Here is a 57,671-nt window from a genome sequence, read left to right as displayed (position 1 = left end):
ACCCTCACCCAGCAGTACGTGAAACAGGTGCAGATCGAGACGGCCCTTGCCCGCGGCGACAAGGAGGCGGCCGCGGCCGCGCAGGCCGTCAGCATCGAACGCAAGATCCGGGAGATGCGCTACGCCATGGCGGTCGAGGAGCGCCTCAGCAAGAACGAGATCCTGGAACGCTACCTGAACATCGCCTACTACGGCGACGGTGCCTACGGGGTCGAGGCGGCCGCCCACCACTACTGGAACACCACCGCCAAGGACCTGACCCTCGCCCAGTCCGCGATGCTCGCCGGCATCGTCCAGAACCCCGTCGCCTTCAACCCCGTCCAGAACCCCGAGAAGGCCATCGAGCGCCGCAACCAGGTGCTGAAACGGATGGCCTCCGACGAGGTGCGCGCCATCACACAGGAGGAGGCGGACGCCGCCATGCAGGAGGGTTTCGACACCTCCAACCTGCAGACCACCCCGAACGGCTGCACCGCATCCCAGTTCCAGATCCTCTGCGAGTACGTGAGGCGCGTCCTGATCTCCGACCAGATGCCATCGCTGGGATCCACCCCGGAGGAGAGGAACGACCGGCTCAACCGCGGCGGCCTGACCATCAAGACCCTCATCGACCCGAAGGCCCAGCAGGCCGCCGAGGAGGCCGTCGCCAGCACGGTCGGCGCCACCGACCCGGTCTGGGGGGGATCGGTGCTGATCCAGCCCGGCACCGGCCTGATCACCGCCATGGCCCAGAGCCGCACGAAACTGGGCGACGGCGAGGGCCAGACCTGGCTGAACAGCAATGCCCCCGACGCCTTTGGCGGCGTCGGAGGTTTCCAGGCAGGCTCGACGTTCAAGCCCTTCGTGATCGCCACCGCCCTGGAACAGGGCGTCCCGACCAGCACCTCCTTCGAGTCCAAGTCGAATATTCAGTTCCACGGGATGAAGTTCAAGAACTGCGAGGGACCGTTCACGTACACGGGATACTACGACCCGAAGAACTACGACGGTGACCACGGCAACATCAACATGCTGGAGGCCACCCAGAAGTCCGTGAACACCTATTTCGTCCAGCTGGAGGCCAAGGTCGGCATCTGCGCCTCCATCGACACGGCGCAGAAGCTCGGCGTGAAACTCGCCAACGGCACCGACATGCGCAGCATGGCGGATTACCCGTCGTGGGTGCTCGGTGTCGCGGAGGTGACTCCCCTGTCGATGGCGGAGGCCTACGCCACGTTCGCGGCCCGGGGCGTGCACTGCAACCCGATCATCCTGCAGAGCGTGCAGACCAAGGACGGCACCGAGGTCGAGATCCCGTCGGCCGACTGCAAGCAGGTGATCAGCCCGGAGGTGGCCGACGGCGTCAACAGCGTGCTGTCGACGGTCATGAACCCCCCGGGCACGGGCACCCCGGCGCGCATGCCGGACGGCAGACCCCAGGCGGGCAAGACCGGAACCACCAACGAGGCCCAGAGCGTGTGGTTCGCCGGCTACACCCCCGACATGGCGGGCGTGGCCTACATCGCGGCAGACGTCACCAGCTCTCGTTTCAAGGGCAAGGACGTGAAATCGATCGACAGGATGCGAATGTCGACGGGGAAGATCCTGGAGGGTTCGGGCGGCCGAGATGCAGGCGGAATCTGGAAGTCCGCGATGTCCGCGGCCCTCAAGGACGTCCCCGCGAGCAACTTCCAGGAACCGGACAGGCGGATTCTGGAGGGCGAGAAGGTCCCGGTGCCGAACGTCACGGGCATGACCGAGGAGCAGGCACGGCAGGCACTCGAGGCCGAGGGCTTCAGCGTCGGCAGGCTGGAACAGTTCAGCCCCCAGCCGGCCGGGACCTACCTGGGCAAGGTGGCCCCCAACAGCAGGGCGGCGAAGTATTCCACGATCCAGATGGTCTACTCCAAGGGACCCATGCCGACGAACAACCCGACGGTCGCTCCCGGGCAGGCACAGCCCAGCGCTCCCGCCACCCCGGAGGGTGAACGGTGATCAAGGCCTTCACGGTGGCGAAGGGGCTCGCCGCGGCGGCGGCGGGCTGCTTCGCCTGGGGGATGGTGGAGGCCACCCGGTTCCGGGTGCGGCACGTGACGGTTCCGGTGCTGCCCGCGGGTGGGTCCGAGCTGCGGATACTGCATGTCAGCGACATCCACCTGCTGCCGGGACAGCAGCTGAAACTGAACTTCCTGCGGTCGTTGGCGGACCTGGAACCCGACCTGGTGATCAACACGGGCGACAACATCGCCAGCGACGCCGCGACGCGGCCGTTGGTGTCGGCGCTGGGTCGGTTGCAGGAGGTGCCGGGGGGGTTCGTCTTCGGCTCCAACGACTACCACAAACCGGAGTTCAAGAGCCCGCTGCGCTACATCACCCGGGGGCGTTCCGAGGTTTCGGAGGCGCCGGAGCGGCTGGCCACCGACCAGCTGCGGGCGGTCCTGACCCGCAGCGGGGCCTGGCATGACCTGAACGACCGCCGCGCCGTCGTCGAGGCGGGTGGGTACCGCATCGAGCTGCGGGGCACCGACGACGCCCACCACGACCTGGACCACTATCCTGCCGTCGTCGGCCCTCCCAGTGAGGGTGTGGATCTCAGCCTGGGTGTCACACACGCCCCGTACCGCCGCATCCTGGACGCCATGACCGCCGACGGGGTGGAGCTGATCCTCGCGGGCCACACCCACGGCGGTCAGGTGTGCGTTCCCGGCCACGGGGCGTTGATCACCAACTGTGACCTCCCGACGGACCGCGCCAAGGGCCTGTCGGAGCACCGGGTCGAGGGGCATCACGCCTGGTTGCACGTCTCCGCCGGTGTCGGTACCTCCCCGTTCGCCCCGTACCGTTTCGCCTGCCCTCCGGAGGTCACGATCCTGACCCTGGTGGCGCGCTGACCAAAACCACCCGCCCCGGGCCACGACGCATTACCCGAAGCCGGTTGAGCCGGGCCGCGACGAAGGAGCAGCCCGAGTCGAAACCACCCCGCACCCGAAAAGCAGACACGACCCGCGGGGCTCGGCTCATCCGTAGATGAACGATCCCTGGGGTGTGAAGAAGGTCGAGAGGATCAGGTCGGAACCGCCGACGATCTCGGCGACGGTGTGGTTGGGCAACCGCCAAGCGACGGTGGGATCCTCGCAGGGATCGGTGTAGAACGGCCTTCCCCACGCCTGCGTCCCGGTGGTCTCGTAGGAGAGGAACAGCTCGTTCAACCTCGCGGCTCCTTCCGCGGATTCGCCCTCGGGATCAGCCAGGGGGAAGGACATGTTGTGAATTCCCCCCGATCTGCCCCCAAACAGCACCATCCGCCTCGATCCGTTCGAGAAGTCCACGACGAACTCCCAAGGTCTGTCGGTGGGCGACCATCCGAAATCGACGGCTGACGTGTGGAAGGCGTCGAGGGTCAACGGCCAGGGCAGCTTCGCGAGCTGATCGGCCCATGTGACGAAGTCTTCGGCACTCAGCGGATTCACGACCCCTCCTCGGATCAAACGGCAATCGCACTGCCCCCCACCGTCAGCCTATCCTGAACCCCCGGTCTCCTACCCTTGAATCATGAGCGGTCACGTAGGTCTCCTGGATCAGGATCTACTCGTCCTGCAGCAGATCCGTAGCGGCTTCTCCGCCGAATTCGACATCCTCGATGACCGGGAACGGGTCGTCGGCACGGTGGGTGGCACGGAGGGCGGTGCCCGCCGGTTCTTCCTGGGGCCTCGCGAGTTCGACGTGCTGGATGCCGACGGCAGGCGGTTGGCGCACGTCAGTGACGTTCGTGACTTCTGGCGGGACACCTACGAGATCGTGCGGGGTGACGGTTCCATGCTGGCCACCGTCACCAGGAAGATGGGATTCTTCTCCCGCAGGTTCTCCATCGCGCTCAGCACCGGGGAGGAGTTCATGGTGGAGGGGGATTTCCTCAGCCGCGAGTTCGATGTGGTCGACGCGAACGGCGGCGGGGTCGTCGCGCAGGCCAGCCGGGAGCGGGCGGGCTTCGCCAAGGCGCTGTTCGGCCACGACCGGTACGCCCTGTACTACCCGGCCGGCACATCCCCGGACCGGCGGCTGGCAATTCTCGGCGGCATGATCGCCCTGGACCTGATGCGCGCCAAGGACTCCGATTCCGCGACCAACAACAACACGTGAACGCCTCTTCCCGAAGCTGGTTGAGCCGGGCCGCGACGAAGGAGCAGCCCGAGTCGAAACCACCCCGCACCCGACCACAAGTCCCCGGACACCCGCACGAGGTTTCGACACGCCCCACTCGCTGACGCTCGCAGGCCGGCTCAACCACCATCGACACGACCCATTCGCAGAGCGAGCAGGACGACTCACCCAACTGCCCTCTCCCGATCTCGTCGTTTCCCAATTGACGACGTCGATTGAGCTTTATTGACCGATACGCGACATACTGGGTTCGTGAGTGCTCCCCCCGACACCTGCCCCTGCGACACCGGTCGCCCCTACAAGACCTGCTGCGGCCCCCTCCACGACGGCAGTCGACCCGCGGCCACCGCAGTCGCCCTCACGCGATCGCGATACAGCGCCTACGCACTGGGACTCACGGACTACCTGCTGGAAACCTGGCACCCCAACACCCGCCCCGAATCAATCGACCCCGAACCCGAACTCCGCTGGACCGGCCTGACCATCGAACACAGCGGAGCGGGCAAGGCCTGGGACGAGGAGGGAATGGTCGCATTCTCCGCCACCTGGGAGGAAGGCGACCAGACCGGCACCATGCGGGAGGTCAGCTCCTTCCTCCAGGTGGACGGCCACTGGTTCTACGTCAACGGCATCCCCCACACCGCAGGCCACCACACCCCCGAGGCACACGAGAGGGCGTGAACCTTCCGGCCGGCCCCACCGGGTCCCGCACGAGGCAGGTGCTGCTCGTCTCGGTGGCGCAGGCGCTCAACGCGTTCGGCAGCGGCATCGCCCCCATCGCGGTGGCCTTCGCGCTGCTGGGTGACCGCGACGGGGTGGCGAAGTTCTCGGCCGTTCTGGCGGTGGGTGCGCTGGCCCCGGTGGTGATGACCCTCGCGGGGGGTGTCCTGGCGGACCGGGGACGCAGCCCGATCCGCACCACCCAGGTGCTGCGGTGCCTGGCGGGTGTGGTGCAGGTCCTGCTCTGGGTGGGCCTGCTGCACGCCAGGTCGAGCATCGTCGTGATCGGCGGTTTGTTGTTCCTGGGGGAGGCGTTGTCCTCCCTGACCCTTCCGTCGTCGCGGCGGATGATCGCCGAGGTCGTCGAGGGCGGGGAGTTGACCAAGGGCGTCGCGACTCAGGCGACGCTGGTCAATCTGGCGCGGATCGCCTCGCCGGCCGTCGCCGGTGTCCTGATCAGCGTGGTCTCCGCCGAGGTGGCCGTCCTGGTCGACGCGGCGACCTTCCTGCTCTCCGCGGCGCTCCTGCAGGCGGTCGGGAAGGGGGCCGGTCCTACCGGCGGTGGTGGGGGCGAACCGGATGCCGGGGTTTCCGCCGGGGGGTTTCGTGCGCTTCTGCGAGGCTCGCCGTGGCTGATGGCCTGCGCCGTCTGTGGTTTCCTCGCGGCTGGCGCGTGGCTCTCCGGTTATCAGCTGCTCGGGCCCGTGCTGGCCGCCCGCGGCTACGGCGGCGCCGCCGGCTGGGCGATGTTCTCCACCGCCCATGTCGCAGGCCTGCTGGTGGGTGGTGTCGCGACCCGCTGGGTTCCCGATTCGAGGCCGCTGCTGGTCTCCTCCGTCTGTTCCGCGGCGGCCGCCGTCGCTTTTCTCCCGCCGGGTCTCGGCCTGCCCGGTGCGGTGGTGGTCGCCGGGTTCTTCCTGGCGGCCATCGCGTTGGGGATGGCGATGAACCTCTGGTTCGTCGGGTGCGTGAAGGTGCTGCCGAAGCGCTTCCTGGGCCGCGCCATGGCGGTTTCCAGTTCGAGCGAGCTGGCGGGAGGGTTCGTCCTCATCTGGGCCTGCGGGCTGCTTCTTCCGCACGTCTCCCCCGCTCTGCTGGCCCTCGCGTGCGCCGGGGTGCTGCTGCTGTCGGGGATCGCGCAGCTGTGGGCGCTGTTGGTCTGGCCACCCACCCCGACGACCCCACGAGCCAACAACTGACCCCGCCCGCCCGTCGTTATGTCATTTGGAAAGATTTTGTACCGTACACGCCACAAAATCTTTCACGATCTCGACAGAACCTTTCCAAATGACATAACGACGTCGAGGGCCGCGTGGTCGGGACGAGGCGGCTACCAAGACTCGACACGGATCTCCCGGGCCCAGGATGCGACGGCCGGCACCGGGTGGGAGCGGGCGGTTCGCAGCCGGGCGCGCCAGGTGTCGTCCCAGCCCGTCTGGTCGCCCGCGTGTTCCAGCATCGCCAGGGCGATCGCTCCGGTGACCGCGTCGCCGTGGGCCAGCAGGTCGTCGGTGACGGCGGTGAAATCGACGTGCAGTCGCGCCTCGCGCAGCTCTTCGAGTGTCTCCTCGGTGAGTTCGAGGAGTTCGCGGGCCCGCATCGGATCGGCGACGACCTCGGCGAGATCGTTCAGATCGGTCAGCGGGTCGTCCCAGTCGATGGCCGCAAGCAGCACCTGCCAGCGTTGCCGGGCCGTGTGCGGGAACTCCGCCAGGGCCGCGGCCAATTCCTTCAGCCGGTCGCGCTGCTCCATTCGTGCCCGGGGGTTCTCCGGCAGAAGCGCGACGATCACGTCCTCCAGCAGGCGTTGGTTGGGCAGCTCCTCCGTGGAGTCGACCGGTTCATCGGCCGCTGCCGCCGCGATCCCGGCCACCACCACCAGCAGCATGCCCCACCGCAACCCGGATCCCGCACTCCCCAATGCCCACACCGCCGCCTGCCGGACGGGAAGTTCCTTCGAGGAGAGCAGTTCGAGGATTCGCCCGGCCACCTTCGGGGTCCAGAAACTCCACCTGGGCAGGGCCCTGACCAGTGCCGGTTCCGGTGACGCCTTCGCGAGGATCTCCCCGAATCGTGCCCGGTGCCTGACCGACATCCGTGCCGGGGTGATGCCGGCCAGCACGAGAGCGGCCTCGCGGCCACCGGCGGCCGCATCGGACAGCGCCTCCCACGCCCATTCGTCGTCGAGAAGGTCGATCAGGCCCGTGGTCGCCGCGAACCGGACGTCACGATGAACGGTGACGTCCATGGCCAGGTCCACCAGCATCTCGGCGGCCTCGGGGCGATGCAGGCGCGCCACCTGCCGCACGGCCTGCGTGCGGACGCTCACCTTCCGCCACTGGTCGGTGGCGACGACCATCAGGGCCTCGGTGGTCGCAGCGGGCGACAGTTCGTCGACGACACGGGTCGCGGCGCGCATCGCGGCCGGGGCGAGATCGGTGTCCAGGACCGTCAGGAAGTCCGTCAGCGACCACTCCACCGCGGGAGAGCGGAACGCCGCGGTCAGCTGCGCCTCCCGGATCCCGATTTCCGGGCTGTCCGGTTCGAGGGCCTCGGGGGTGATCCAGGGAAGCCGTCCCAGCACCTTCACGGCGGCCAGCCGCTGCCACCGGTCCTGGGTGGTGTCGTCGACGAAACGTGCCAGGGCCTGCGCGTAGGAGCGGCTCTGCTCGGGCAGCCAGCCGTCGAAGGGCCCGGGTGCGATCCCGACGTAGGGGGTTTCGTCGTGCAGCCGCCCGGATATCGGGATCTTCCGGTACAGGATCCCGGCCAGGTCGGGGCGGTGACGGCAGATGTGTTCCTGGACGTGTTCGAGGGTCGCGAACGAGGGGTCGAGCTTCAACAGCCCCGCGAGCCGTTCGCTGCGGGTCCGCGGGGCCGCCAACCAGGTCAGGATCGCGCGGTCGATGGTGCGAGGATCGTGGGATCTGATGGCCCGACGCATGATTCCGGTGATCTCCGGCAGGTCCTGGCGTTCGCGACCGAGGATCACGGCCAGGCAGTTCGCCTGATCGTACTCGCCGCGGTCGGCCTCGGTTCTGAGGGTCTGGGCGAACCCTCGCGCCAGGGTTTTCGCGGCAACGACCGGGATGGGCAGGATCGGGTTTGCAGCCAGCACCCGGCCGGTGGCCGCGAGCGCGAGGCCGGAGCAGGACTGGGGAAGCCGGGTCAGCAGCTCCACCTGCTCCTGCACCGGCGCTCCCAGCTGGGCGCGGTGGATCAGCAACCGCCAGAGCGCGCCCTGCAGGTTCGCGAAGGTCTCGGACGAGGTGTCGCGGGCGCCGACCAGGGCGTCCGTCAGCTTTTCCAGGCGTTCGGTGGGGATCAGATCCAGGAGTTGCCCGCTGGCGACCGCCAGGGCGGCCGTTGCCGCGTGCCGCACCGGGTCCTGTTCGGTGGCCAGGATCTCGATGCGCGCGAAGGCCACCACGACCGCCCGCGGATCGCGACTGCGCAGCGCGGACGCGAGGATCGCGTGCCAGGCCGCGCCGCGTTCCTCGGCGTCGCTGGAGTTCAGGCAGGGTTCGGCGACGGCGAGGGCCTGTTCGGGGGCGAGATGGGCGGCCAACCGCAGCTGCCCCTCCCGTCCCTGGTTGACGGGCAACCCCGCCATCCGGGCCGCCTCCGTCTCCCGCAGTTCCCGGGGCAGGACGTCGAGCATCTCCTCGCTCCAGTCCCGGTCGCGCAGCTCGACTCCCTCGTGGGCGTCGGCGAAGGCCCGGGCCCGTTCGCCGGGCGGCAGGCCCCGGAGGAGATCGACGACCTGTCGTTCGTCTCCGCACGCGGCACGCAGGACACGGGTTCGCTGTTCGCGGGTCAGCTCCCGGAAATGCCGGCGGATGCATCCGCCGAGTCCGTGCCCACCCGAGAAGTGGCTGGTGGGGGTGACGGCCAGGAGCTGGGACATCTCGTCGGGGGCTGCGGCCAGCAGTGATCCCGCGACGTCGCGGAACACCGGCGGAAGCCCCCGCGATGCCTCCGCCGCGGCCACCAGGAGCGCGAGTTCCCGCGGTCTGGCTCGGGCCAGGTGACGAGCGGCGGGCGCGATCCACCGCCAGATGGTGGCGCGACGATCGGCGGGGGCACCGTCGAGGCGCCTACGTGCCTCGGTGAGCACCACGTCGGGATGCCGATGGGCCAGGGCGGCCAGGTTCGGTACCAGGTCGCCCAGCTCGGGGAGGTGATCCGTGATGGTCCCGGGATCGCAGGCGATCAGCATCCCGGCGCGTTCCCGGTCGGGTAGGGGCGCCTTCAGCAGTGCCGAGGCCAGCTCGCGATGGCCCTCGTCGATGATCCGCCGGCGAAGACGTCGTCGCTCCGCGACCGGCCGGGTCGCGTAGTCGGTGGCGAAGGCCGTCGGGTCCGTTGTCCTGAGGGGAAGCAGAGCCGCGGCCCGGAGTCGAACGCGCCGCGAGGGATGTTTCGCGAGCTCCTTCAACCGGGATCTGTCGTCCAGCGCCCGGGCGGCCTCCACGGCCAGCAGGGCGTGATAGCTGGATTTCCCCGCCAACGCGTTGAGCAGCACGGGCAGTCGCGGGTCGTCGGCGTGCGCACGAACCAGCTCCACCACGTGATGCACCCGGCTGGAGTGCGACGTGACGGGCAGGCTGCGGTTCAGGGCCGGCAACGATGGCAAGGGCACTCATCGAGGCTATCGGATGATCATCCGCCCCGGGGGCTCGGGCCCGAATCCACAGGAGGGATACCCGCGCGAAATACACGGTTGCGCAACACTCAACGCCGCGTCGAGACCGAGAAGACGCATTCGTCACGTCGAGTTGTTGCGCAACCGCTGTTTCACCGCCGCCGGGGATCAGGTCAGAACGCCGCTGCCGCTGATGTGGCTCTGCAGTGCCCGGATGGTCGGAGAAGGACCGTCCAGGATCCCGTCCTGCGTCTGCCCGAACTTGGCCTGGAGCGCCCGGATGGTGACCGGGCCGATCAGGCCGTCCTGGGCGACACCCACGTACCATTGCAGGGACCTGATCACCTGTGCACCCTGCGCGGCATCGTCGGGAACCCACTCCCAACCGCCGGCCAGGCCGGGATTCGGCCCGGCCCAGGAAGCGGGCTGGCTGTCCACCCTGCCGGTGGGAGGGACACCGAGGAAGTCCTGCAGGGCCTTGGTCGTGGAGGTGCCCCACCAGCCGTCGGCGACGATGGTACGGGCGTTCGCGGCGGGAGCCCCGAGCAGGTTCACCACCCCGAGCACGCCCATGGCGGGCACACCCAACGCAGCGGTGGTCAGTAGGTGTCGGCGGGAGATTCCGGGTTGTTTCATGATCATTCCTTTTCGCCCGGCTTTCGGTCTGGGTTTGGAAAGCGCAGGCCCGGGGCGGAGATCGAGGCGGCCAGACCGGCCATCCTCCCCCATACCTGCGCAGGCCGCTTCATCCGAGGTACTTGTTGATCTCGTTCTGGAGCGCAGCGATGGTCGGGGAGGGACCGTCCAGGACCCCATCCGCGGGCAAGCCGTAGTGGTTCTGCAGGGCGCTGATGGTGTAGGGCCCGATCATGCCGTCGTCATAGTCATTGCCGTTGGTGATCCCCATACCCAGCCACCATTGCATCATGCGGATGATGGGTGACCCACCGTTGTACTCTGCCTCGTCATCGGGGACCCAGTCCCACCCGGATCCCAGACCGGGGTTCGCCGCCGCTTGGGAGACCGGCTGGTAGACGATGTGGGTGTTGGGTTTGAGGGAGCTGAGCGGGAACACGACGTAGCGGAGAAACTTCCAGAGCCCGCTCGTCGTTGCCTCCCCCCACCAGCCGTCAACGGTCACCGTCTGCGCCTTCGCGGCGGGTGCTCCGAGCAGGTTCACCGCTCCGAGTACACCCATGGCGGGCACACCCACCGCGGCGGTGGTCAAGAGACGCCGACGTGACATACCAGCTCGTTCAATGGTCATTTCGATTCTTCTTCTCACAGTTTTCGGGCGCGCTCCACCGCCAACGATCGATGCGGTTCTCGATTCCGAGTGGAGCAGGCGCCATCGGAAACACCCGGGGTTCACGGGTGTCGGCGACCGATGCGGGTTCCTCGTCCACGTCGAGGGGCACCGGAGCGCATTTCTGGTGGTTACGGATACAAATAGCCGGTTTCGGTTCTCCCGGACGTCAGGTCGTCGGGGAGATGTCGGACGATTCGGTCAGTCGCGACCCGGCAAGTCGGGTTCGCTCCTGCAACTTTCCATGAATCAACGATAAGCGACGAGGGGGTCACCTTCAACCATCTGCACCGGTTCTTCTCGGCTTCTCGCGCTTCCGAGATCCGCGTCACGGGAGTGAAAAAAATTTCACATCAACCACGATTCCCGAGGACGGGACACCGACTAGCGCGGACGGCTCTTCGCGGTGTGGTGGGCCTTCGCGGCGATCTCATCGACGGGCAGCGACGCCAGGTCCGCCGGCATGCCTCGGCGTTCGAGGGCCCTGGTGATGAGGAAGTCCGCGACCTGCGGGTTGGCGGGCAGGATCGGGCCGTGCAGGTAGGTGCCGATCACGTTGCGGTACCGCAGCCCCTCCCGCTGGTCCTCGCCGTTGTTGCCGGCGCCCCGCAGCACCCTGCCGAGGGGCTCGTGGCCGTCGTCGACGTAGGTGCGGCCGGAGTGGTTCTCGTATCCGACGACCTCCCCGAACTCCGGGGATTCCAGGGTGACGTTGCCGATCAGCCGGTCGGTGCCGGCGCGGGTGTCGAGCGGCAGGATGCCCGCGCCCGTGATGGTCTTTCCCTCGCCGGTGACGAAGGTGCGGCCCAGCAGCTGGTACATGCCGCAGATCAGCAGCATCGGCGCGCCGTCCTCGACGAGGCGGGCAAGTTCGTCGGTGTGGTGTTGGAGGTCCTCTTGGATCTTGTCCTGCCCGGCGTCCTGGCCGCCGCCGCCGAGGAAGATGTCCCCGGAGCCGAGGTCGGTGTCATCGCCTGGGTTGTGATCGACGATCTCGGCGTCGATTCCGCGCCATTCGAGGCGTTTCTGGAGCACGCGCGCGTTGCCCCAGTCGCCGTAGAGGTTCATGTCGCGCGGGTAGAGCTGGACGATGCGGATCATGCCACCGCCTCCTGATCCTGGCCGAGGGCCAGCCCGGACATCAGTTTTCGAAGCGCCGTCATGGCGGTGTAGGTGGTGTAGATGCGTTTCGGTTTGCCCGGGTTGAGGGCGGCGAAACGGTCGAGGGCGTGTTGCAGGTCGGCCTCGATCTCCCCGACGGGAACGTCGTCGTAGGCCAGGCGCAGCGCCATCCCGTCGGCGCGGGTTCCGGTGACCAGGGCCACGGAGTCGAGGGGGGTGAAGTCGACGTCCCACAGCCAGCTGATGTCGCGGCCGTCGGCGTAGTTGTCGTTGATGGCGATCATGTTGTCCGCCCTGCCGTCGGCGAAGGACAGCAGCGACAGCCGGAAGCCGCTGGGGTTCTTCACCAGCACCAGTTCCATCGGGACGCCCTTGTAGGTGATGGTCTCGCCGCGGCCGAACGCGGGTCGCACGTTGCCGAGGGCCTCGAGGAGTTTCTCCGTGGGCACCGTATCGCCGACGATCCGCCGCACCAGGGTCAGGGCGGCGGCGGCGTTGATGAGGTTGTAGACGCCGTTCAGGCCCATCTCGACGACGTGGTCGGCGCCGTCGATCTCGTAGGTTGCGCGCCGCCCGTCGATAGCCTTGAGCAGCACGTCGGCGTGGGCCTCGTGGTTGGCGTGGGCCTGGCCGCCCTTGAGGGTGTCGTCGGTGGGCATCAGCGCCAGCAGCTCGTCGGTGGTGCCGAAGTAGACGGCCTCGGCCCTGGTGCGTTCCCGGATGCGGTAGACGCGCGGGTCGTCGCGGTTGAGGATCACCGCCTCGGTGGCGGCCTCGGCATTCTTGGCGAGCATCTCGGCGGCGGTGTCGATCTCGCCGAACCGGTCGAGCTGGTCGCGCATCACGTTCAGGAACAGGCTCATGCGTGGTTTGACCTGGCGGACGAAGTGCACGGCCCAGGCCTCGTCGAGCTCCAGGACGGCGATGTCGGCGTCGAGCCTGCCGCGCCAGTTGACCAGCGGCAGCAGCTCGGAGATGACGCCGCGGGAGAAGTTCGATCCGGTGCGGTTGGTGAACACCTTGTACCCGACGGCCTGCAGCAGTTCGGTGACCACCTTCGTGGTGGTGGTCTTGCCGTTGGTGCCCGAGACGAGCACGACGCCACCGGGGAGGGGTTCCAGGGTGCGCCTGAGGTATCCGCGGTCCATCCTCTCGACCACCAGTCCGGGCAGCGCGGAGCCGCTGCCCCGGAGCCGTGCCACCTGTTTGACGAGCTTCCCGATCATGGTGCTGATGGTGTGACGAGGCATGAGGGGAATCCTAGCCAAAGGACAAAGCCGGTTGAGCCGGGCCGCGAGGAACGAGCAGCCCGGGTCGAAACCACCCCGCAGCCGACAGACAGACCCGACCACAAGACCCCGGACACCCTCACCATGGTTTCGACACGGCCCGCTCGCTGACGCTCGCAGGCCGGCTCAACCGGCTTCGGGGAGTGGCTACTTGTTCTCGGGTTGCGTGTACTCCTCGCCGTATTCCTCACCGTTGGGTTCTTCCGCGTGGGGCTTCTCGGGGTCGGTCTCCTCGACCGGGGTGTTCTCGGTCTTCCCGGCGTCCTCGGGGGTTCCGGATCCGGTGGTGTTCATGACCTCGCGACCCTTGTCGCTGAGTTCGCGGAAACTGCGGCCGATCTCGTCGACGAATCGGTTCAGCTGACTGCCGAGCTGCTCAAGGAACTCCCTGGCGCCGGGCGATTCGACGTCCGGGTGGGTTTTTGCGTACTCGGCGCGCTGCTCGTCGTAGAAGGCCCTCGCCTTCTCGCCCACGAGCCCGGCGAACCCCGCGACGGCGTAGGCGGCGTCCGCCATGAACTTGAGTGCGGCGTCGTCGAGTCTTTCGTTGTCCGTCCTGCCCTGCCCGGTCTTCTCGGGAATGATCTCCCCCTCGGGAGCCCCGGTATCCCCGGGTTGGATGTTCTCGGCCTCGTGGGCCTGCTGGTCACGCTGCTCTTGGCTCATGTCGTCCTCCATTTTTCGCTGAGACCCCGGGTTCCAGTGTCGCCGCGTGGCCGCGGCGACACCAGAGCTGCACACCCCTGAGTTTTCCCGGAACGATCCCTGAGGTCGGTTCGACGGTGCGGGGAACCGGTTCAGAGAACGCCGCTGTTGAGGTTCTTCTGCAATTCCTTGATGCAGGCCGAGGCCTCCCCGAAGTACCCGTCCTGGGGTGTGCCGCAGTACTTCTCGAGGGCCATGATGGTGCCGGTGCCGACCAGTCCGTCCGCTTCGATTCCCAGCCTTTGCTGGAGCGCGGTGATCACCAGTGATCCCGCCGCCTGGTCGTCGGGGACCCACTCCCATCCGCCGGTCAGTCCCGGATTCTTGGCCTTCCAGGAAATGGCCTGGCTCGACACCTGACCGTCGACGGAGGTTTTGAGCACCTCCTGGAGACGCCGGGTGGTGCTGGGTCCCCAGTAGCCGTCGACGGTCAGCACCGTGGAGGGCGGTGAGGCGTAGCTGAGCGCCGGGATCAGGCCGCCGTTGGTCCAGCTCTTGGAGCCCGACGGTTCGGTGGTGAAGTATCCGACGAGGCTGTTCTCGTCGCGCGCCTCGAAGGTGGTCACCCCGTCGCCGCAGGAGACGGCGATGGTTCCGGGGAACCACAGGAGTGCCCCCGGTGTTTTCTTCGCCTCGTTGAGGTCGATCACCGTGCAGGCGTTGATCTGCTCGCCGGAGGCCTCCGGGAAGGAGATTCCGAGCTGCGCCAGGGCCCAGTGGATCAACCCCGGGCAGTCAAAGGCATCCGGGCCCGAACCGCCCGAGGCATAGGCGCACCCTGCCTTGCTCGTGACCACCTGCAGGAAGTCCCGCCCCGACGCGGCGGCCGCCGCCGGTAGCGCACCGAACCGGGTGGCCGCACCCAGACAGCCCGCGACCGGGCCCCCGAGAACAGCCGCGGTGAGCAGATTCCTGCGCGATAATCGTGACCGCACAACCGTCATGGCGGACTCCTCCAACCTCAAGATCACGGCCGAACCCCTGGTGGATCAGGTCCCTCCCCCAGAGAATCGAGCCCTGCTTCCACGCCGATTACTTCACGACGCTGCCGCGAGCCTAACACCACGGGGCGAGGGTCCACGGGGAACCCTCTCGAAATCGAGTGGGTCCGGTGGAAGGTTCATCAGGACGCCCCTGCCTCGGCGGGAAGGCGCCACGGCAGCGGTGCACGTCGTGACGGGGACGCTGTTCCGACCAACGGACCTCGTCGCGCGGGAGCCGTGCGACGAGGTCCGTCGGTCGGGAATGGCCGGGACATGGGCCCGCTCCGGGTCCCACGCCCCGCGACGTCAATTCAGAAGGTGCCGCTGTTGAGCTTCTTCTGCAGCGCCATGATGCAGGACGACTGTTCCGAGAAGCACCCGTCCTGGGTGGTGCCGAAGTGCTTCTGGATGGCCTTGATCGTGTTCGGGCCGATCAGGCCGTCGACCTCGGCGCCCACTTTCTGCTGGACCGCACGGATCACCTCGGAGCCGGTGGCGGAGGCCTCGGGGACCCACTCCCAGCCGCTGACCAGGCCGGGGTTCTTGGCCTGCCAGGTCTTGCTCTGGCCCGAGACCACGCCGTCGACCGGGGTTCCCAGGACCGATTGGAGAAGCTTCGTGGTCGAGGCCCCCCACCAGCCGTCCACCTGGAGCGAGCTGGGGGGAGTGCCCGGGTCCCCTGGCACGTTCCCGCCACCGCCGGGATCCGGCTCCGGGGCGACGGGCATCGGGTCGCCGGGGGTTGGTGGAATCTGATCGGCGGAGCCTGCAGCCAGGACCTTGAGCTCCTGGATCCTGCTCACGTAGGTTCCCGGGCAACCCGTCGAGACGAATGCCTTGTGGGGTTCGAGCCAGAGCGGGCCGAAGCGTCCGTTGAGGTTCTGGATCAGTCCGCGCAGCCGCTGCAGGGTGCCCTCGTCCATCTCGGGGGAGCACTCGATGCCGATGCTCTGCGCGTTGATGGAGTAGACGCCGGCATGGTAGGCGGTGTCACCCAGATCCACGATCTGCGTGATTCCCTCGCTGCTGACCACGTAGTGGGCCGACACCTCGGCTGCGTTGTCACCAGCCAGGTAGTTGACGACGCCCTGATGCGTCTGACCGTTGGGTTCTCCCCACCAGTGGATGACGATGCCCGTCAAGGAGGCTGCTGCGCCGGATGCGAAGGTACGGCCCGCGTCGTAGTTGACCGCCTGCTGGAAGTCGTCGGCGAAATCAGCGGCGTGGGCCGGCAGGGACCCCGCACCCATGAGCCCGAAACCCGCCAGACCCAGGACAGATGCGGACCGTAGAACCGCGCGACGACTCAATCCGCTACCGGTGGAATGTGAATCGATTGAATGCATGGACTATCAGTTCCTTCCAGCTCGGCCCGCTACCGGGGGTTCCGAGCTGAGTTCGGTTGAAATGAATCAAAAATGGCTAGGGACAATGACGGGGATTTCAGCGATGTCGGCAACATCTGCCCGCCATGGAAGGTCCCGGAAATTGGGTAGGGGCGCAGTAAATCCAGCCGTCGGATTTTCCGGTCTCACGACACAGAGGAGAGACACATCAGGTCGTTGCGAAAAGCAGTCTTGGTGGCGAAACCGGAACGTCGGAAAGGTGATGGGGAATTCGGTGCGGGCCCCGGCGAGAAAGGGGCCCGCACCAAGAACATCAGAAGGTTCCGTTGTTGAGCGCCTTCTGCAGCGCCATGACGCAGGAGGACTGATCCGAGAAGCACCCGTCCTGAACGGTTCCGAAGTGACCCTGAATGGCCTTGATCGTGTTCGGACCGATCAGACCGTCGGCCTCGACGCCCACCTTCCGCTGAACCGCGCGGATCACCTCGGAGCCGGTGGCGGAGCTGTCGGAGACCCACTCCCAGCCGCTGGCCAGGCCGGGGTTGCTGGCCTTCCAGGACCGGGCCTGGCTGGAGACGATGCCATCGACGGGTGTGCCGAGCACCTCCTGGAGCTTGCTGGTGGTGGCGCTGCCCCAGTAGCCGTCAACGTTCAGCGAACCATCGGAGTTCGTGCCGCCGCCACCGCCGCCACCGCCGGTGCCCGGCGCGCCGCTGTAGTCGAGGCCCGGAACCAGACCGGCCGCGGTCCATCCGGTGCCGGTGAAGTACCCGACTCCGACCTCTTCGCTCTGCGCCTCGAAGGAGGTTCCACCGTCACCACAGGAGATGCCGATGTGCCCGGGGAACCACAGGATGGCGCCCGGAGTCGCGTAGCCCTGGGCGAGGTCGATCGGGTAGCAGGAGTTGTACTGCTCACCGGAGGTGCGCGGGAAGGAGATCCCGAGCTGGGTGAGCGACCACAGAACCAGTCCGGAGCAGTCGAAGCTCGAGGGTCCGGCATCGCCCCAGATGTAGGGGCAGCCGTTCTTGGTCGCAGCAGTCTGAAGGAAATCAGAGCCCGAATAGGCGGCCGCTGCGGGATTTGCGCCAACAAGGTTGATGGCTCCCAGAACTCCCATTGCGGGAACGCCGACTGCGAGGGTGGAAAGGATGCTCCTACGAGACATCCGCGGTTGCATAATCGTCATCGATCCATTCCTTGTTCGTTGACCTTGTTCATTCAGTGATAGTGATCCGTGACGAATGGGCCCCTTCGTCAGAAGATCAAACCCTTGTGTGCATCGAAAACCTCACGACGCTCTGCGAGCCTAACATCGAGGGGGTCACCCCCCTGAGGAAATTTCAGGCTCCTCCCAGCTTTCTCGTGCGACCCCGTCGCTCCGCACCGGAAGAACCGGAGAGGGGCGACGGAGGCGTCGACGCCGCCGCGGCAACCACCCCGCGAGCTCACCCAAGCGGGCAAAACGGGCTCTGACTAGGCATTTTGCTCCCGGATTCTCTCGGACCACGGGCTCGATCCGGCGCAGGAAAGCCCCGGGAGACGGCCCGGATGAGTCGTCACCGGAACCTCAGGACTAGCCGAAAGGACGACAAATCAGGCCACTTAGCTTTGCAACTGAAAATAAACAGCGGGCAATCCGAGGCCTCCCACAGGGATGCCCGGGCCCCGCCGGCACCCGGTGTCGCGGAGGCCCCAAGCGCCTGTTCCCCGTCCGTCCGGACGCCGGTGGCGGATCGGCGGGTTCCGGGGATGCCCACCACTCCTTCGTCCCTTCGTCACGGCAGGGCAGCGTCAGGGGACCTGGTTCGCCGCAGCCGTTCGCCGGCGCTCACGTGAGGGCTCACCGACTTCGACGAACGGGAGCCCACGGCCATCGTCTCGGGAACCATCCCCTTCAGGACGTCCCGCCCGCGGCCACCACGGTGTGGCGCACGAGGCCCCGGGCCGCCTGATCGTACTGGTCATCGCTGGTTCCGGTTCTCCAGTTCCGGTGTCACCACCCGGTCCCCGGTGACGCCGGAGGCTTTCCCCCGTTGTCTCCCCGGCACCCCCCTGAGGCGACGGAGCCGACGGAACTCTGCGGTCGCGGTCAGGTCGCGGGTCCGTTCCCCTGAGGATCCCACGCGCCGCGGCAGCCGATCAGGCGACCCAGGCGAGGTCGGGAACCAGCGCCCCCGGCACCGACCTCGTCTTTCAGAGGCACTGCAGTCAGTCACTCATGCGCATGCCCCTCTAGAACTTTCCGGCGTTGAGGGCCCTCTGCATCTCGACGATGCCGGGCGCCCCCTCCGGGAAGCTTCCCTCCTCAGCGACTCCGAAGTGTCGCTGAATGGCGCGGATCGTGTTCGGGCCGATCAGGCCGTCAACCTCGGTTTCCACCACCTGTTGAACCGCCCGGATGACGGTCGATCCCGTCGCGGCGGCCCCGGAGACCCATTCCCAGCCGCTGACCAGGGCGGGATTGGCGGTCTTCCAACCGGTGTCCTGCTTCGACACCACGCCATCGACGGGTGTGCCGAGCATCTCCTGGAGCCGGCGGGTGGTGGCGGATCCCCAGTACCCGTCCACGTCCAGGAGCCCGTCGTTCGCATCGACCACGCTGGGCGTCGGCGGGAATTCCGTGGAGCCGGCCGCCAGGACCTTCAGCTCGGGAATCCTGCTCATGTAGGCGCCGGGGCAGCCGGTGGAGGAGAACGCCTGGTGCGGTTCCAGCCACAGGGGCCCGAAACAGCCGTTGAGCTTCTGCACCAGGTCACGGACCCTGTCCAGGGTGGCGTCATCCATCTCGGGACGGCACTCGATGCCGATGCTCCGGGCGTTGATGTCGTAGACGCCCGCGTGGAACGCGGTGTCCGCGAGCCCGACGAGCTGGGTGACCCGGTCGCTGCTCACCACGTAATGGGCGGAGGACCAGCGGACGTTCTCGCCGGACAGGTAGTCCACGACGCTCTGATGGGACTGGCCGCGGGGCTCCCCCCACCAGTGGATGACGATGCCGCTGACCCCGGTCGCCTCACCGGATCTGAGGTTGCGGCCCGGCTCGCAGCGAACGGCCTGCTGGAAGTCGTCGGCGAAATCCGTTGCCCGGGCCGTGGTGGCGGCGCCCGCCGCGAACCCGAACCCGGCCACGCCCAGCATCGAGGCGGAACACAGAATTGCACGCCGGCTCGGCCCGCCGGCGGACCTGGACTCGATCGGTTGCACGTGTTCACATCCTTCCTGCAGGGCCTTGGTTCCAGTCACCGTGCCGAACACGACGACACGGCAGCGAGCGTAACACCGGCGGCCGGGTTTTTCTAAAGATTCTCAGCCTTCCGCCGGGGGCGGATCGGGCTTGCGCGAGGTTCTTCACAGCCCCACGAGTCCGCCCCCATCTCATCACCGGCCCATCGCGGGAGGCATCAAAACCACTTTGGCTAGGGAGTTCACGAAATCTTCGACTTCTCGCGACGGAGCTCGGGTGCGCCGAACCGGCCGCCGCTCCGGACCACGCCGGCCCGCGCCTTGCAAGCCGCCACGCCGTCCAAAAGTACGACAACGATCACTTCAGGGTTCGTTATCTGAGGAGTATCTGAGAGCAAACTGAGACACCGGGGTGGCCCGTGTGGAAGACCGGGGATCCCGGCCGACGAGGGTCGGCGGTCAGGGGCGCGCGACCGCGACCCCCTCGGGGATCACCTCGCCGTCACGGTAGGGGATGACTGCGTGGAACTGGGGTCCGTCGTCGAAGACCAGCGGCAGGAAGTGGCGGTCGCCCTCCCACATGGGCAGGTCGCCGAGCTCGGCGAGGGGAACCCAGCGCAGCGGGCCGTCGTCGTTGCGTTCCGGGGGTTCGCCGTCGAAGGCGTCGACGAGGAAGACCAGCCCGAACCAGTCGCTGCCGTCCGAACCGAAACCCGGCCAGGCGACGGTGCCGCGCAACCGCAGGGAGGTCACCTCGATCCCGGCCTCCTCGCGGAGCTCCCGCCTCAGGCAGGCGGCGGCGTCCTCTCCGGGCTCCAGCTTGCCGCCGAGACCGTTCCACTTGCCGCGGTGGTCGTCGCCCGCGCGCTGACGGTGCACCAGCAGCACCCGGCCGTCGCGGACGACGTACCCGAGGGTGCCGATGACGGCCCGGAACACTCTCGGCCTCAGGCCACGCGACGCAGCCAGCCGTGCCGGTCCTCGGCGCGACCGAACTGGATGTCGAGGAGGTGGGTGCGCAGTTCGCGGGTGTGCGGCCCGGGTTCCCCGTTCCCGACGGTCTGCGCGCCGTGCTCGGGGGAGTCGAAACCGACGATCGGGGTGATGACGGCGGCCGTGCCGCAGGCGAAGGTCTCGACCACCCGACCCGAGGCGATGCCGTCGCGCAGCTCGTCGATGGAGATCTGTCGCTCGACGGGGGTGAGGCCGTGCTCGGGCGCGAGGGTGAGCAACGAGTCGCGGGTGACGCCGTCCAGGATCGACCCGAGGGCGGGGGTGATGAGCTGGTCGTCGGCGGTGACCATCATGAAGTTCATGGTGCCGCACTCCTCCAGCCAGCGGTGCTCGGCACCGTCGAGGTAGAGCACCTGCCCGCAGCCGTGGGCGGCGGCCTCGTTGGCGGCGGCGAGACTGGCGGCGTAGTTCCCGCCGCACTTCGCGGTGCCGGTGCCGCCGGGTGCGGCCCGCGTGTAGGTGGGGGTGACCCACAGCTTCACCGGGGCCGGGTAGTAGGCGCCGACGGGCGAGGCGAGCAGGCCGTAGCGGTAGTTCTTGGCCTCACGCACCCCGAGATAGGGTTCGTCGGCGATCTCGAAGGGACGCAGGTACAGGCTGCGCTCACCCTCGGGTTGCGGCACCCAGGCCTGCTCCAGCGCGACCAGTTCGTCGAGGGATGCGAGGAACAGCTCCTCCGGGAGGGGCGCCATCTCGAGGCGCTCCGCGGAGGAGATGAAACGTCGCGCGTTCCTCTCGGGACGGAACAGCCACACCGAGGAGTCGGCGTGGCGGTAGGCCTTCAGCCCCTCGAAGATCTCCTGCCCGTAGTGGAACACCGCGGCCGCGGGGTGCAGCTGCCACTGGCCCGTCGGGATGATGCGGGCGTCGCGCCAGCCGAGGCCCTCGGTGTAGTCGGCGACGGCCATGTGGTCGGCGTAGAACTTCCCGAACACCGGATCCGCCACGATGGCGGCGCGCTCGGCCTCGGGCGTGGGACGGTCGGTGCGGCGGAGTTCAAACAGTGACATGACCGCAGACTAGTCCACCGGCGGGGACGAAACGGGCATCACCCTCATTCCCGGAACAGCTCCGGCAAAACGGTCCAATATCCTTTGTGAACAAAAGTCAGCAAGGCAGCGCGAGGACCACGTTTCCCCCGGGGCACCCGACGCCCGCGGGCCGGACGACGCCCCGGCGCACATTCCGACAAAAGCGAATCGACCAGGGTTCATCCCGACTCTCCCCTGAACTTGACTTCCTGAGAATCCTGAGAGACCCTTTCCACGTCCGTACCCACAAACAGGAGATGCGATGCGCAAACTTGTGATCTGGCTCACCGCCGCAGCGGTGGCCATCGCAGGAATTGTTCTGGCAGCATCGGCAACGGCCCAGGGCGAGAAGCCCGAGGTGGGACCATCGGCGGTCGGCATCCATGCCCCCTGTCCCGTCAGTCACCCCTGGCCGGGGGACGACGCCCCGATCTCAACGATCAGCACCCAGCTGGCCGAGAACTTCGGGGTGACGCTGGCCGGTGACGGATGGAACGACGCGAACCGCACCCAGATCAGCGTCGTGTGGCAGGCGCTCGACGCCGTCTCCTGCACCGACTTCCTGCCCAACCTCAAGGCCAAGGTCACCGGCACCGTCGGCATCAACGCCGCACGCATCAGCGGGTTCGCCTGGGGCGACTGGTCGTTGACGAAACCCGGTTACCTGACCTTCGACTTCACCAAGTGGAAGGAAGCCGTCGATCTCGGCGACATCGGCCGCCTGTCGCGCATCGTCATCCACGAGTTCACCCACATCTTCAACGCCGACCGGGACTCGAACCCCCAGTACTGGACCGACTTCCAGAAGCTCGCGGCCAAGCAGGGCGTGTTCAGCTCCTACGCGGGCAGCAACAATCTGGAGACCCTCCCGGAGGTGGTCGGCTACTACGTGGCCCGCTGCGCCAAGGACAACCCCTACGACACCGGCAAGTTCAACGACTACTACGAGTGGGTCAAGACCACCATCTTCGCCGGCCGCGAGTTCGGTCCCGCACCCGGCACCAAGGCCAGCTGTGACGTGACGCAGGACCAGCTCCCCACCCCGACCCCCACTCCCAGCCCCACGCCTGACTGGGTGAAGGCACTCAGCGGCGACTGACGACCGCGCTCCCGGGGACCGATAGGCTCGGGGCATGAGCAAGACCAACATGCCCTCCGTGCAGGGCCCCAAGGGTTCCAAACCGACTCTCACCTTCCCCGGCCCCGACGCCCCCGACGGCCTCCAGGTGCAGCTGCTCGACGCCGGAACCGGCCCGGAGGTCAAGGCGGGCGACACCATCTCGGCCCACTACCTGGGGCAGTCCTGGAACGGATCGGTCTTCGACAACTCCTACGACCGGGGCCAACCGCTGAACTTCCGCGTCGGCATCGGCGAGGTGATCCGAGGCTGGGACGACGGCCTCGTGGGCCAGCGCGTCGGTTCCCGTGTCCTGCTGTCCATCCCCGCCGAACTCGGCTACGGCGACCACGGCGTCCCCCAGGCCGGCATCAAGGGCGGGGCCACCCTGGTCTTCGTCACCGAGATCCTCGGCGCCTCCTGAAAGGTTCCCTCACCCCGAGCCGGTTGAACCGAACCGCGAGGAACATTCCCCAAGCCGGTTGAGCCGGACCGCGACGAAGGAGCAGTCCGAGTCGAAACCACCCGCGCCGCCCGGAGCCTCTACACTTTCCGCGGACGTGGCGGGAAAGGAGCACGAGGTGGCAAGGACCGGGCGGCTGGCCTGGATCGTGTGGGGCGTCGGCATCCTCGCCTACTGCGTCGCGATCATGCAGCGCACCAGCCTCGGGGTCCTCGGGATCCAGACCGCGAACCACTTCGGCACCAGCGTCGGCATCATCTCCACCTTCGTGATGGTCCAGCTCGCGACCTACGCGCTGGCGCAGCTGCCCGTCGGGGTGCTGGTGGACCGCTACGGGTCGCGGATGGTGATGATCGCGGGTTCAGCGGTGATGGTCGCCGCGCAGGTGATCATGGCCTTCGCCGACTCCCTGCCACTGGCCTTCGCCGCCCGCATCCTGCTGGGCATCGGCGACGCCTGCATGTACGGGTCGGTGCTGCGGCTCATCCCCGAGTGGTTCGCACCGTCGCGGGTGCCGGTCCTGACACAGCTGGCAGGACTGCTGGGACAGATGGGGCAGGTAGCCTCCGCGACCGTCCTGCTTCCCCTGTTCAACGCCCACGGCTGGACGTGGGCGTTCCTGGGCGCGGCCCTGGCATCCGTGGTCGCGGGGGCCGTGAGCGCGATCTGGGTTCGCGACGTACCACCCGGCCGGACCCGCCCCGCCCCCAAGGAGGAGAGGCTCTCCGACCTGCCCCGCGGCATCGCCGACGCCTGGCGGCATCCCGCGACCCGGCTCGGGTTCTGGGTGCACTTCACCAGCGGCTTCAGCGTCAACGTGTTCGCGATGATCTGGGGCATCCCGTGGCTGCAACGGGCGGAGGGCCGCTCGGAGGCCGAGGCGGCCTTCCTGTTCAGCCTCACCGTCTACGGTTCCATCGTGTTCTCGCCGCTGCTGGGCTGGTTGACCTCGCGCCACCCGCTGCGTCGCAGCAACCTGGCCCTCACCGTCATCGGGATCAACGTGGCGGTCTGGGCCGCGGCGCTGCTGTGGCCGGGAAGGGCACCGTGGTGGCTGCTGATCCTCCTCGTGGTCGCGATGTCCGCGGGCGGGCCAGGCACCGGCATCGGATTCGACTATCCCCGCACCCTGCTGCCCCCGCACCGTCTCGGCGCCGCCAACGGCCTGGTCATCACCGGTTCCTTCACGGGCGCGACCCTGAGTCTGCTGGCCATCAGCGCCTTCCTGGGCTGGCTCAACCCCTCCGGCGACTACACCGCCGAGCAGCTCAACCAAGCCATGGCGTTGCAGTTCCCGTTCTTCGCCGTCGGCCTGATCGGCATCTTCGGCACCCGCCACCGGTTGCGCACCATGATGCGTCCCCACGGGGTGATCGTCCCGACCTGGCGGGAGGTCGTGGAAAGAATCCGCGCCAGCAGGCGTCGCTGAAAACCGTCGTGCAGCCAGTTGAGCCGGGCCGCGACGAAGAAGCGGTCCGAGCCGAAACCACCGGAACCCGAACAGCAGACCCGACCACAAGTCCCCGGACACCCACACGAGGTTTCGACTCAACCAGCTTCGGGATCAGAACAGGCCCTCGGGTTCCTGGGGTTGGGCGTAGGCGGGGTCGACCCCGTTGAACAGTGTGGAGACCGAGTTGCCGCTGTGGATGCGGGCGATGGCCTCCGCGAACAGCGACGCGACGCTCAGCACCTTCAGGCCCGGGAAGTTCTCGGGGGCGGGGACCGTGTTGGTGGAGACCACCTCCGAGATGTGCGTGGCGGATGTGAGACGCTCCACCGCCGACCCCGCGAACAGGCCGTGGGTGCAGGCGATGGAGGCCTCGACGCACCCGAAGTCGGCCAGCCGGGAGACGATCTCGACGACCGACCCGCCCGTGGCGATCTCGTCGTCCAGCACGATGGCCTTCTTTCCCGCGACGTCACCGACCACCGACGAGATCACCACCTTGTTGTCAGCGAGGCGCTGCTTGTTGCCGGCCGCCACCGGCAACCCGAGCAGACGCGCCAGCAGCGTCGCCTGTTTGGCGTTGCCGAGGTCCGGGGAGACGACGACGTGGTTGCTGAGGTCGCGGCCGCGGTAGTGGTCGGCGATGACACCGAGCGCGGTGAGGTGATCCACCGGAACGGAGAAGAACCCGTGGACCTGCGGGGCGTGGAGGTTCATCGTCAGCACCCGGTCGACGCCGGCGGTGACCAGCAGGTCGGCGACGAGACGGCCTCCCAAGGAGATGCGGGAGGCGTCCTTCTTGTCGGAGCGGGCGTAGGCGTAGTGCGGGATCACCGCGGTGATCTGCGCCGCCGACGCGCCGCGGGCCGCGTTGACCATCAGCAGCAGCTCCATGAGGTGCTCCTGGGTGGGTGGCACGAGCGGCTGCACGATGTAGACGTCACGCTGCCTGCAGTTGGCGAGCAGCTGGGCCTGGAGGCAGTCGTTGCTGAACCGGGAGATCTTCACGTGGCTCCGGGGAACCTCCAGGTGGTCACAGATCTCGTCAGCCAGCGCATGATGGGCGGAACCGGAGAAAACAACGATGCCCTTCACGGTCTCTCCTTGGTAGACGGCTGTACGTCCCCACCCTAGTGGGGAGGCATTCGCCGAGACCGTCAAAGGGCGTTGCGACACGGTACTCGTCAAAACTCCTGTCAGCGATCGCTCGCCTCGACGCCAGCCCTCCCGTCGTCCGCTGGCCTTATCGTCGTCCGCCGGCCTTCCCGACGGAAACGCCACCCCAACCGTCAAACGCCAGCGCTACAGCGCAGGCAAACCGCGACAAGACAAGCGAACCCCACCGGGTCCCACCCCCGGGCAAGCGAACCCCCACCGACCCCGCAAGGCGGGCAGACGCTATCCCCGGCCCGCGAGGCGACGGCGCAGGGCGCGTCCCATCCGGGTGAAGTCGTCGCCCAGCTCGTTGTCGGTGACGGTGTAGGCCCAGGTGGCGCTGGGGATGCGACTCCCCAGCGACTCCAGGTCCAGCCGTCCGTCGACGACCGGGGCCTCCAGGAGGGTGGCGACGGCGTCGTCGAGGATGCGTTCGGCGAGCCCCTGGTAGGCCGCGCCCATCTCCTTCTCGAACTCGGTCAGCGGATCCTCGCGGGCCAGCACCCGCAGGTGGATGCCCTCGCGCAGCTCGGCGGCGTGCCCGAGGTGCGCGCTCCAGGCGGCGTCGACGGCTGCGACCAGCGCCAGTCGCGCCCCTTCCTCGAGTTCGTCCTCCCCGACCCGCTCATCCAGCTCCGCGACCTCCTCGGGCGCGTGTTCGGCGAGCCGGTCCAGGGCCTCGGGCCCCTCGAGACAGGTTTCGCGCACCTCGACGAGATGGGCGCGTTGGCGGCGCAGCAGTTCGCCGTAGCGCCACGACAGCCACCTCAGGTTGCGCTGGTCGCCGTCGCTGACCCGCTGCGCGTGGTCCACGACCCCCAGGACACGACGGTTCGCGCGGCACTGTTCGACCTCACCGCCGCCGTCCACGACCGCGGGTTCGGGATGGTCGGGGTCGTTGTCGGTGACGAGGCGGTCCGCGAGGCTGGCGAGGAACACCGACTCCCCCGGATCGCCCTGCCGGCCGGCGCGGCCGCGGAGCTGGTCGTCGAGCCGAGCGCTGGGGAAACGCCCCACCCCGACCACCAGCAGCCCGCCCGCGTCGACGGCCTCGGGTGAGGGCACCACGTCGGTGCCGCGCCCGGCCATCTGCGTCGAGACCGTGACCCGGCCCGCCTCACCGGCCCGCGAGATGATCGCGGCCTCCTCGGTGGCGTTGCGGGCGTTCAGCAGCACGCATTCGACACCGAGGCCGCGCAGCAGGTCCGCGATCCGCTCCGATTCCCTCACGCTCTGGGTCGCGACCAGCACGGGTCGCCCCCGCTTCCCGGACTCCCGGACGAGGTCCGCCAGGGCCGCGTCGCGATGCTCGGAGGTGGCGTGGAGCCGGGTGGGGTGGTCGGTGCGGCGGCACGGCAGGTGCGACGGGATCACCGCGACCTGCAGCCCGTACAGGGATTCGAGTTCCTCGTCGGCGGCCCGCATGGTCGCGCTCATGCCGACGAGTTTTTCGTAGCCGCCGACCAGTTCGGCGATGACGAGCTGGTCGAGGACTTGGAGTCCGGGTGCGGTATCGAGGGCCTCCTTCGCCTCGACGGCGAGCTGCAACCCGTCGGGCCAGCGTTGCAGCCGGTCCACCCTTCCCCGCGACCCACTGACGAGCCAGACGCGGTCGTCGGCGACGAGGTAGTCGACGTCGCGTTCCAGGGCGGCGTGGGCGTGGAGGGCGAGGTTCAGCGAGACGAGGAACTCGGAGTCGGTGCCGAACAGGTCGCGGTCGGGGTGGTCGTCCTCGACGCGGCGCAACCCGTCGTCGGTGAGGTGGACGGTGCGGCGGTCGGGCGCGACGACGTGGTCGCGGCCCGCCCCGAGGCCCCGCACGTAGGCGGCGAGCCCCAGGGCGTGTTCGTCGCGGTGCGGTTCGGCGTCGGCGGCGAGCACCAGGGGCACGCGGGCCTCGTCGAGCAGGACCGCGTCGGCCTCGTCGACGAGCACCACCTCGCGGCGGGCCCCGGTGCGCTCCCCGGGCCGGGCGGCGAGGCGGTCGCGGAGCAGGTCGAAACCGGCCTCGGCCACCGAGGAGTAGGTGATGTCGGCGGCGTAGGCGACCTGCCGGGCGGGCAGGTCCTGGTCGGCCTGCACGGCCGCGCAGGTCAGTCCGAGGCCGCGGTACAGCGGACCCATCCAGTCGGCGTCGCGGGCCGCGAGGTAGTCGTTGGCGGTCAGCACGTGGACGTGGTGCCCCTCCAGGGCCCACCCGGCGGCGGCCATCGCACCCACGAGGGTCTTGCCCTCCCCGGTCGCCAGTTCGATGGAGAACCCCCGCAGCAGGGCGGCGGCGGCCAGGTACTGGTTGGGGAAGGGGTCGAGCCCCACCTCCCGGCCCGCCACCTCACCTGCGGCCGCCAGGAAACCGGCCAGTTCGGCGTCACTGGTTGCGTCGAGGGATGTCGGGGTCTCGGGCGGGTTCTCCGGCATGGCGTCCACCACCCGCTGGAGGCGTTTGAGGCGTTTGTCGTTGGCGGAACGCCACATGGACTCGCGCAGACGGCCGGCAACGGATGGTGGTGACACGATCACTCCTGGGTCGGGTGTCACCCAGCCTAGGACGTGTCGCGGAAACCGCGCCTGACCACGGGAAACGGAACGCCCCCCGTGTTACGGTGAATGCAGATCTGTATCCAAAGAGGCATCAGGAAGGACGCCACGCATGCCGGACAAACTCTCCCGCCGCTCGACCATCGGCCTCATGGCGACCATCGCGTCCGGGGCACTGCTGCATCACCAGCCGCTGCGGGCCTCGGCGGCGACGCCGAACACCTCCTTCAGTTTCACCGCATCCAACGGTTTCAGCTCCGGGTGCCGGTTCTACTCCGCCGGCGCGACGAAGTCCGGGCTGGTCGTCTACCTCGACGGCGACGGCCAGCAGCTGCACGACGAGGACCACGACGGCGATGACGCGAACTTCCCCGGTGGCCTGGCCGGCCCCGGCAGCATCGTGGAGGCCGCGCTCGCGCGAGGCCACGACGTTCTCTCGGTGCGCACCCCCAGCGCGGACGGCATGTGGTGGCACACCGACCTCGACGCGAAGGTCACCTACCTCACCGAACTGCTCCGACACGTGCAGGTCACGTACGGGGCGAACACCGCGGCCCTCTGGCTGGTGGGCTACTCCGGGGGTTCGGAGTTCATCACCCGGTACTTCTTCCCCCACCGGGCCAACGACATCGAGACCGGCGGCTTCCTCGTCTTCGGCGGCGGCGACGCCCCGGAGCCGGAATGGAAAGGCTCGTTCTCCGGATACGCGAAGTCGAACCTGTCGCTGAACCTGGTGACGGGAGGACAGGACCGAACCGCCGACTACGACGCGCTGGGCGGCGCCCAGGAGACCGTCGCCTTCTACCGTTCCGCGGGATTCGAGCACGTGTGGTCCACATGGCCCGGGGAACACGATCACACCTCCATCACCCACGACTTCGGCACCTACCTCGGCATCGTGATCGACGCCTACGACGAGGACGAATGAGACCTCACCGGGCGAGCGACTGGAGGAGCGTCAGGACCGGTGACCCGGTCCCCGTGTTAGCGTGAGGTCGACAAATTCAGTCAGACGGTTCCGCGGATGGTGGGAAGAAGAGCGGGGACCGTCGTGGGGCACAACCGACAGAACACGCAACGGGACCGCACACGGCCCTGTTGTCGGTGTGTCACCGGGACGGTCGTGGCGATGCACCCCGTCTTCCGCAGGAATCCCAGGGGATCGAAAGGAAGGTTTTGTCCATGTCAGCTCATCTCTCACGTCGCGCCGTCACGGGCCTCATGGCGGCGACCCTCGCTTCCGGCGCCTACCTGTCGCAGGCGACCCCCCGGGCCTCGGCCGCGGTGAACAGCACATCCTTCACCTTCACGGACTCCGCCGGCACGAGTTCCAGCGCCTACTTCTACCCGGCCGGTTCCGTGAGGACCGGGCTGGTCGTCTACCTCGACGACAACGACCATCCACTGCACGACGGGGACCACGACGGCGACAACCCGAACCTCCCCGGCGGCCTGGCCGGGCCCGGCAGCATCGTGGAGGCCGCCACCGCGCGAGGTCTCGACGTCGTCTCGGTGCACGTCCCCGACGGCGCCGATACCTGGTTGCAGCCGCTCGCCACCACGCTCGTCAGCTACTTCACGGAGCTTTTCGCACACGTGCGGTCCGCCTACGGGGCGAATCCGGAGGTCCTGTGGTTCGTCGGTTACGCCGAGGGCGCTGACTTCATCACCAAGGAGCTCTTCCCCCGATACGCCAACAACATGCCGGACGGCGGTTTCCTCGCCCTCGGTGGCGGCGATGCGCCCCCGATTCCGGGTTGGGGCGGCGAGCCCTCTCAGCGCGCGAAATCCACCCTGTCGCTGAACTTCGTGACCGGCGCGAACGACGAAACCTCCTACAGCAACGCCATCAACAACGCGAAGATGGGCGTCAGCTACTACAAGGAGGCCATGGGTTACGAACACGTCTGGTCGGAGTGGCCTGCGGGGCGCGACCACGACTCCATCGTCCCCGAGTTCGGCGCCTACCTCGGCAAGGTGCTCGACGCCCACAAGGGCTGAGCGGAGGGAGCATCCGGGTGCGTCCCTCCCGGGAATCCGGGCCCACCGGTTTCCCGGGAGGGACCCCTGACCCGGCGAGCATCACGGCACAGGAGCTACGATTTCCCGCATGTTGGCCGCAGTGATCACGTGTTCGGACCGAGCAGTCTCCGGGGCCTACTCCGACCGTTCCGGACCATTGCTGCGGGAGGCACTGAGCGGGCTGGGGTTCGAGACCCGCGACCCGAGGGTGGTGCCCGACAATCTCGTCATGATCCGCGCCGCCATCCGGGAGGCCGTCGCCTCCGGGTCGCGGGTGGTGCTCACCACCGGAGGCACGGGCGTCGGGCCGCGCGACGTCACCGTCGAGGCCACCCTCGACCTGCTCGCCTGCGAACTGCCCGGAATCATGGAGGCCATTCGCCGTCACGGCGCCGAGAAGACCCCCCGCGCCCTGCTGTCGCGGGGCCTGGCGGGGGTGGTGGAGTGCGCCGGGACCCGCGCGATCATCATCAATGCGCCCGGCTCCGAGGGCGGCGCCTCCGACACCATCGAGGTCGCCGGCCCGCTGCTGCAGCACCTCGTCGAACAGCTCGACGGCGCCGATCACTGAGCAGGGAAACCTCGTGAAATCGGTTGAGCCGGGCCGCGACGTAAACCTTCCCGAAACTGGTTGAGCCGGGCCGCGGCGAAGGAGCAGCCCGTGTCGAAACCACCCCGGCGGCCAAACGACCACCCCAGCCCCCTCGATCACCCGAGGTAGACTCCGACGAAGATGCTCAACCCCCCGTAACTGGGCATCTTAGAGACACCCCCGGACAGGAGTGTTGGAGAGCCACCGAAAACAGCCTCAAGTGTGTATGACACCTGACAAGGGGTTTCAGACAGGTTCTGTCCGCTACTTGGAAGGGACGGAAGGGTGTGGTGTGTAAGAACACCACAACAGGGCTTGTCAGGACAGCGCGTCAGAGGGTAGGGTCAGCAACCACCGCGAACCTTAGAGCGGATTGAAACAGTTCAGCGAGTTGAAACTGGCCTTTGCCTCCGCGTCTGCAACCACCGCGAACCTTAGAGCGGATTGAAACAAAAATCCGACCTTCATCAGATTGGAATTTAAAAGAAGTCTGCAACCACCGCGAACCTTAGAGCGGATTGAAACGACGTGCATGTTCTCCAACCAGACGAAAATTGGTATGGGTCTGCAACCACCGCGAACCTTAGGGCGGATTGAAACCAGAGCCACCACCGTTTCGGTGTACTTGTTTCGGTGGTTCGGGATCGCCCAAGTCCGGAGGCTTGTTCACAGTCATCCTCAACCGCACCCTGGCCAGGGTTTCACCGACCGTGGCGCCGTCTGTGAATAAGCCTCCTTGCCACCACCGCGGCTTTGGGCGTTGAACATTGTGAGGAATCCGGCTTCCTCGCTCCCCGCTTCCCCTCCCGAGACTTTGCTGACCTTATCGCTGTTTTGCTGGCTCTAATCCTGTTTTGCTGGCCTTGTTCACGTTTGCTGGCCTCACAGCGCAGGCAAACGTGAACAAGGCCAGCAAAACATCGGTAAGGCCAGCAAACCACTGGCGCGGGTTCAACTAAGCCCAGCCCGCACCCTGTGAATAAGCCTCTATACGACACGCCGATGTTTCTCGGCGGTGAACGTCACGGTTCCACCACGAGTTCATCGACGGCACCGCGGCGAATGGTTTCTGCACGGGCGAAACATTCGGCGAGTGCGCGGCGTTCCTCCTGGCGACGCCGCTCGAAGGCGGCGATGTCGCGTCCGGAAACACGCCGGTCACGGCCGACGCGATGGGACGGGATCCGTCCGGAATCGAGAGGCCTGTGCAGATGGGTTCGGTCCATCCGCAGGTGCTGCGTCACCCGGGTGGGTGTGTGGTCGGCGTCCAGGTCACTCCCCCATGGTCGGGGGCTGGTTGCCGTCGTCGCGCTGGGCGAGGAAACGCTCCACCGCCGCCGCGATCTCGTCGGCGGAGGGCAGGTCCTCGCCGGTGGGTTCGGTGTAGCGGTCGTACTGCTCCTCGAGCTGGCGCAGCAGCTCGCGGGCGGTCTCGTCGCCGCGGGTGTCGGCCTCGATGGACATCAGGTTGGCCTCGGCGGCCAGGTCGAGCTCGTCGGTGGGCAGGGCCAGTCCCGTCACCTCCACGTACTGGTGGAGAATGGTGGCCGCGGCCTGCGTGAAGGAGGCGTTCGCGAGGTAATGGGGCACGTGGGCGGCGGCACCATAGACGCTGATCCCGAGAGCACCCAGATGGTACTCGAGGTAGAACGCGAAGGAGGCCGGGATCTCGAGACGATCGATCCAGCGGGGGTTCGCCTGCCTCAGTTCCGGATCGGTGGAGTGGATGGCCAGGGGCGTGGGGCGCGTGTGCGGGAAGGCCATGGGCATGCCGTAGCCGGTCAGCAGCATCGAGACGTCGAGCTTCTCGATCAACCCGACCAGCTCGTCGCGGAACAACTGCCAGCGGTGATCGGGTTCCGGGCCGCGCATCACGAGGTACGGCATCCCCTCGGCGTCGCGCGCCAGGTGCAGGTTCAGCACTGGCTCCTCGAGCGAGGCCCAGTGGTCGCGGTCGAAGACCATGGCGGGACGACGGGCGCGATAATCGTGGACGAGGTCCATGCTGAACGACCCGAGCAGCTGAGGCTCGGAGTGCTCCAGGAGGGCCTCGATCAGCGTCGCACCGACGCGTCCCGAATCGATGAAACCGTCGAAGAAGTAGAACAACGGCGGTTCTGATCCCGCGACGGTGCCCCACAGGTCTTCGTTGATGGCAAACCAGTCGGACATGCCCCCAGCCTAACCGCTGAACTCCTGTTTCGCGCCTCCGCCGGAACCGCAGGGGCGAGCAGCCGCGCGGAAACAGAGGCCCGGAAAGCATTCCGAGCCGACCGGACCCGCCCCGGTCATCCGCGACGAACGACCTGCCGGGCCTCGCGCACGGGAATCATCACGACCAGCCCGGCGGCCAGCACCAGCACGATCCCGAGGATGCCGAAGTGCACCGCCGACTCGCCCGCCGGGACGAGGAACGATCCCAGCCACAGGGACAGCACCCACAGCGACGACGCCAGGAAGGACACCGCCCGGCCGGTCGTCGCGTACAGCCCGAACACCTCACCGGAGCGCCCCTCGGGGATGAGACGCGCCAGGAAGGACCGCGACGCCGACTGCGCCGGACCGACGAACAGGGTCATGGCGATCCCGAAGATCCAGAACACCACCGACCCCCGGTCGTGGAGCAGGAAGATGCACGACCCCAACCCCACCAGCGCGCCCAGCGAGATCAGGATCACCCGTTTCGGCCCGGTCCGGTCGTCCAGGTGCCCGAAGACGATGGTCGCGAGCCCCGCGACCACGTTGGCCACCACCCCGAAGACGATCACCTCGCCGGTGCTGAACCCGAACACCAGTTTCGCCAGCACCGCACCGTAGGTGAACACCCCTGCCAGGCCGTCGCGGAACAGCGCGGAGGCCAGCAGGAACCAGGTCGTGTGCGGGGAGACGCGGTGGATGCGGATCACGGAACCTATGAGGTCGCGGTAGGCCCGCACCGGCGACTGGCGCGGCGGCGGGGAGGCCACGGGCCGGTCCTTGATGGCCATGAACAACGGAATGGTGAACAGCACCGTCCACACCCCGCACAGCAGCATTGAGTTGCGCACCCCGTCGGGGCCGATGTCGGAGCCCGCGACGGCGACGATCAGCAGCAGGATCGCGATCCCGCCGAGGTATCCCATGCCCCAGCCGTACCCGGAGACGCGGCCGACGTTGCCGGGGGTGGCCACCTGGTCGATGGCGGCGTAGTAGTTGACGTTGGCCACCTCGGAGACGATGTTGCCGATCCCGAGCAGCGCCAAGCCCAGCCACAGGTACTGCTGCCCGGGCGCGACGAACCACAGCGCCGCCGAGACCGCCGCCAGCGCCCACGTCTGCCAGCGCAGGTGAAACATCCGCCTCCCGGAACGATCGGTTCCCTGCCCCAGCACCGGCGCCAGCAGCGCGATGAGAACCCCCGCCACGGCCATCGCGACACCCATCATCATCGCCGGGGTGTCGTCGCCGGACCCGGCCCCGAACAACGACCCGGAGGAGATGTAGGTGCTGAACACGAAGGTGGTGATGACGGTCGCGAAGGGCTGGGTTCCCCAGTCCCACATGCACCAGCTGAGGATCCTGCCCCAGGAGGTGCGTCGTTCACGCAGGGCGGCGGCGGGCGCCTGGGTCCGGAGTTGACTCACGGGAACAACCTAGTGCCATCCGACCCACCCCGCACCAGGATTCCACGACGAACCGGCGACCCGGGAGCGGCGTTTGCGGGCAACGCTCCCAACACTGCTACGGTGTGCTCGTCGGTGGCGCCCCAGGCGCCGGGGAACCCGGTGGGAATCCGGGACTGACGCGCAGCGGTGAGAGGGACCACACGGACACGTGGCCACTGGGAGGAATCCCGGGAAGGCGTCCGTGACGGAACGAACTCGAGTCCGAAGACCAGCCGACGACCCTGATCCACGCCTCGCGAAAAGGCCCTACTGGAAAGAGTTCCCATGCGTCCGCACATCCGTGTCCTGACCGGCGCCCTGGCCGCCGGCCTGCTGCTGGCAGGCTGCACCGGCGCCCCCACCAACACCGCGTCCTCCCCCGCCGGTTCGTCGTCCTCCTCGGCTCCCGTGACGTTGACCAACTGCGGCGTCGAGGTAACCTTCACCGAGGCACCGAAGGCCGCGGTGACCCTCAACCAGGGCGCCACCGAGGTGATGCTGGCCCTCGGTCTGGAGGGCAGCATGAAGGGCACCGCCTACCTCGACGACGCCGTTCCGGAACGCTGGAGGAGCGCCTACGACTCCATCCCGGTGCTGGCGGAGAAGTACCCGTCGAAGGAGGCCTTCCTGGCGGTCAAACCCGACTTCGCCTACGCCTCCTACGCGTCCGCGTTCACCGAGAAGAACATCGGCACCCGCGACGAGCTGAAGGGCGAGAGCGTGGGCACCTACCTGAGCCCGTCCGGCTGCGAGGAGCAGGGCAGCGCCGAGACCCCCGCCACCATCGAGGCCGCCTGGGGCGAGGCCACCGACATCGCCCGCATCTTCCGGGTGGAGGAGCGCGCCACCACGCTGGTCGAGGAACAGAAGGCGAAACTGGCGGAGCTGAAGCAACAGGCGGCCGGCAAGGGCCGGAAGGTGCTGTGGTACGACTCCGGGGACAAGGACGTGTTCGCGGGCACCGGCGGGGGCGGCCCGCAGATCATCCTCGACGCGGTGGGCGCCACCAACATCTTCGCGGACCTCCCGAAGGGCTGGGACAACGTCGCCTGGGAGAAGGTGGTCGAGGCCGATCCCGACGTCATCGTCCTGGCCGACGCGTCCTGGTCCACCGCCGCGGACAAACAGGCCCACCTGGAGTCCGACCCGGTGCTCAGCCAGCTGAGGGCCGTCAGGAACAAGGCCTACGTCACCATCCCGTTCTCCGAATCCACCCCCGGCATCAGGCTGGTCGACGGCGCCACGTCGGTGTCCGAGCAGCTCGCCAAGATCTGAGCGTGAACCGCTGGCTGGGATCCACCCTGCTGGGGGTGGTCCTCCTCGTGGTCATCGCCGCGACGGCCACGGTGGCCCTGGGGACGGGTTCGGCCGACATCTCGGCGGGCGACGTCGTCGACGTGGTGCTGCGGCGCCTGTCGATCATCGCCGGGGAGAACGTGACGGTGGAGACCGACCGGATCGTGTGGGAGCTGCGGATGCCGCGGGTGCTGGGCGCCCTGTCGGTGGGTGCGGCGCTGGCGATCTGCGGGGTGGTGCTGCAGTCGCTGACCCGCAACGAGCTGGCCGATCCCTACCTGCTGGGCATCTCCTCCGGGGCCTCCGTCGGCGCGGTGGCGGTGCTGGTGTTCGGCATCAGCCTGCCGTTCGTCCCGGCTCCCCTGACCCTGACGGTGGCGGCCTTCTGCGGCGCGATCCTGGCGATGATCCTGGTGCTGGGCATGGCGACGGGCCGGTCGGGCGCGTTGCCGCCGGGCCGCACGATCCTGGCGGGCGTGGCCGTCGGGCAGCTGTGCGGTGCGTTCACGTCGCTGGCGATCATGGTCTTCGGGCAGCGCGACGTCGCCCGCTCGGTGATGAACTGGACGCTCGGGTCGTTCGCGGGCATGCGCTGGCCGAACGCGACGGTCATGGTCTGCTGCGCCGCAGTGGCCGTGCTGGCGCTGCTGTTCGCCGCCAACACCCTCGACGCCTTCGCGTTCGGGGAGACCTCGGCGCGTTCGCTGGGGGTCAGCGTCAACCGGGCGCGCTGGGCGCTGCTGGTGGTCACGGCGCTCGTCACCGCCGCGACGGTGGCGGTGGCGGGGCCGATCGGTTTCGTCGGGTTGACCATCCCCCACCTGGTGAGGATCGCGACCGGCCCGGGACACCGCACGCTGCTGCCGCTGGCGGCGTTGGCGGGGGCGGCCCTGCTGCTGGTGGCCGACACCCTGGCCAGGACGATACGGCCCGGCACGGAGGTCCCGATCGGCGTGATCACCGCCGTCATCGGCGCACCCGTGCTGGTGTTCCTGCTGCGCAGACAGGCGGACCAGTCATGATCCGCCTGGAGAACATCGCGTGGGAGGCCGGCGGGCGGCGCATCGTCGAGGACATCGACGTCGATTTCGCCGCCGACACCGTGACCGCGCTGGTCGGCCCGAACGGTTCCGGGAAGACCACCGTCATGCACCTGGCCGCGGGCCTGCGGACACCCTCCGCCGGGCGGGTGCTGCTGGACGGCGAACCCCTGGCCGCGCTGCCGCCCCGGGAACGGGCCCGGCGGATCGCGCTGGTGGAACAGCACCCCAGCACCGACCTCGACCTGACCGTCCGCGAGGTCGTGGCGCTGGGACGGATCCCGCACGTCGGGTCCTGGCCGGGTGCGCGGGACCGCGACCGGGGTGCCGTCGACGAGGCGATGGAGGTGGCGGCCGTCACGCACCTGGCGTCGCGGCGCTGGCCGACGCTGTCGGGTGGGGAACGCCAACGCGTCCACCTGGCGCGGTCGCTGGCGCAGCGGCCGCGGATCCTGCTGCTGGACGAACCCACCAACCACCTCGACCTCAGCCACCAGCTGGACTTCCTGGAGCGGGTCAGCGGCCTCGACCTGACCGTCGTCGCCGTCCTGCACGACCTGGACCTGGCCGCCGCGTTCTGCCGCGACATGGTGGTGATGCACCGGGGTCGCCTCCACGCCCACGGGGCCATGGCGGAGGTGCTCACCGCGGAGATGATCGACGAGGTCTTCGAGGTGACGGCGCGCGTCGAGGTGGACGATCGCAGACGTGTGAACTGGAGTCGCAGATGAGAACCCTCCTGGTCACCCTCACCCTGTCCGACGCGGCACGCTGGCCGGAGCTGGCGGAGGTCGCGGGCGGGCTGGGGGCCGACGCGACGGTGCTGCAGGGCGAGGGGCCGGCGCTGGTGAACCAGCTGGACGCGCTGGCCGGGACCGGGCCGGAACCGGTGCATCTGGTCGGCGTCACCTTCGGCGACGACCTGGGTCCGGCGTCGTGGCTCGGACGGGTGGCGCGCTGGTGGCTCGACTCGCGGGGACCGCTGCTGGAGCTGTGGTGTTCCCGGCGTCCCCTGCGCGGGCTGCCCGGTCAGCTGCCCGGCCTCGACGACTCCCGCGTCCTGGGGCCGCGCGACTCCCTCACCAACCCGAACTGGGAACAACCCCCGCCCGTTTCCCGGCATGTGCTGGTGTGTCGCGGGCCGCGCTGCAACGCGAAGGGCGCACCCGAGACGCAGGAGGCCCTCGGCCGGGCGCTGGCGGAGGCCGGGGCGCTGGACGAAACGGTGCTGCTGACCGCGACGGGCTGCTGCTACCCGTGCAACCGGGCCCCCGTCGTCGTGGTGCAGCCCGACATGGAGTGGCTGGGTCCCGTCACCCCGGACGACGTCCCGGCGCTGGTGGCCGGCCTGGCCCGGAGGTGACGCCGGCCCGGAATGGGTGACCCCCAGGGGTCGTAGAGTCTGGTGCGCGTGACGGCCCCGGCCAATGGGGGTCCACCGGCAGGGACGCGTCGAGCAGTGTGACGGGCACACAACGGTACCCGGTACGGATCGTCTCGCATCGGTTTCGAGATGGACGTGAGGAGGACACCTTGAGCGTGGGTATGCAACTGCGAATCGGCGCACAGCGGCAGGCCGCGGAAACGGTGCTGGACACGTGCGAAGATCTTTCGGAGGAGGTCAAGAAATTCGCCGAGTCGGTGGAGGATCACCTGAAGAACGTGACGGGATCGGCAGCGGTCTCGGTGGCCGACGTCACCAATCACTGGGCGGAGTCGTTCAAGGTGTTTCACGAGGATCTCCAGAGGTACGCGCATGCGCTGGTGGAGGTCGACAAGGCCGCGGCCGAGAACGAGGAACGGGTCAACAAGTCTTTCGAGGACATCGTCAATTCGATCAAGTCCAGAATGGAGGGTTGACATGGGAGAAAGAACCTTCATCTACAAGGAGGCCGAGGCGCAGGCCCTGCAGGATGCCTTCACCCAGATGGCCTCGGATCTTCACACCGACATGAGCGACATGCGCTCCCGGATGAACTCCGACCTGTCGGGCTGGAGCCAGGACACGGAATCCCGGCAGGCACAGCAGAAGAAGGACCAGGACTTCAATGACCGTGCCGAGGAGCTGGCGGACGTCCTGGACAAGGCCGCGACCGCCATCGGAGAACTTCGCGATCTCGCCCACAAGGCCGAGGTCGACAACGTCGCGGTCCTGGACTGAGAGGTTGCACGATGCCTTCATACGATTTCGAGGTGGACCTGGAGTCCTTGGTGAACGCCGCCCAGAAGACCGCCGAGGTGATACAACTCAAGAAGGACAACGACGTGGAGGACTACGTGCCGACACAGAAGGCAGTGGCCAATGATGACCTGTGGGAAGCGGTTGACGAGTTCCAGGATCGGTGGGAACGGACCATCAACGCGATGACCAAGGACGTCGAGGAGATATCGGGTCGCCTGAGCAAGGTGGCATCGAACTACATCGACTACAACACCGCCGCCGAACAGAAGCTGGCTCCCGTGAAAAGCGCGGCAGAAGCCCTTCCGACTGATTCCCTGATGGGAGGTTCCTGATGACCGAGCCGGAATACGGATACCCGGATTTCATCATCAAGGGAAGCCCGGACGAGATTCGCAGCCGCACGAGCATCATGAGGGAGCGCGCATCCGATTTCGACACCTTGGCGGATTCCCTCAGGTCGGTGAGCACGGACGGCTGGGTGGGGCGGGCCGCCGATCGCTTCCATGAGCGTTTCAAGCCCGAACCGGACAGGTGGACCAAGGCCGCCAACGGCTTCCGCAAGGCGGCCGAGGCCCTGGATTCCTACGCCGACAGCCTCGCCTCGGCGCAGGCCGACGCACAGATCTGCAAACAGAATTTCGACGCGGCCAATGTCCGGTCGGCACAGGCCAAGGCCGACTACGACAGGTCGGTCGAGGAGGGGTATCGGAAGAAGGCCGAGTGGGAATCGCAGAACGGACCTGGCACCTACACCCTGACCATCGAGCCTTTCCAAGACCCGGGCGAGGCGCAACGCAGCAAAGCGGTGACCGACTACTTCGGTCTGTGTGACGACATGAAGGCGCAGGGATCGACGGCGGCGGCCACGGTCCGAGCGTCATGCGATGGGGCCGACGCGGCACGCAACTGGCTCGAGTCGGGGGTGGCCTTCGTCGGTGGGATCCTCCTCGGGGCTTATGAATCACTGAAGAAAGCCTCGGACTTCGTCTTCGATATTCAATTCGGCAGGACCTTGGGTCTCGTGAGTGATCTGGCACGAGTCGCTACCGGCGACCTCACCACGGAGGAATGGGCGGCGAAGATGCAACTCCCGGCGAAGGAGGGCGCGGCGGTGCTGCAGGCAGCGATTGCGGATCCGAAGGCCTTCGGCGGCGCCGTGGTCGATTCCATACTGGACATGGACAATCTCAAGGACGATCCTGCGCGGGCCATCGGCGGCTACATCCCGGACCTTGCACTGGCTGCCGCCACCTTCGGCGGCAGTGGAGCGGCCAGTGCCACGTCCAAGACGGCGGGTAGTGCATCCAGGGTGGCCGAGGCGGCCAAGACGGCCAGGGACGTCAAGGGAGTAGTTGACGACGCAAACAAAGCCGTGGATCACGCGAAGGCGATGGACCAGGAATTGGACGGCAAACGCAGGCAGGACGCCCTGGACAGCGTCGACGAGGCCACCCAGGATTCCCACCCGGAAGGCCTGCTCGACATGGCCGAATCCCTGTGATCCCGGGCCGCGTCCCTCCCCCGCAGACCGGCCCCGGCTCCACCCTCTACACTGCGCCGCATGGACGCGCTTGAACGGGCCGAACTGGCCGAGAAGGCCGCCGAACGCGAGGCCGCCCGGGCACAGGTCCTCATCGACCGGTTCGTCGCCGAGGCCCTCGCCTCCGGCCCGAAGCCGGTGCCGTTGCGGGCCAGGACCCTCGACGGGCACGTGGTGAGGACGGATCGCCGCGGCTGGTATCTGCGCCGCGACCGTTCGATCGCCATCGACACCGACGGCGGGTATCACGTTCTCCACGTTCCCGGCGGCCTTGTGGCGCGCCTCAGGGGCGTGAAACTCGAACCCACCCGGCCGTCGCTGCAGGTGGGGCGGGGAGGTCGCGACGGGGAAACCGGAGACCTGCGTGAATTCCTCACCTGGGTGCTGGAGGGAAGAACCCCGCAGCATCCCTGACCCCTCCTCCCGGGTCCTCACGTGCACGAAAGTGAGGAATCCACAGGAAACACACTTTTCCACACATTCCCTGTGGAAAGTTTCGCGGAAAAACCAAGGTTCCCGCGCGTGACGCCACCGGCTCCGGCCATCACCCCGGTTCGCCGAACAGGCCTCCCGGCTGGCCGAAAGTTCGTTTTTCCGCGGTCTCTCTCCCGCATCGCCCCGGGTGCTACTAGGCTTGATGCACCGGACGCCACAGGCGACGCCCGAAGAGATGAAAGGCATCATCATGGAGACCACGGAGGCAGTAAGCGAAACCAGAAGCGTAGCGGTCACCCGGGTGGCCCCTACCCAGCTGGAGGCCGTGTGGAGGGCCCTCATGGCCCCCGCCGGCGCGCAGGCACTGCTCGGCGCAGGCGGGCAACTCGGCAACAAGGGGGAGTCGTGGAGAGCCGAGGACGGCACCTACGGCATCACCCGAAGCTTCCACCCGAAGGAACAGATCCGATTCTCGTGGCACGCGTCCGAGGGGGCGCCGGCCACCCTCGTCGACCTCAGGATGCGTGTCGTCGACGACGGCACGGAACTGAGGATCGTCCACGAGAACCTGCCCGAGGACGCCGACCTCGAGGCGCTCCGCTCCCGCTGGGAGACGACCCTCGAAAACCTGATCGCCGCTGCCTGACAGCGCCGCGACCACCCGCGACGCGGGACCGTGCGCGCGGCCCGGTCGACGGACCATCCGTCGACCGGGCCGCGTGCCGTTCTCGCCCCTCGAAATTCCCCCACACCCCCTCCCGCCCCGCACCCACGGGCGTAAAGTGAGCCGGGACAGACTGGCGACGTAGCCAGTACACAAATGATCGCTAGGGAGCATCATGACCGAGCTACCGCGAGAAGCGGTGACAGCACCAGAAGAGAAAGCCCTCCGCGCCGCGACGGACCCACGGCCCGCCCGGCGCAATCCCACGAAGGGCATCGGGCTGCTCGGAGCCGCGGTCGGCGTACTCTGTCTCACCTCGTGCGATTCCGGTGGCGGCCAGTCGGGTAGCCACATCGGCGGGGAGGCGAACCTCCAGCTGCCCAAGCTCGATTCCGTTTCCTTCCTCGGCCTGCCGGGCAGCGTGCTGCTCGGTCTCGGACTGATCGTGTGCGCCCTCGGCCTGGTGTTCGGGATCATCACCTATTCGCAGCTGAACCGCATGCCTGTGCACACGGCGATGCGGGACGTCTCCGAGCTGATCTACACCACCTGCAAGACCTACCTGAAACAGCAGGGCCGGTTCCTGCTGCTGCTGTGGGCCTTCATCGCCGCCATCATCGTCATCTACTACCTGTTCCTCGTCAATTTCGGGGTGGGCAGGACGGCCGTGGTGATCCTGTTCTCGCTGATCGGCATGGGCGGCAGCTACGCGGTGGCCTGGTACGGCATCCGCGTCAACACCCTGGCCAACTCCCGCACCGCGCACGCCGCGATGTCCGGGCGCCCCTACCCCTGCCACGACATCCCGCTGCGCTCCGGGATGAGCATCGGCATGGTTCTGATCTCCGTCGAGCTGGCGATGATGCTGGTCATCATGGTGTTCCTGCCCGGCGAGATCGCGGGTTCGTGTTTCATCGGTTTCGCGATCGGTGAATCGCTGGGTGCGTCGGCGCTGCGCATCGCAGGCGGGATCTTCACCAAGATCGCCGACATCGGTGCCGACCTGATGAAGATCGTCTTCCACATCAAGGAGGACGACGCCCGCAACCCCGGCGTGATCGCCGACTGCACGGGCGACAATGCCGGCGACTCCGTCGGCCCCTCGGCGGACGGTTTCGAAACCTACGGCGTGACCGGTGTGGCGCTGATCACCTTCATCCTCCTCGGGGTCCAGGACCAGATGGTGCAGGTGCAGCTGCTGGTGTGGATCTTCGTGATCCGCGCCGTGATGGTGGTGGCCTCCGGGATCTCGTACTTCGTCAACGCCGCCATCACCCGCGCCCGCTACCGCGATGCCGCCGAGATGGACTTCGAGGCGCCCCTGACGTCGCTGGTGTGGCTGACCTCGGTGCTGTGCATCGCGTGCACCTTCGGCACCTCCGCGGCGCTGATCGGTGGCCTGCCCGACGGGATGTGGTGGAAGCTGTCGCTGATCGTCAGCTGCGGCACCCTGGCCGGGGCGCTGATCCCGGAGCTGGTGAAGGTGTTCACCTCCACCAATGCCCGCCACACCCGCGAGGTCGTGGTCTCCTCCAACCAGGGCGGGGCGTCGCTGAACATCCTCTCCGGCCTGGTTGCGGGCAACTTCTCCGGCTACTGGATCGGGCTGGCGATCACCGGGCTGATGGGGCTCAGCTTCATCATCTCGACCATGGGGCTGGCCCAGATCATGATCGCCCCCGCGGTGTTCGCGTTCGGTCTGGTGGCGTTCGGATTCCTGGGCATGGGACCCGTGACAATCGCCGTCGACTCCTACGGTCCGGTCACCGACAACGCCCAGTCGGTGTTCGAACTGTCCACCATCGAGGAGATCCCCGGCATCGAGGAGGAGCTGGAACGCGACCTGGGCGTCCGCCCCGACTTCGAACGCGCCAAGCACTTCCTCGAGGCCAACGACGGCGCCGGCAACACCTTCAAGGCGACGGCGAAACCGGTGCTGATCGGCACCGCCGTGGTGGGGGCCACCACCATGATCTTCTCCATCATGATGGGGCTGACCAACAGGCTCACCGAGAACCTGGAGAACCTGTCGCTGCTGCACGCCCCGTTCCTGCTGGGCCTGCTGCTGGGCGGCGCGGTGATCTACTGGTTCACGGGCGCCTCCATGCAGGCCGTCACCACGGGCGCCTACCGGGCCGTGGAGTTCATCAAACAGAACCTCCATCTCGACGGCGAGACGAAGGCCTCCGCGAAGGACTCCAACAAGGTGGTCGAGATCTGCACCCAGTACGCCCAGAAGGGCATGTTCAACATCTTCCTGGGCGTGTTCTTCGCCACCCTCGCGTTCGCCTTCGCCGAACCGTTCCTGTTCATCGGGTTCCTCGTCGCGATGGCGCTGTTCGGGCTCTACCAGGCCATCTTCATGGCGAACGCCGGCGGCGCCTGGGACAACGCCAAGAAACTCGTCGAGGTGGACCTCGACGCGAAGAACACCCCGCTGCACGACGCCACCGTCGTGGGTGACACCGTCGGCGATCCCTACAAGGACACCTCCTCGGTGGCGCTCAACCCGGTGATCAAGTTCTCGACGCTGTTCGGGCTGCTGGCCGTCGAACTGGCCACCGCGATCACCGCCCAGGGCCTGGGCACGCTGGCCCACGTCCTGGCCGCGGTGTTCCTGCTCGTCTCCGCCTTCTTCTGCTACCGCTCCTTCTACGGCATGCGGATCGGCGAGAGGATCGAGGACATCAAGGCCTGACGGCCCGAGGGACGGGTGGGACCGGGAACCGACACCCCGGCCCCACCCTCCGTTCGTTCCGGGACGGGAATGTGCAAGAGTGGATGTAGTCGAGTGCGCCCGCGTGGAGAGGAACCATCATGAGCAGCCCGCAGTACCCCCACGACCCGTACGGCGGCGACCAGCAGGGAAACGTGTGGGAGCAGTCGCAACCCACCGGGAACGTCTGGGACCCACAGGCGACGGACGCCTGGGGCCAGCAGGCGGTTTCCAGTGATTCCCCGCACGGACTGCCGCCCTCCCCTCCCCCGGGCGGGCCCATGGGTCAGTCGGCGCCCCCACCCCAGCAGCAGCCACCGCAGGTCCAGCCCCGCCCGAACAACTTCTTCGCCGCGCTGTTCGACCTCGGTTTCACACGTCGCATGAGCACCGCGGCCCTCAGGATGACCCATCTGCTCGGCACCGTCACGGCGGCCCTGCTGGCGGTCGCGATCCTCGCCGTGGGCCTCACCAGCCAGAACACACTGCTCATGGTCGTCACACCATTTCTGGCTGTTCTCGGGTTTCTCACCACGATGGCCGTCATCCGTGTGATACTGGAGACGTATCGGGCCGTTGCCGGCGAGCCCGACTGATGAGCCGGTTGGGCCGGGCCACACACGACAGAGACTCAGCCCGGTCCAACCTTCATCACCCGGCCATCCCCGAGAAGCCCGCCAGCGGACCCGCCGCAGCCGGTAGGTTGTAGTCGTGAGCATCACCGTCAAGACGATCAGCGCCGACGAGCACCTCGCCTTCGTGGCCGCTCGTGGGCAGGCGAGCTTCCTGCAGCTTCCCGCATGGGGAGAGGTGAAACCGGAGTGGCGTTCCGAGTCCGTTGGGTTCTTCGACGGCGACACCCTCACCGGAGTGGGACTCGTCCTGTACCGACAACTGCCGAAGCTGCCCCGCTACCTGGCCTACCTGCCCGAGGGACCCGTCCTCGACTGGGAACGCCCCGACATCGACGCCCACCTGGAGGCGCTCGTCGCCCACGCCCGCCGCAACAAGGCGTTCGCCGTGCGGATCGGCCCGACCGTGGTGCACCACCGCTGGTTGGCGCCCACCGTGAAGGCCGCCATCGCCGACCCCGGGATCACGGCCCTGTCGCAGGCCACCCCCGACGAGACCACCCTGGTCGGCACCCGGGTGGCGCGAACCCTGGACCATCTCGGTTGGCAGCCCCAGGGTGAGGGACACGGCTTCGCCGCCGGACAGCCGAAGTTCAACTACCAGCTGCGCCTGACCGACACCGAGGGAACGCCCCTGACCGACGAGCAGCTGCTCAAGGGCATGAACCAGCTGTGGCGCCGCAACATCAAGAAGGCCGACAAACTCGGCGTGACGGTCACCCGGGGGGAACGCGCCGACCTGGCCCGGTTCCACCACATCTACCTGGAAACCGCCGAACGCGACCACTTCACCGGCCGCGGGCTGCACTACTTCGAGACGATGTGGGACGCCCTCAACGCCGAGGAACCCGACAGGATGCGCGTCTACCTCGCCGAGCACGAGGGCGACCTGGTGGCGGCCACCACCTTCATCCGCGTCGGCACCCACGCCTGGTACTCCTACGGCGCCTCCACCACCGCGAAACGCGAGGTCCGCGGCTCCAACGCCATCCAGTGGCGCATGATGCGCGACGCCCGCGACGCCGGGGCAGACATCTACGACCTGCGGGGCATCACCGAGGGCCTGGCGGCCGACGACCCGGAACTGGGGCTCATCCAGTTCAAGGTCGGCACGGGAGGCGAGGCCGTCGCCTACCTCGGGGAATGGGACAAACCCATCAGCTCGTTCCTCCACTTCGCCTTCCAGCAGTACCTGAAGCGACGGTGACATGACCCTCACACTGACCATCGACACCCGCGCCTGGCGCGATCACCTCAAACACGTCCACGAGGAGTTCCCCGGCCTGGTGCCCGTCGCCAAGGGCAACGGCTACGGCCTCGGGCTGGACGTCCTGACCCGCGAGGCCGAGCGTTTCAACAACGACTACCTCGCCGTCGGCACCGCCCACGAGGTCGCGACGGTGCGGGAGGCGGGATGGTCGCGCGACGTGATCGTCCTGAACCCGTGGCGGCCCTTCGACGACGCGGCCACGGCCCTGCTCGACGATCCCCGCGTCATCACCGTCGTCTCCCGCCTCACCGACCTCGACGAGCTGCGCACCACACACCCACGGACCCGGGTGGCGGTGGAACTCATGACCTCGATGCGCCGGCACGGCATCGCGCCACAGGAAATCACCACGGTGGACACCGGACAGCTCGGTTTCGAGGGCTGGACCATGCACCTGCCGTTGAAGGGGCAGCTGTCGGAGGCCAGGCAGCTCGCCTCGGAGGCCGTCGCCCACCAGCGGGGAGCGGTGTGGGTCTCACACCTGGGCGTGAACGACTACCGCAGGCTGCGCACCCAGCTGGGCGTGCAGACCCGGATGCGGATGGGAACCCAGCTGTGGCTGGGGGCCCCGCAGGCGCTGAGGACCACCGCCACCGTCCTCGACGTGCACCGCGTCACCCGCGGCTCCCGCTACGGCTACAACCAGTCCCGCGCCCCCCGGGACGGCTGGTTGGTGATCGTCAGCGGCGGCACCTCGCACGGCATCGCGCTGTCGGCGCCGTCGCCGGCCCGGTCGCTGCGGCAGCGCGGCGTGAGCCTGGCGCAGGGAGTCCTGGACGCCGCCGGGGTTTCGCGCTCACCGTTCAGCATCGAGGGTCGCAAACGCCCCTTCGCGGAACCCCCGCACATGCACGCCTCCATGGTGTTCGTCGGGGGCGCGAGCGCCGGGGTCGAGGTCGGCGACGAGGTCCCCGTCACCGCCCGCCAGACCACCACCACCTGCGACGAGATCGTCTGGAACTGAGAGGCACCACCACCGATCAGGCCGGCGGTGAAGGCCACCCACAAACACCAGGGATTGTTGAATACAATGCTCCTTGCCCCGGGCTGGGAGTAAAGTATTCAACATGGGTCGCAGGGCTGTCGATTTCACTCCGTACGCGCGCGAGGCCGCCGAACTGATGGGGGCCAACGTGCGGCGAAAACGCGCCGCCATGGGATGGACCCTCGATGAGCTGGGCGCGCGGGCGGGATGCACGCGATACACCGTCGCCGCGATCGAGCGCGGCTCGCCCAGCGTGTCGGTGGGAAACCTCTTCAACGTCTACGCGGCGCTCCGGCTTCCGCTGTTCACCCCCGACCCCGTCGAGCTCTCCCGCCTGAACAGGCTCAGCCACGACCTCGTGGCGCTTCTGCCGGGCAGGGTGATCCCCGACACCGAGGTTGACGATGACTTCTGAACGCCTGTACGTCTGGGCCTGGCTGCCGGGCGCCAGCACACCGATCGTGTGCGGCGTGGTGGAGGAGCAACGTGGCCATCACCGCTTCAACTACGGTCGCAGTTATGTGGAAAACCCTGACGCGATTCCCCTGTACGGGATACCCCTGAGGCAGGGGGCCGCGCCTCTGCCGAACGGCTTGACCCTCCACGGGGCCTTGCGGGACGCCCTGCCGGATGCGTGGGGGCAACACGTCATCCTGCAGCGGCTCACCGGGCGATCCGGCACGTCCGGCGACCCGGCAGAGCTGTCGATGATGACCTACATGAGGGAGTCAAGTTCCGATCGCTTCGGGGCGCTCGACTTCCAGGAGTCACCGACGGTCTATGTCGATCGCAGTGATTCGGCGAGCCTGGCAGATCTGGACGAGGCCACTGAACGTCTCCAGCGAGGAGACACGCTACCGCGGACCCTGGAAGCCGCCTTTGCCCACGGCACCAGCATCGGAGGAGCACGTCCCAAGGCCACCTTGACCGAGGGCAACCTCCACTGGATTGCGAAGTTCTCCTCGACCACCGATCGGCGTCCCGCCATGCGGCACGAAGCACTTGCCCTGTTCCTGGCCCGGCGAATGGGTGTCGACACGGTCGACTTCAAGCTCACCGAGGTCCGGGGTCGTGATGTTCTGCTGGTGCGACGTTTTGATCGCGCCGAGGGCGGGCTGCGGTTCATGACGGTATCCGGACTGACCATGCTCAACCTGGATGAGATGTTCGGCCGCTACGCCACCTATCCCGATCTGCTGGACGTCCTGACAAGCCACGGAAATGATCCGGCCCGCGTTGGACGAGATCTCTTCCGCAGGATTGCCGCCAACATCGTGCTCGGAAACAGTGACGACCACGCACGCAACCACGCTGCCCTCTGGGACGGCAGGCACTTGAGGCTTTCGCCGGCTTTTGACATCGATCCCTGCCGTTCCCCGGGCTGGGACAGCAACCAGGCCATGGCCTACGGACGCGAAGGTCAACGAGCCTCGACGTTGAAAGGGCTCATCGGTTGCGCGCCGACCTACCGTCTGTCAGCCACCGAGGCCTCGGAAATCGTCGATCAGTGCGTGTCCGCCGTTGAGGACAACTGGGCCTCGGCCCTTGACCATGCGAGACTGACGGCCTCTCAGGCCAAGGTCCTTCGAAACGTCATCCTGAACAAGGGGATCCACGACCACCGGGACGCGCCGGGGAACGGGTAGGGGCCGGGCCCGCGACCTCGTTCAGCACCCCGCCGATCGGGTCGGCGACCTGCGGGGTGCGCAGCGGATCGCGGTCCGGATCGGCGGCGTCACGCAGGCAGGAGACGAAGATCCATACCTCCACGACGATCCGCAGGATGATGGTGGCGAAGTAGATGTTCGGGTTCGAGTTGAGATGCCCGGCCAGGTATCCCCAGATCGCGGCCCAGTAGATCACCTGGGTGAGGGTGAAGGCCACCCATTCCGGGCGGCAGGGACGCCCCACCAGCAGCGCCAGCAGCAGCCACAGCGCGGTCTGGGGGGCGTAGGTGGCGCCGAACAGCACCGTCGGGAACACGAACAACACCACCAGGGTGCCGACGCGCGGCCGGTGTCCCCGCAGGTAGAGCCAGGCCACCATGACCAGCAACAGCAGTGCCGTCAGCATCAGCCCCAGCGACCCCGCGGCCCGCACATCCCAGCCGAACAGACGCCCGAGGTAGAACAGCGACCCGTAGGACAGGGCCTTCGTCGCCTCGCCCTGGTAGTACCCGGCGACGGCCTCCCAGTTCAGGATCAGCAACGGCAGGTGCAGCGCCGCGACGGTGGCCGTCGCGGCTCCGAGAAACGCCCCGGCCTTCCCGACCGGGCCCCGAAGCGCAAAGGCCAGGGTCACCGCCAGCACCACCGCGATCGCCACCAGGCCCGCGCAGACCGCGAGTCCGAGCACGATCCCCGACCACACCGGCCGTCCCTTGGAGAACAGCAGCAGCCCGAGGGCCGTCAGCGAGACCGCGAACAGGTCCCACGACACCAGCCCGGAGGCCAGGACCACGGGCGAGGCCGCCAGCCACATGCCATCCCAGGAGCGGTACCGGCCTCCTCGTGAATCACGCCCCATGAAGGTCTGGCACAGCACCCACAGCAGGAAACATGCGAACAGCAGCACCATGCAGACGGCGTAGAACACCTGCGCGCCGTCGAGCTGTGCCTGCACCCCCAGCGACACGCCGACGGGGGCCCCGAGCAGACCGGAGATCCAGATCGCGACGAACAGCAGCAGACCGAGCAGCGGCGGGTAGAGCATTCTTCCGCCGTCGAGGGGATGGGAGCCGAGCGCGAAACCGCTGCTCGCCCACGCCAGCGGCACATCCGAGTAGCAGAGCATGATGAACGCGTTGACCCGGGCCCCCTCGGTGGTCTGGACGCACGGTATCTGCCGCAGCGAACAGACCACGAACAGCGCCGTCGCGACCAGCAGCGACCACGGCAGTGGATCGAACCACGGTCCCGAACGCCGGGCGTAACGCCCGGCCGGCCCTCCGAGACCCTCCAGCAGCGCACTGTTCATGCGAACACCTTAGAGGCTGCGTGAACAGATCCAGGCAGCCATGGACCGCGATGACACGACCGCGGACGGGGGACGGAAACCCCGATGACGCGGGGGCGTCCCCTCGTCAGCCCCCGTCCCGTTCACGGCCGCTGTTGCCCCGCTGGCCGTCCCCGTCTCCCTGCTGGCCGCCGCCGGGGCCTCGCTCGTCGTTGCCGGGATTGGTCGGCTGGGTGTTTCTCCCACCCGTCGGTTGCTGCGTCGCCCTGCCGCCGTTGGTCGGCTGGGTGGTGGGCCACTGCGACGACCTGGTGCCGCGACTAGGCGACGACGTGGGCGTGCCCCGACCGCCTTCCGAGTTGCTGGGCTCGGATGTGGGCCGCCGGCCCTCGACCGACGGTTCAGGGGTGGGTTGGGCGCTCTGGGTCGGTTGGGCGCTCTCGGTGGGTTGGGCGCTCTGGCTGCTGGGGGCCTCCGTGGGTGCGGTCGACTTCCCCTGGATCGGTTTGGCCTTGTCGAACTGCTTGACCTCCTGCCCCTTGGTGGCGGTCTGCATGTACTCCACCCACGTCGTCAACGGATAGGTGGAGCCGAAGAAGGTCTTGTCCCCGGGTTTCTTGTAGGCGTCGAGGTCCTCGTTGCCGGAGTCGCCCGCGACGTACATGACGGCCGTGGAGATCTGCCGGGTGTAGCCGACGAACCACGCGGACGTGATGGTGTCCTCGACGCCGTTGGTTCCGGTCTTGCCCGCGACGGGCCGGTTCAGCTGCGACGCCTTCGTGCCGGTGCCCTCCTCGACGACGGAGGTCAGGGCGTCGGTGACGTTGGCCGCCACGTTCTCCTCGACGGCCTGGGTGGCCTCGTTCTTCGCCTCGTAGACGGCGTTGCCGTTGCGATCCAACACCTTCGCCACGAAGTGGGCCTCCTTGCGTTTCCCGGAATCCGCGAGGGTGGCGTAGGCGTTCGCCATGTTCAGCGGGCTCACCTCGGCGGCCCCCAGGGCGATGCGGTTGTTGGCGTCCCAGCCGGCCCCGGTCGGCGCGCCCGCGTCGTTGGCGGCCTGGATGACGGCGCCGGCCCCGTTGTTCATGGACTCGGTCATGTCCACGAACGCCGTGTTGATGGATTCCGCGACGGCCTTGCGCAGCGTCACGTCACCGTACTGTTCGTTGAACTCGTTGCGGATCGGGACGCCGTCGCCGCGCGGGGTGAACGTGTCGCCCTTGAGGGTGCTGTCCAGGGAGTAGCCGTTGCGCAGCCCCGCCACGGTCGCGAACGACTTGAACGTGGACGCCGCCGGACGCGGCGTCGTCGACCAGTTGCGGGAGTTCTGCGTGTAATCGGGGCCGCCGTACATCGCCAACACCCCTCCGGTGGCGGTGTCGATCGACGAGATCGCGACGTGCAGCTGGGACGCGTCCTGCTGGGGTTTCGCCTTGGTCGCGGCCTCCTCCGTGTACTTCTGCGCGGTGGCGACGGCGGCGTCCTGCATGTTCTTGTCGAGGGTGGTGACCACCTTCAGGCCGCCGCCCTGCACCTCGGCGTCGCTGAAACCGAGGTTCGACAGCTCCTGCTCCACCTGGGCCACGAGGAATCCCTTCGGGCCGCCGTAGCGGTCGGAGACGGGCACCTCCGGGAACTCGGGGAGGGCCGGCCGGGCCGCGTCGTGATCGGCCTGGTTGATGTAGCCGTTCTCCAGCATCTGGTCGAGCACGTACTGGTAGCGGCCCAGGAGCCGTTCCCTGCTCTTGTCGCCCGCGGACGGGTTGAGGCCGGCGGGGTTGTTGAGGATGGCGGCGAGGGTCGCGGCCTCGGACAGGCTGAGTTCGGAGGCCGACTTCAGGAAGTACGACTTGGCGGCCGCCTCGATGCCGTAGGCGCCCCGGCCGAAGTAGATGGTGTTGAGGTAGCCCTCCAGGATCTTCTCCTTCGGCACCTCCCGGCCCATCTTCATGGCCAGGATCAGCTCCCGGACCTTGCGGCCCGCGGTGCGTTCGGAACTCAGGTAGAGGATCTTGATGTACTGCTGTGTGATGGTGGAGCCGCCCTGCACGTCACCTCCCCGGGCGATGGTCCACAACCCGCGGAGCATGCCGGGCAGGGAGAACCCCGGGTCGGTGAAGAAGGTGGAGTTCTCGGCCGCCACCACCGCGTTCTTCATCACCTGCGGCATCTGGTCGTACTCGAGGGTGATGCGGTTCTGCACGGCCAGTGAGCCGAGCTGCTCCTGCCCGTCGTTGTAGTAGATGAACGTGGTGTTGGTGGTGAAGTCGCTGTTCGGATCCGGCAGTTTCGTCGTCGCGTACAGGTATAGAAAAGCGCCCACCCCCGCCAGACTCGCGACGAGGAACAACACGAGCATCGCCAGCCCGGTCCTCGCCAGAATCTTCCGGGCGCGGGACTTCGGGCGTTTCGACGCGCGTTTGCGCTTCTTCTCCGGTTCGGGCACCGGCTGCTGATCCTGCTGTTCCATAAGCCCCAGATTATGCGCTGAAGGCGGGCGACTCGTCCACGAGGGTGAATCTCATAGGCCACGGATTACGTGGTCCGGGCGAAACCGGGATTCCGACGACGCCCGGCGGGGGCCGTCATGGTGATCAACGCGCCCCACAGCAGCGGGGAGGATCCCAGGTCGGGTTTCCTCCGCCAGGCGGCGAGTTTCCGGCGTTGCAGGCCGCACAGCGAGGCGACCGGGTCGGCGTCGGACTGGGCGTGGTCGACGGCCTGAGCCAACCATTCGAAGGCCCCCACCGCCTTGGTGTCCACCAACCCGATGGCGTGATCGGTGGGCAGCGTCCACAGGGTCGCGTGCACCACCTCGGCGCCGTTGATCAGCAGCGCGGTGCCGAGCCCGAAGGGTTCGTGCTGGGTCAGGTCGGTGCCCGAGGCGCACGCCACCACCCCGACCCTGGGCGGCATCCGCCACCTCCCGGCCTCCCGCACCAGCCGCGAGGCCCGCAGCCTGTTCGCCTTCCCGTCGCCCACGAGGAAAATGGTGTCGGCGGTGTCCCGGGCCTCTCTGGCGCAGTGCCCGATCATGAGCAGTCGCGCGATGTTCCCGGCCTCCGTTTCGAGGAGGGCCCGGAGCTTCTCAAGGCCGCTGTACCCGGCGGAGAACTGTTCCGCGCCGTGCCCGTGACAGCCGCAGGGGTCGAAGTTCTCCGATAGCACCCGTCCGCTGCTGGTTCTCGGGTCGACGACGTGCAGCGCCCGGCCAGGCGTCGCGGGGGTGGCGCCGGGTGCGTCCGGGTCGATGTCGCGGGGCAGGACCGGGGCGATCCAGGAAACGTCGGCGACATCCAGCAGCCGCATGTCATCGTCATCGAGCACCAGCAGCCCCCACGGCACGACGGCGGCGGGCGGGCTGGGCGCCACCCGCACCGCCACGCGTTGCCCGCCGGCCGCCGCCTCGATCAGCTGGCGGCGCAGGTCGCCGGGCAGCAGCGCCCGCGACAACGCCCGCATCAGCTCCAGCTCGTCGTCGCAGCGGGTCAGGGGGCCGTACAGCCCCAGCCTCCCCAGGACGTCCTGCCGGCTCACGGTTCCGGAGGTCGCGAGCCGCCGCGGGCTGTCGCGGTTCTTCTTCCTGTCCGGGTCCGGTTCCCGGGGCAGGGCGGCGCGGAACGCCGCGACCGCATCCCGGAGCCCCTCGACGCGATGCACCCCGACCGGGCGGGCGGGGTCGTTCCAGCGCCACGTCACCCAGTCGCCGTCCGCGCCGTCGCCGACGATCTGCACCACCCGGCCGCACCGTCCCGTTTCCTCCACGTCACGCCCTTCCACGCGGATGCCAGACTTGTCCCATGCCTCAGGATGCCATTGCAACACCCGGGCCGCGGCGGATCGGCCCCGATGTCCACGACGACGTCACGGCGGGGCTGCTCACCGAGCGGCTGGCCGTCCCCGGGGACGCGACGATCGAGGTCGTCTTCCGCGACGAGGCGGTCGCGGCGCTGTGGGAGGGGCATCCGCGGGTGCGGGCCGCCGCCTACGGGAGGCGGCTGGCGCGGCTGGTGCTGGCGGTCGCGTCGCCGTCGACCCCGGAGCGGGTGGCGCCGCCGCCGGTGATCGTCGGCGACGGACCCCTGAACGCCACCATCGCCGAGGAGCTGGTGGCGGGCTGGTCCGAACCGGGCCAGCCGATGGTTGTGCACTGCGTGGGCCGCGACGAGACCTGGGCCCGCGACGTGGCCGACTGGGCGGGCGGGGCGGCGCGGATCTCGTGGTCGCAGGGGTCGCTGCGGCCCGAACCGGTGCTGCGGCGGATCAATGAGCTGCTGGCCGGCTGGGACGCTCCCCCACCCGGTCGGGGCACCCCGACCGGGCCTGCGGTGATCGTCGCCTGCGCCGACGAGATGCTGACCCCCGTCGTCGCGGCCGCGGTGGCCCGGGACGTGCGGAAGGCGCGGGTCGCGATGATCACCCCCGGTGGGATCCGCTGGCCGCAGTTGCCCGGGGTGGCGCAGTTCACGCTGGAGGAGTCGGCGGTGCTGGCCCTGGATCCGCGGTTCTCGCCGACGCAGCAGCTGGCCCGGTTGATCCTGGACGACGCCGCCTGGCTGGGTGCCGCGGACGCCGAGGCCACCCGGCCCGAGGGGCCGATCCTCGCCGATGTCGTCCGCTCCCCGGAGGGCCGGGCGGTCTGGGAGGCGCAGTCGGAGGAGCTGCGGGGGCAGCTGACGGGGCTCGCCGGGGCCTGCGGGGAGCTGCTCGCGACGGGGTCGGTGGAGCTGGCCCCCGGTGGGGTGCGGGAGCCGTCGGCGATCCTGCTGGCCCCGGCGGAGCTGGCCGCGATGGCGTCGCGAATACTGGGGTGGCTCGGCCGGGACAGGACTCCGGGCACCTGGTTGACGGCCCTCGAACTGGCGTCGCGGCTGCCGGTGCTGGCCGCCCGCGCCGGTTTCACGCCCCGCCGGCCCGCCGGCCACGACCCGCTGCTCACCCCGGAGCTGGTGGAGCTGCTGGCCCCGCAGGTGCACCTGGCCTACCAGAGGATCGGCGAGGAGACGGACAACGCGACGGGCTCGCCGCTGGCGCTGAAGCTGTGGGAGGACCTGGACGATTTCAACAGGGCCAGCAACCGGGCGGCCATCACGGGCAGCGCGGTCACCCACGCCGCGACGGGCCTGACGTGGCGGCGCCCCACGGAGGAGGGAGGGGTGCTGCTGGACGAGGCACTGCTTGAGGAACTCGGCCGGCTGGAGCACCGTCGCTGGGCCATTCACGAACGCCGCAACGGTCGCGGGGACCACAAATGGGCCAAACCCTGGAACGAGATCAAGGATGTCCAGCACTACGACATCGCGATCATGCGCCACCTGCCGCGCATCCTGGCCGCCGCGCACATAGAACTGGCAACCGCCCCGGCCGACGCCGGCTGAGCCGGGTGCCGGGTCGGGGTCATCGCCCCTGCCCGCCGGTTCGCCTGCCTTACGGTCGTCTGCTTGCGCTACAGCGCTGGCGAACGACGCGAAGACAAGCGCCACCGTCGGATTGGCAAGCGGACGACAAGAAGACCAGCGAACTCGGCACACGGGAGGAGCCGGGATCAGCCGACCCCTGCCGGGCCGCGACGAAGGAAAGGCCCGTGTCGGAGCCTGTCTCCACAAGCTGGTTGAGCCAGCGCGTGAGCGAAGTGAGTGGCTGTGTCGGAATCGCTTCTGGCGGCCGGTAGAAGGTCCCGACCTGCGGGTGGGGCTGGCCTGTCCGGGCTCGTTGGGGGTTTTGTCCGTCAGTAGGGTTCGTACAGGTTGTTCAGCGAGGTTTTGGGAGGTTTGTCGTGTCGATGCCGCCAACGAGCCCTGAGAGCCCCAGCTCTTCTGGGTGTTCCAGGTATTCGGTGTTTGTGAGTTATTCCCGTCGGGATGATGTCGGGGGGTGGGTGGAGCGGTTGGTGGAGGCTTTGCGTCGGGAGGCTGAGGAGGTTCTTGATGACGGGTTCGAGGTGTTCTTTGATCGGCATGGGTTGAGGACTCGGGAGGAGTGGCGGACCCAGTTGGCGTGGGCGGTGCGTGAGGCCGAGGTGTTGTTGGCGTGTGTGTCCAAACCGTATTTCGAGAGTGATTTCTGTTTGTGGGAGTTCCGGGAGTACGAGGTCAAACCGGTGGGTCCGGATTCCCGGGATGGGTTGGTGCCGGTGTTTCTGGAGGACACCACCGTGTGGGATCAGCCCGATCAGGAGCATCGGGACTGGCATGACCGGGTGACGGGGATGCAGGGTCAAGAACTGAAGGATGTGTTCAGCCGTGATGCCGATGCCGTCTTGGAGGGTGCGGAGGCGCGGGTTCGTGCCTTGGGTGATGAGCTGTATCGGCAGAGACAGAATCGTCGCCGTTGGGACGCGACTCCCGGGAATCTGGTGCGTGGTACGTCCCGGTTCGTGGGTCGTACACGGGAACTTTCCCGGCTTGGTGCGGTGTTGGCGTCGTCGTCGAGCATTGGTGTGGTGACCGCGGTGCGGGGTTTGGGTGGTATCGGTAAAACCGAGTTGGTCAGGCATTACGGGAACCGGTATCGGGGTCGCTATGCGGGAGGTATCTGGCAGGTTCCCGCGGAAGGGGCGAGGGAGATGCTGCCCCTGCTGGCCCGGCTCGCCCCGGAGCTGCCAGGTCTTCTGCTTCCTGAGGAGGCCCGGGGTGATCCGGAACTCACGGGCAGGCACGTGTTGATGGAGTTGCGGCGCCGCACCACCAAAGGTCATGTGTTGGTGATACTCGACAATGAGGCTTATTCACAGGCGACGCGTCGACCAGCGAAACCCCTAGTCAGAGCGCACTTGAGGATGGCTGTGAATAAGCCTCAATGTCTCCGAAGCGGCTCTGCTGACCGATGTCCAGGTGGGTGTGTTGCCGCAGGACAGTGATATGCACGTGGCGGTGACCACCCGTCTCGGCACGGAGGATTTCGCTGGTTCCACCCGTCTGGAACAGATCCACCTCCAAGGGTTGAGCATCAACGAGTCCGTTTCCCTGTTGCGGGCTTTCCAACCCGACCACAAGGGGGATCGTCGTGCTGATTTTCGTAGTGAGGATGACCGGGCGGCCGCCGAGGAGTTGGCGGAGCTGCTCGACGGGTTCACCCTGGCGGTTGAGCAGGCCGGGGTGTATCTGTCCACCCACCCGGAGGACACGGTCCGTGACTACCTGACCCATCTGCGTTCCCGGAACCTGACCGCAAGCGACACCATGCTAGACGATGACAGCAAAACCCGGATCGAGCATCGTGAGAAACTGTTGTCGGTGATCCTCGATCAGTCACTCACCGACCTGGAACACACCCTCCCCGGCTCCTTGCAGGTGCTTCGACTGGCCGCCGCCATGCCCCCCGACACCATCCCCTGGCCCTGGCTGGAGGAACTAACCAAACGGACCGATCCGGAGGTGTTTGAACCGACACCGCAGTTCCTGAAGGGCCGCTGGACCCGGATCCGCCGCACCCTGGAAGGCCGCGACCTGATCACCGAAGGACGCCACCCCGGAGCAACAGGCC

The 57,671-nt window shown here is 67.9% G+C and carries 51 protein-coding genes and 1 riboswitch (1 of these 52 running past the window's edge); of the genes, 30 read left to right on the top strand and 21 right to left on the bottom strand.

The window, feature by feature from the left end:
- Together E0E39_RS00245 and E0E39_RS00240 are read left to right on the top strand one after the other, a co-directional pair.
- On the top strand, positions 1 to 1,974 hold the 3' portion of the coding sequence (locus tag E0E39_RS00245; protein WP_245988143.1) for a transglycosylase domain-containing protein. It extends 402 nt beyond the left edge of the window; the window shows 1,974 of its 2,376 coding nt (coding positions 403-2,376); its start codon lies off the left edge, out of view; its stop codon occupies positions 1,972 to 1,974.
- Positions 1,971 to 2,870: a metallophosphoesterase gene (locus E0E39_RS00240; RefSeq protein WP_130872957.1), complete on the top strand. Its 900-nt coding sequence runs from the start codon at positions 1,971 to 1,973 to the stop codon at positions 2,868 to 2,870. The genes E0E39_RS00245 and E0E39_RS00240 overlap by 4 nt, the downstream gene beginning before the upstream one ends.
- A gap of 126 nt (positions 2,871 to 2,996) precedes the next feature.
- On the opposite strand, the gene E0E39_RS00235 is transcribed toward E0E39_RS00240, so the two are convergent.
- Complete coding sequence (locus E0E39_RS00235; protein WP_130872956.1) at positions 2,997 to 3,449, bottom strand: DUF6301 family protein; 453 nt, start codon at positions 3,447 to 3,449, stop codon at positions 2,997 to 2,999.
- A gap of 82 nt (positions 3,450 to 3,531) precedes the next feature.
- Here E0E39_RS00235 and E0E39_RS00230 point away from each other — a divergent pair, with 82 nt between their 5' ends.
- The 3 genes from E0E39_RS00230 (at position 3,532) to E0E39_RS00225 (ending at position 6,059) form a co-directional block, all read left to right on the top strand.
- Positions 3,532 to 4,119 (top strand): LURP-one-related/scramblase family protein, encoded by a 588-nt coding sequence (locus tag E0E39_RS00230; RefSeq protein ID WP_130872955.1) that lies wholly within the window; start codon positions 3,532 to 3,534, stop codon positions 4,117 to 4,119.
- A 273-nt stretch (positions 4,120 to 4,392) separates the two neighbouring features.
- A complete protein-coding gene (locus tag E0E39_RS15600; protein WP_245988142.1) occupies positions 4,393 to 4,821 on the top strand; it encodes a YchJ family protein in 429 nt (142 codons plus the stop codon).
- The gene (locus E0E39_RS00225; RefSeq protein WP_165444564.1) at positions 4,818 to 6,059 is read left to right on the top strand and encodes an MFS transporter; all 1,242 of its coding nucleotides are present in this window, start codon (positions 4,818 to 4,820) and stop codon (positions 6,057 to 6,059) included. Before E0E39_RS15600 ends, E0E39_RS00225 begins: the two co-directional genes overlap by 4 nt.
- A gap of 131 nt (positions 6,060 to 6,190) precedes the next feature.
- Here the strand turns inward: E0E39_RS00225 and E0E39_RS00220 are convergent, their stop codons facing one another.
- From E0E39_RS00220 to E0E39_RS00170, 12 genes are all read right to left on the bottom strand, one after another.
- Positions 6,191 to 9,502, bottom strand: coding sequence for a hypothetical protein (locus E0E39_RS00220; RefSeq protein WP_130872953.1), 3,312 nt, complete (start codon positions 9,500 to 9,502; stop codon positions 6,191 to 6,193).
- 171 nt (positions 9,503 to 9,673) lie between these two features.
- The gene (locus E0E39_RS00215; RefSeq protein WP_245988141.1) at positions 9,674 to 10,141 is read right to left on the bottom strand and encodes a peptidoglycan-binding protein; all 468 of its coding nucleotides are present in this window, start codon (positions 10,139 to 10,141) and stop codon (positions 9,674 to 9,676) included.
- Between the two features lie 109 nt (positions 10,142 to 10,250).
- Positions 10,251 to 10,751 carry a peptidoglycan-binding domain-containing protein gene (locus E0E39_RS00210; RefSeq protein ID WP_245988140.1) on the bottom strand — a complete coding sequence of 167 codons (501 nt, stop codon included), beginning with the start codon at positions 10,749 to 10,751 and terminating at the stop codon, positions 10,251 to 10,253.
- A gap of 444 nt (positions 10,752 to 11,195) precedes the next feature.
- Complete coding sequence (locus E0E39_RS00205; protein WP_130872950.1) at positions 11,196 to 11,912, bottom strand: type 1 glutamine amidotransferase; 717 nt, start codon at positions 11,910 to 11,912, stop codon at positions 11,196 to 11,198.
- The gene (locus E0E39_RS00200) at positions 11,909 to 13,183 is read right to left on the bottom strand and encodes a Mur ligase family protein (protein ID WP_130872949.1); all 1,275 of its coding nucleotides are present in this window, start codon (positions 13,181 to 13,183) and stop codon (positions 11,909 to 11,911) included. Before E0E39_RS00200 ends, E0E39_RS00205 begins: the two co-directional genes overlap by 4 nt.
- 186 nt (positions 13,184 to 13,369) lie before the next feature.
- Positions 13,370 to 13,888, bottom strand: a complete 519-nt coding sequence (locus E0E39_RS15595; protein WP_165444563.1) for a hypothetical protein — start codon at positions 13,886 to 13,888, stop codon at positions 13,370 to 13,372.
- 131 nt (positions 13,889 to 14,019) lie between these two features.
- Positions 14,020 to 14,871, bottom strand: coding sequence for an NlpC/P60 family protein (locus E0E39_RS00195; protein WP_130872948.1), 852 nt, complete (start codon positions 14,869 to 14,871; stop codon positions 14,020 to 14,022).
- Positions 14,872 to 15,221: 350 nt separating this feature from the next.
- The gene (locus tag E0E39_RS00190) at positions 15,222 to 16,256 is read right to left on the bottom strand and encodes a peptidoglycan recognition protein family protein (RefSeq protein WP_130872947.1); all 1,035 of its coding nucleotides are present in this window, start codon (positions 16,254 to 16,256) and stop codon (positions 15,222 to 15,224) included.
- Positions 16,257 to 16,569: 313 nt separating this feature from the next.
- The gene (locus E0E39_RS00185; protein ID WP_130872946.1) at positions 16,570 to 17,445 is read right to left on the bottom strand and encodes a C40 family peptidase; all 876 of its coding nucleotides are present in this window, start codon (positions 17,443 to 17,445) and stop codon (positions 16,570 to 16,572) included.
- A gap of 1,046 nt (positions 17,446 to 18,491) precedes the next feature.
- On the bottom strand, positions 18,492 to 19,463 hold the full coding sequence (locus E0E39_RS00180; RefSeq protein ID WP_130872945.1) for a peptidoglycan recognition protein family protein: 972 nt from the start codon (positions 19,461 to 19,463) through the stop codon (positions 18,492 to 18,494).
- Between the two features lie 438 nt (positions 19,464 to 19,901).
- Positions 19,902 to 20,381 (bottom strand): NUDIX hydrolase, encoded by a 480-nt coding sequence (locus E0E39_RS00175; RefSeq protein WP_130872944.1) that lies wholly within the window; start codon positions 20,379 to 20,381, stop codon positions 19,902 to 19,904.
- 8 nt (positions 20,382 to 20,389) lie between these two features.
- Entirely contained in the window at positions 20,390 to 21,466 is a 1,077-nt protein-coding gene (locus E0E39_RS00170; RefSeq protein ID WP_130872943.1) for a branched-chain amino acid aminotransferase, read from the bottom strand.
- A 283-nt stretch (positions 21,467 to 21,749) separates the two neighbouring features.
- Here E0E39_RS00170 and E0E39_RS00165 point away from each other — a divergent pair, with 283 nt between their 5' ends.
- The 3 genes from E0E39_RS00165 to E0E39_RS00155 all read left to right on the top strand — a co-directional run bounded on the left by E0E39_RS00165 (position 21,750) and on the right by E0E39_RS00155 (position 24,496).
- The gene (locus E0E39_RS00165) at positions 21,750 to 22,586 is read left to right on the top strand and encodes a hypothetical protein (RefSeq protein WP_130872942.1); all 837 of its coding nucleotides are present in this window, start codon (positions 21,750 to 21,752) and stop codon (positions 22,584 to 22,586) included.
- A 34-nt stretch (positions 22,587 to 22,620) separates the two neighbouring features.
- Entirely contained in the window at positions 22,621 to 23,028 is a 408-nt protein-coding gene (locus E0E39_RS00160; protein ID WP_130872941.1) for an FKBP-type peptidyl-prolyl cis-trans isomerase, read from the top strand.
- 157 nt (positions 23,029 to 23,185) lie between these two features.
- A complete protein-coding gene (locus tag E0E39_RS00155) occupies positions 23,186 to 24,496 on the top strand; it encodes an MFS transporter (protein ID WP_130872940.1) in 1,311 nt (436 codons plus the stop codon).
- A gap of 135 nt (positions 24,497 to 24,631) precedes the next feature.
- Here E0E39_RS00155 and E0E39_RS00150 read toward each other — a convergent pair whose 3' ends face one another.
- Together E0E39_RS00150 and secA2 are read right to left on the bottom strand one after the other, a co-directional pair.
- A complete protein-coding gene (locus E0E39_RS00150) occupies positions 24,632 to 25,612 on the bottom strand; it encodes a ribose-phosphate diphosphokinase (RefSeq protein ID WP_130872939.1) in 981 nt (326 codons plus the stop codon).
- 303 nt (positions 25,613 to 25,915) lie between these two features.
- The gene (gene secA2, locus E0E39_RS00145) at positions 25,916 to 28,186 is read right to left on the bottom strand and encodes an accessory Sec system translocase SecA2 (RefSeq protein ID WP_130872938.1); all 2,271 of its coding nucleotides are present in this window, start codon (positions 28,184 to 28,186) and stop codon (positions 25,916 to 25,918) included.
- Between the two features lie 136 nt (positions 28,187 to 28,322).
- Between secA2 and E0E39_RS00140 the strand changes: the two genes are divergently transcribed.
- The 3 genes from E0E39_RS00140 to E0E39_RS00130 all read left to right on the top strand — a co-directional run bounded on the left by E0E39_RS00140 (position 28,323) and on the right by E0E39_RS00130 (position 30,803).
- Complete coding sequence (locus E0E39_RS00140) at positions 28,323 to 29,138, top strand: alpha/beta hydrolase (RefSeq protein WP_130872937.1); 816 nt, start codon at positions 28,323 to 28,325, stop codon at positions 29,136 to 29,138.
- Positions 29,139 to 29,392: 254 nt separating this feature from the next.
- Entirely contained in the window at positions 29,393 to 30,211 is an 819-nt protein-coding gene (locus E0E39_RS00135; protein ID WP_130872936.1) for a hypothetical protein, read from the top strand.
- 109 nt (positions 30,212 to 30,320) lie between these two features.
- Complete coding sequence (locus E0E39_RS00130) at positions 30,321 to 30,803, top strand: MogA/MoaB family molybdenum cofactor biosynthesis protein (protein WP_130872935.1); 483 nt, start codon at positions 30,321 to 30,323, stop codon at positions 30,801 to 30,803.
- 1,043 nt (positions 30,804 to 31,846) lie between these two features.
- Here the strand turns inward: E0E39_RS00130 and E0E39_RS00125 are convergent.
- The 3 genes from E0E39_RS00125 to E0E39_RS00115 all read right to left on the bottom strand — a co-directional run bounded on the left by E0E39_RS00125 (position 31,847) and on the right by E0E39_RS00115 (position 34,366).
- Positions 31,847 to 32,068 carry a helix-turn-helix domain-containing protein gene (locus E0E39_RS00125; RefSeq protein WP_130872934.1) on the bottom strand — a complete coding sequence of 74 codons (222 nt, stop codon included), beginning with the start codon at positions 32,066 to 32,068 and terminating at the stop codon, positions 31,847 to 31,849.
- 28 nt (positions 32,069 to 32,096) lie between these two features.
- A complete protein-coding gene (locus E0E39_RS00120; protein ID WP_130872933.1) occupies positions 32,097 to 32,996 on the bottom strand; it encodes a PAC2 family protein in 900 nt (299 codons plus the stop codon).
- Positions 32,997 to 33,112: 116 nt separating this feature from the next.
- A complete protein-coding gene (locus tag E0E39_RS00115) occupies positions 33,113 to 34,366 on the bottom strand; it encodes an MFS transporter (protein ID WP_207302527.1) in 1,254 nt (417 codons plus the stop codon).
- Between the two features lie 176 nt (positions 34,367 to 34,542).
- A riboswitch (cobalamin riboswitch) is annotated at positions 34,543 to 34,720 on the top strand.
- Between the two features lie 33 nt (positions 34,721 to 34,753).
- Between E0E39_RS00115 and E0E39_RS00110 the strand changes: the two genes are divergently transcribed.
- The 16 genes from E0E39_RS00110 to E0E39_RS00035 all read left to right on the top strand — a co-directional run bounded on the left by E0E39_RS00110 (position 34,754) and on the right by E0E39_RS00035 (position 48,874).
- A complete protein-coding gene (locus E0E39_RS00110; RefSeq protein ID WP_130872931.1) occupies positions 34,754 to 35,743 on the top strand; it encodes an ABC transporter substrate-binding protein in 990 nt (329 codons plus the stop codon).
- 2 nt (positions 35,744 to 35,745) lie between these two features.
- A complete protein-coding gene (locus E0E39_RS00105) occupies positions 35,746 to 36,786 on the top strand; it encodes a FecCD family ABC transporter permease (RefSeq protein WP_130872930.1) in 1,041 nt (346 codons plus the stop codon).
- On the top strand, positions 36,783 to 37,535 hold the full coding sequence (locus E0E39_RS00100; protein ID WP_130872929.1) for an ABC transporter ATP-binding protein: 753 nt from the start codon (positions 36,783 to 36,785) through the stop codon (positions 37,533 to 37,535). Before E0E39_RS00105 ends, E0E39_RS00100 begins: the two co-directional genes overlap by 4 nt.
- The gene (locus E0E39_RS00095) at positions 37,532 to 38,167 is read left to right on the top strand and encodes a (2Fe-2S) ferredoxin domain-containing protein (RefSeq protein WP_130872928.1); all 636 of its coding nucleotides are present in this window, start codon (positions 37,532 to 37,534) and stop codon (positions 38,165 to 38,167) included. The genes E0E39_RS00100 and E0E39_RS00095 overlap by 4 nt, the downstream gene beginning before the upstream one ends.
- A 170-nt stretch (positions 38,168 to 38,337) precedes the next feature.
- On the top strand, positions 38,338 to 38,664 hold the full coding sequence (locus E0E39_RS00090) for a hypothetical protein (RefSeq protein WP_130872927.1): 327 nt from the start codon (positions 38,338 to 38,340) through the stop codon (positions 38,662 to 38,664).
- A gap of 1 nt (position 38,665) precedes the next feature.
- Entirely contained in the window at positions 38,666 to 38,965 is a 300-nt protein-coding gene (locus E0E39_RS00085; protein WP_130872926.1) for a hypothetical protein, read from the top strand.
- A gap of 11 nt (positions 38,966 to 38,976) precedes the next feature.
- Complete coding sequence (locus E0E39_RS00080; RefSeq protein WP_130872925.1) at positions 38,977 to 39,318, top strand: hypothetical protein; 342 nt, start codon at positions 38,977 to 38,979, stop codon at positions 39,316 to 39,318.
- A complete protein-coding gene (locus E0E39_RS00075; protein ID WP_130872924.1) occupies positions 39,318 to 40,487 on the top strand; it encodes a WXG100 family type VII secretion target in 1,170 nt (389 codons plus the stop codon). The genes E0E39_RS00080 and E0E39_RS00075 overlap by 1 nt, the downstream gene beginning before the upstream one ends.
- 60 nt (positions 40,488 to 40,547) lie before the next feature.
- On the top strand, positions 40,548 to 40,940 hold the full coding sequence (locus E0E39_RS00070) for a hypothetical protein (protein ID WP_130872923.1): 393 nt from the start codon (positions 40,548 to 40,550) through the stop codon (positions 40,938 to 40,940).
- A 256-nt stretch (positions 40,941 to 41,196) separates the two neighbouring features.
- Positions 41,197 to 41,607: an SRPBCC family protein gene (locus tag E0E39_RS00065; protein WP_130872922.1), complete on the top strand. Its 411-nt coding sequence runs from the start codon at positions 41,197 to 41,199 to the stop codon at positions 41,605 to 41,607.
- Positions 41,608 to 41,800: 193 nt separating this feature from the next.
- Positions 41,801 to 44,323 carry a sodium-translocating pyrophosphatase gene (locus E0E39_RS00060; RefSeq protein ID WP_130872921.1) on the top strand — a complete coding sequence of 841 codons (2,523 nt, stop codon included), beginning with the start codon at positions 41,801 to 41,803 and terminating at the stop codon, positions 44,321 to 44,323.
- Between the two features lie 119 nt (positions 44,324 to 44,442).
- The gene (locus E0E39_RS00055) at positions 44,443 to 44,937 is read left to right on the top strand and encodes a hypothetical protein (protein WP_130872920.1); all 495 of its coding nucleotides are present in this window, start codon (positions 44,443 to 44,445) and stop codon (positions 44,935 to 44,937) included.
- A gap of 115 nt (positions 44,938 to 45,052) precedes the next feature.
- Complete coding sequence (locus tag E0E39_RS00050) at positions 45,053 to 46,180, top strand: lipid II:glycine glycyltransferase FemX (RefSeq protein WP_130872919.1); 1,128 nt, start codon at positions 45,053 to 45,055, stop codon at positions 46,178 to 46,180.
- Position 46,181: 1 nt separating this feature from the next.
- Positions 46,182 to 47,207, top strand: coding sequence for an alanine racemase (locus tag E0E39_RS00045; protein ID WP_130872918.1), 1,026 nt, complete (start codon positions 46,182 to 46,184; stop codon positions 47,205 to 47,207).
- A gap of 103 nt (positions 47,208 to 47,310) precedes the next feature.
- Positions 47,311 to 47,643 (top strand): helix-turn-helix domain-containing protein, encoded by a 333-nt coding sequence (locus tag E0E39_RS00040; protein WP_130872917.1) that lies wholly within the window; start codon positions 47,311 to 47,313, stop codon positions 47,641 to 47,643.
- A complete protein-coding gene (locus E0E39_RS00035) occupies positions 47,633 to 48,874 on the top strand; it encodes a type II toxin-antitoxin system HipA family toxin (protein ID WP_130872916.1) in 1,242 nt (413 codons plus the stop codon). The genes E0E39_RS00040 and E0E39_RS00035 overlap by 11 nt, the downstream gene beginning before the upstream one ends.
- Here E0E39_RS00035 and E0E39_RS00030 read toward each other — a convergent pair.
- From E0E39_RS00030 to E0E39_RS15590, 3 genes are all read right to left on the bottom strand, one after another.
- Positions 48,822 to 50,204, bottom strand: coding sequence for a hypothetical protein (locus E0E39_RS00030; RefSeq protein WP_130872915.1), 1,383 nt, complete (start codon positions 50,202 to 50,204; stop codon positions 48,822 to 48,824). The genes E0E39_RS00035 and E0E39_RS00030 overlap by 53 nt on opposite strands.
- A 106-nt stretch (positions 50,205 to 50,310) precedes the next feature.
- Positions 50,311 to 52,656, bottom strand: coding sequence for a transglycosylase domain-containing protein (locus E0E39_RS00025; RefSeq protein ID WP_130872914.1), 2,346 nt, complete (start codon positions 52,654 to 52,656; stop codon positions 50,311 to 50,313).
- Between the two features lie 65 nt (positions 52,657 to 52,721).
- Entirely contained in the window at positions 52,722 to 53,966 is a 1,245-nt protein-coding gene (locus E0E39_RS15590; RefSeq protein WP_165444562.1) for a hypothetical protein, read from the bottom strand.
- 20 nt (positions 53,967 to 53,986) lie between these two features.
- On the opposite strand from E0E39_RS15590, the gene E0E39_RS00015 reads away from it, so the two are divergent.
- The 3 genes from E0E39_RS00015 to E0E39_RS00005 form a co-directional block, all read left to right on the top strand.
- The gene (locus E0E39_RS00015; RefSeq protein WP_165444561.1) at positions 53,987 to 55,564 is read left to right on the top strand and encodes a hypothetical protein; all 1,578 of its coding nucleotides are present in this window, start codon (positions 53,987 to 53,989) and stop codon (positions 55,562 to 55,564) included.
- A 404-nt stretch (positions 55,565 to 55,968) separates the two neighbouring features.
- Positions 55,969 to 57,045, top strand: a complete 1,077-nt coding sequence (locus E0E39_RS16705; protein ID WP_425470696.1) for a toll/interleukin-1 receptor domain-containing protein — start codon at positions 55,969 to 55,971, stop codon at positions 57,043 to 57,045.
- The coding region (locus tag E0E39_RS00005) for a hypothetical protein (protein WP_130872910.1) at positions 57,029 to 57,671 on the top strand (643 nt) is incomplete at its 3' end. The genes E0E39_RS16705 and E0E39_RS00005, both read left to right, overlap by 17 nt.

Origin of the sequence: [Pseudopropionibacterium] massiliense, assembly GCF_900607225.1 — a bacterium.
GTDB classification, from domain to species: Bacteria; Actinomycetota; Actinomycetes; order Propionibacteriales; family Propionibacteriaceae; genus Arachnia; species Arachnia massiliensis.
Note: the sequence above shows the minus strand (reverse complement) of the source record. Positions and strands in the feature narration are given on the sequence as shown.

Bases quoted from the DNA above. Each gene is read 5' to 3' on its own strand.
- E0E39_RS00035 (WP_130872916.1), top strand. From the start codon at position 47,633: ATGACTTCTGAACGCCTGTACGTCTGGGCCTGGCTGCCGGGCGCCAGC.
- E0E39_RS00185 (WP_130872946.1), bottom strand. From the start codon at position 17,445: ATGACGATTATGCAACCGCGGATGTCTCGTAGGAGCATCCTTTCCACC.
- E0E39_RS15595 (WP_165444563.1), bottom strand. From the start codon at position 13,888: ATGAGCCAAGAGCAGCGTGACCAGCAGGCCCACGAGGCCGAGAACATC.
- E0E39_RS00120 (WP_130872933.1), bottom strand. From the start codon at position 32,996: ATGTCCGACTGGTTTGCCATCAACGAAGACCTGTGGGGCACCGTCGCG.
- E0E39_RS00080 (WP_130872925.1), top strand. From the start codon at position 38,977: ATGCCTTCATACGATTTCGAGGTGGACCTGGAGTCCTTGGTGAACGCC.
- E0E39_RS00075 (WP_130872924.1), top strand. From the start codon at position 39,318: ATGACCGAGCCGGAATACGGATACCCGGATTTCATCATCAAGGGAAGC.
- E0E39_RS00205 (WP_130872950.1), bottom strand. From the start codon at position 11,912: ATGATCCGCATCGTCCAGCTCTACCCGCGCGACATGAACCTCTACGGC.
- E0E39_RS00110 (WP_130872931.1), top strand. From the start codon at position 34,754: ATGCGTCCGCACATCCGTGTCCTGACCGGCGCCCTGGCCGCCGGCCTG.
- E0E39_RS00140 (WP_130872937.1), top strand. From the start codon at position 28,323: ATGCCGGACAAACTCTCCCGCCGCTCGACCATCGGCCTCATGGCGACC.
- E0E39_RS00135 (WP_130872936.1), top strand. From the start codon at position 29,393: ATGTCAGCTCATCTCTCACGTCGCGCCGTCACGGGCCTCATGGCGGCG.
- E0E39_RS00210 (WP_245988140.1), bottom strand. From the start codon at position 10,751: ATGTCACGTCGGCGTCTCTTGACCACCGCCGCGGTGGGTGTGCCCGCC.
- E0E39_RS00055 (WP_130872920.1), top strand. From the start codon at position 44,443: ATGAGCAGCCCGCAGTACCCCCACGACCCGTACGGCGGCGACCAGCAG.
- E0E39_RS16705 (WP_425470696.1), top strand. From the start codon at position 55,969: ATGCCGCCAACGAGCCCTGAGAGCCCCAGCTCTTCTGGGTGTTCCAGG.
- E0E39_RS00095 (WP_130872928.1), top strand. From the start codon at position 37,532: ATGAGAACCCTCCTGGTCACCCTCACCCTGTCCGACGCGGCACGCTGG.
- E0E39_RS00215 (WP_245988141.1), bottom strand. From the start codon at position 10,141: ATGAAACAACCCGGAATCTCCCGCCGACACCTACTGACCACCGCTGCG.
- E0E39_RS00045 (WP_130872918.1), top strand. From the start codon at position 46,182: ATGACCCTCACACTGACCATCGACACCCGCGCCTGGCGCGATCACCTC.
- E0E39_RS00085 (WP_130872926.1), top strand. From the start codon at position 38,666: ATGGGAGAAAGAACCTTCATCTACAAGGAGGCCGAGGCGCAGGCCCTG.
- E0E39_RS00115 (WP_207302527.1), bottom strand. From the start codon at position 34,366: ATGTGGGACTGGGGAACCCAGCCCTTCGCGACCGTCATCACCACCTTC.
- E0E39_RS00170 (WP_130872943.1), bottom strand. From the start codon at position 21,466: ATGTCACTGTTTGAACTCCGCCGCACCGACCGTCCCACGCCCGAGGCC.
- E0E39_RS00200 (WP_130872949.1), bottom strand. From the start codon at position 13,183: ATGCCTCGTCACACCATCAGCACCATGATCGGGAAGCTCGTCAAACAG.
- E0E39_RS00160 (WP_130872941.1), top strand. From the start codon at position 22,621: ATGAGCAAGACCAACATGCCCTCCGTGCAGGGCCCCAAGGGTTCCAAA.
- E0E39_RS00015 (WP_165444561.1), top strand. From the start codon at position 53,987: ATGCCTCAGGATGCCATTGCAACACCCGGGCCGCGGCGGATCGGCCCC.
- E0E39_RS00130 (WP_130872935.1), top strand. From the start codon at position 30,321: ATGTTGGCCGCAGTGATCACGTGTTCGGACCGAGCAGTCTCCGGGGCC.
- E0E39_RS00230 (WP_130872955.1), top strand. From the start codon at position 3,532: ATGAGCGGTCACGTAGGTCTCCTGGATCAGGATCTACTCGTCCTGCAG.
- E0E39_RS00060 (WP_130872921.1), top strand. From the start codon at position 41,801: ATGACCGAGCTACCGCGAGAAGCGGTGACAGCACCAGAAGAGAAAGCC.
- E0E39_RS00190 (WP_130872947.1), bottom strand. From the start codon at position 16,256: ATGCATTCAATCGATTCACATTCCACCGGTAGCGGATTGAGTCGTCGC.
- E0E39_RS00195 (WP_130872948.1), bottom strand. From the start codon at position 14,871: ATGACGGTTGTGCGGTCACGATTATCGCGCAGGAATCTGCTCACCGCG.
- E0E39_RS00065 (WP_130872922.1), top strand. From the start codon at position 41,197: ATGAAAGGCATCATCATGGAGACCACGGAGGCAGTAAGCGAAACCAGA.
- E0E39_RS00040 (WP_130872917.1), top strand. From the start codon at position 47,311: ATGGGTCGCAGGGCTGTCGATTTCACTCCGTACGCGCGCGAGGCCGCC.
- E0E39_RS00070 (WP_130872923.1), top strand. From the start codon at position 40,548: ATGGACGCGCTTGAACGGGCCGAACTGGCCGAGAAGGCCGCCGAACGC.
- E0E39_RS00025 (WP_130872914.1), bottom strand. From the start codon at position 52,656: ATGGAACAGCAGGATCAGCAGCCGGTGCCCGAACCGGAGAAGAAGCGC.
- E0E39_RS00030 (WP_130872915.1), bottom strand. From the start codon at position 50,204: ATGAACAGTGCGCTGCTGGAGGGTCTCGGAGGGCCGGCCGGGCGTTAC.
- E0E39_RS00100 (WP_130872929.1), top strand. From the start codon at position 36,783: ATGATCCGCCTGGAGAACATCGCGTGGGAGGCCGGCGGGCGGCGCATC.
- E0E39_RS00165 (WP_130872942.1), top strand. From the start codon at position 21,750: ATGCGCAAACTTGTGATCTGGCTCACCGCCGCAGCGGTGGCCATCGCA.